52 protein-coding genes (2 of these 52 only partly in view) are annotated in these 56,591 nt (G+C 68.0%); 30 read left to right on the forward strand and 22 right to left on the reverse strand.

Translation table 11 applies throughout. The features are described from left to right. Both ACT54R_RS20965 and ACT54R_RS20970 read left to right on the forward strand, forming a co-directional pair. Window positions 1-726 carry the 3' portion of a ribose-phosphate pyrophosphokinase gene (locus ACT54R_RS20965; RefSeq protein ID WP_168457536.1) on the forward strand. It extends 228 nt beyond the left edge of the window, so the window shows 726 of its 954 coding nt (coding positions 229-954); the start codon falls outside the window, past its left edge; it ends in the stop codon at window positions 724-726. A 97-nt stretch (window positions 727-823) separates the two neighbouring features. Further along, a complete protein-coding gene (locus ACT54R_RS20970) occupies window positions 824-1,039 on the forward strand; it encodes a DUF4287 domain-containing protein (protein WP_476329539.1) in 216 nt (71 codons plus the stop codon). A gap of 54 nt (window positions 1,040-1,093) precedes the next feature. Here the strand turns inward: ACT54R_RS20970 and ACT54R_RS20975 are convergent, their stop codons facing one another. Beyond that, entirely contained in the window at window positions 1,094-1,885 is a 792-nt protein-coding gene (locus tag ACT54R_RS20975) for a phosphatase PAP2 family protein (protein WP_476329542.1), read from the reverse strand. A gap of 108 nt (window positions 1,886-1,993) precedes the next feature. Next, complete coding sequence (locus tag ACT54R_RS20980) at window positions 1,994-2,887, reverse strand: branched-chain amino acid aminotransferase (RefSeq protein ID WP_168457534.1); 894 nt, start codon at window positions 2,885-2,887, stop codon at window positions 1,994-1,996. Between the two features lie 208 nt (window positions 2,888-3,095). On the opposite strand from ACT54R_RS20980, the gene ACT54R_RS20985 reads away from it, so the two are divergent. From ACT54R_RS20985 to ACT54R_RS21000, 4 genes are all read left to right on the forward strand, one after another. Continuing rightward, window positions 3,096-3,656 (forward strand): MarR family transcriptional regulator, encoded by a 561-nt coding sequence (locus ACT54R_RS20985; protein ID WP_168457533.1) that lies wholly within the window; start codon window positions 3,096-3,098, stop codon window positions 3,654-3,656. A 90-nt stretch (window positions 3,657-3,746) separates the two neighbouring features. Then, window positions 3,747-4,460 carry a response regulator gene (locus ACT54R_RS20990; protein ID WP_476329547.1) on the forward strand — a complete coding sequence of 238 codons (714 nt, stop codon included), beginning with the start codon at window positions 3,747-3,749 and terminating at the stop codon, window positions 4,458-4,460. 44 nt (window positions 4,461-4,504) lie between these two features. Beyond that, window positions 4,505-5,851: an ATP-binding protein gene (locus tag ACT54R_RS20995; protein WP_476330113.1), complete on the forward strand. Its 1,347-nt coding sequence runs from the start codon at window positions 4,505-4,507 to the stop codon at window positions 5,849-5,851. Between the two features lie 67 nt (window positions 5,852-5,918). Further along, window positions 5,919-6,785, forward strand: coding sequence for a tRNA nucleotidyltransferase (locus tag ACT54R_RS21000; RefSeq protein ID WP_476329550.1), 867 nt, complete (start codon window positions 5,919-5,921; stop codon window positions 6,783-6,785). 3 nt (window positions 6,786-6,788) lie between these two features. On the opposite strand, the gene ACT54R_RS21005 is transcribed toward ACT54R_RS21000, so the two are convergent. Further along, entirely contained in the window at window positions 6,789-7,148 is a 360-nt protein-coding gene (locus ACT54R_RS21005) for a tRNA-binding protein (protein WP_476329553.1), read from the reverse strand. Window positions 7,149-7,293: 145 nt separating this feature from the next. Here ACT54R_RS21005 and ACT54R_RS21010 point away from each other — a divergent pair, with 145 nt between their 5' ends. Both ACT54R_RS21010 and ACT54R_RS21015 read left to right on the forward strand, forming a co-directional pair. Next, window positions 7,294-8,100, forward strand: a complete 807-nt coding sequence (locus tag ACT54R_RS21010) for a VHL beta domain-containing protein (RefSeq protein WP_476329556.1) — start codon at window positions 7,294-7,296, stop codon at window positions 8,098-8,100. 74 nt (window positions 8,101-8,174) lie between these two features. Further along, window positions 8,175-8,516, forward strand: a complete 342-nt coding sequence (locus tag ACT54R_RS21015) for a VHL beta domain-containing protein (protein WP_476329559.1) — start codon at window positions 8,175-8,177, stop codon at window positions 8,514-8,516. A 60-nt stretch (window positions 8,517-8,576) separates the two neighbouring features. On the opposite strand, the gene ACT54R_RS21020 is transcribed toward ACT54R_RS21015, so the two are convergent. Further along, on the reverse strand, window positions 8,577-9,008 hold the full coding sequence (locus ACT54R_RS21020; RefSeq protein WP_168457527.1) for a DoxX family protein: 432 nt from the start codon (window positions 9,006-9,008) through the stop codon (window positions 8,577-8,579). Between the two features lie 129 nt (window positions 9,009-9,137). Here ACT54R_RS21020 and ACT54R_RS21025 point away from each other — a divergent pair, with 129 nt between their 5' ends. After that, entirely contained in the window at window positions 9,138-10,019 is an 882-nt protein-coding gene (locus ACT54R_RS21025; protein WP_476329562.1) for a LysR family transcriptional regulator, read from the forward strand. A 413-nt stretch (window positions 10,020-10,432) separates the two neighbouring features. Here the strand turns inward: ACT54R_RS21025 and ACT54R_RS21030 are convergent, their stop codons facing one another. The 3 genes from ACT54R_RS21030 to ACT54R_RS21040 all read right to left on the reverse strand — a co-directional run bounded on the left by ACT54R_RS21030 (window position 10,433) and on the right by ACT54R_RS21040 (window position 14,034). Next, window positions 10,433-11,611, reverse strand: a complete 1,179-nt coding sequence (locus ACT54R_RS21030; protein WP_476329565.1) for a hypothetical protein — start codon at window positions 11,609-11,611, stop codon at window positions 10,433-10,435. 112 nt (window positions 11,612-11,723) lie between these two features. Continuing rightward, window positions 11,724-13,022 (reverse strand): ATP-dependent DNA helicase, encoded by a 1,299-nt coding sequence (locus tag ACT54R_RS21035; RefSeq protein ID WP_476329568.1) that lies wholly within the window; start codon window positions 13,020-13,022, stop codon window positions 11,724-11,726. 13 nt (window positions 13,023-13,035) lie between these two features. Then, window positions 13,036-14,034, reverse strand: coding sequence for an adenosine kinase (locus ACT54R_RS21040; RefSeq protein ID WP_476329571.1), 999 nt, complete (start codon window positions 14,032-14,034; stop codon window positions 13,036-13,038). A gap of 348 nt (window positions 14,035-14,382) precedes the next feature. Here ACT54R_RS21040 and glmM point away from each other — a divergent pair, with 348 nt between their 5' ends. Next, window positions 14,383-15,726 (forward strand): phosphoglucosamine mutase, encoded by a 1,344-nt coding sequence (gene glmM / locus ACT54R_RS21045; RefSeq protein WP_168457524.1) that lies wholly within the window; start codon window positions 14,383-14,385, stop codon window positions 15,724-15,726. Between the two features lie 95 nt (window positions 15,727-15,821). On the opposite strand, the gene ACT54R_RS21050 is transcribed toward glmM, so the two are convergent. Next, on the reverse strand, window positions 15,822-16,460 hold the full coding sequence (locus ACT54R_RS21050) for a peroxiredoxin (protein WP_168457523.1): 639 nt from the start codon (window positions 16,458-16,460) through the stop codon (window positions 15,822-15,824). A 217-nt stretch (window positions 16,461-16,677) separates the two neighbouring features. On the opposite strand from ACT54R_RS21050, the gene ACT54R_RS21055 reads away from it, so the two are divergent. Further along, complete coding sequence (locus tag ACT54R_RS21055) at window positions 16,678-17,784, forward strand: choloylglycine hydrolase family protein (RefSeq protein ID WP_476329576.1); 1,107 nt, start codon at window positions 16,678-16,680, stop codon at window positions 17,782-17,784. A 46-nt stretch (window positions 17,785-17,830) separates the two neighbouring features. Here ACT54R_RS21055 and pncB read toward each other — a convergent pair whose 3' ends face one another. Next, on the reverse strand, window positions 17,831-19,123 hold the full coding sequence (gene pncB / locus ACT54R_RS21060; RefSeq protein WP_476329579.1) for a nicotinate phosphoribosyltransferase: 1,293 nt from the start codon (window positions 19,121-19,123) through the stop codon (window positions 17,831-17,833). Window positions 19,124-19,299: 176 nt separating this feature from the next. Beyond that, on the reverse strand, window positions 19,300-19,587 hold the full coding sequence (locus ACT54R_RS21065) for a YARHG domain-containing protein (protein WP_476329582.1): 288 nt from the start codon (window positions 19,585-19,587) through the stop codon (window positions 19,300-19,302). A gap of 215 nt (window positions 19,588-19,802) precedes the next feature. On the opposite strand from ACT54R_RS21065, the gene gcl reads away from it, so the two are divergent. The 5 genes from gcl to ACT54R_RS21090 all read left to right on the forward strand — a co-directional run bounded on the left by gcl (window position 19,803) and on the right by ACT54R_RS21090 (window position 26,035). After that, complete coding sequence (gene gcl / locus ACT54R_RS21070) at window positions 19,803-21,578, forward strand: glyoxylate carboligase (RefSeq protein ID WP_168457518.1); 1,776 nt, start codon at window positions 19,803-19,805, stop codon at window positions 21,576-21,578. A 102-nt stretch (window positions 21,579-21,680) separates the two neighbouring features. Then, entirely contained in the window at window positions 21,681-22,460 is a 780-nt protein-coding gene (hyi, locus tag ACT54R_RS21075; RefSeq protein ID WP_476329586.1) for a hydroxypyruvate isomerase, read from the forward strand. Window positions 22,461-22,621: 161 nt separating this feature from the next. Next, window positions 22,622-23,509: a 2-hydroxy-3-oxopropionate reductase gene (glxR, locus tag ACT54R_RS21080; RefSeq protein WP_476329588.1), complete on the forward strand. Its 888-nt coding sequence runs from the start codon at window positions 22,622-22,624 to the stop codon at window positions 23,507-23,509. A gap of 317 nt (window positions 23,510-23,826) precedes the next feature. Then, on the forward strand, window positions 23,827-25,344 hold the full coding sequence (pyk, locus tag ACT54R_RS21085) for a pyruvate kinase (RefSeq protein ID WP_476329591.1): 1,518 nt from the start codon (window positions 23,827-23,829) through the stop codon (window positions 25,342-25,344). A 226-nt stretch (window positions 25,345-25,570) separates the two neighbouring features. Further along, window positions 25,571-26,035, forward strand: a complete 465-nt coding sequence (locus tag ACT54R_RS21090; RefSeq protein ID WP_476329594.1) for a CYTH domain-containing protein — start codon at window positions 25,571-25,573, stop codon at window positions 26,033-26,035. Between the two features lie 75 nt (window positions 26,036-26,110). Here the strand turns inward: ACT54R_RS21090 and ACT54R_RS21095 are convergent, their stop codons facing one another. The 5 genes from ACT54R_RS21095 to ACT54R_RS21115 form a co-directional block, all read right to left on the reverse strand. Further along, a complete protein-coding gene (locus ACT54R_RS21095; RefSeq protein WP_476329597.1) occupies window positions 26,111-26,542 on the reverse strand; it encodes a CBS domain-containing protein in 432 nt (143 codons plus the stop codon). Window positions 26,543-26,698: 156 nt separating this feature from the next. Further along, window positions 26,699-27,445 (reverse strand): rhomboid family intramembrane serine protease, encoded by a 747-nt coding sequence (locus ACT54R_RS21100; RefSeq protein WP_476329599.1) that lies wholly within the window; start codon window positions 27,443-27,445, stop codon window positions 26,699-26,701. Between the two features lie 413 nt (window positions 27,446-27,858). Further along, on the reverse strand, window positions 27,859-28,563 hold the full coding sequence (locus tag ACT54R_RS21105) for an outer membrane protein (protein WP_476329602.1): 705 nt from the start codon (window positions 28,561-28,563) through the stop codon (window positions 27,859-27,861). Window positions 28,564-28,807: 244 nt separating this feature from the next. Continuing rightward, the gene (locus ACT54R_RS21110) at window positions 28,808-29,707 is read right to left on the reverse strand and encodes a uracil-DNA glycosylase (RefSeq protein WP_476329605.1); all 900 of its coding nucleotides are present in this window, start codon (window positions 29,705-29,707) and stop codon (window positions 28,808-28,810) included. 24 nt (window positions 29,708-29,731) lie between these two features. Next, a complete protein-coding gene (locus tag ACT54R_RS21115; protein WP_476329608.1) occupies window positions 29,732-30,127 on the reverse strand; it encodes an ester cyclase in 396 nt (131 codons plus the stop codon). A gap of 247 nt (window positions 30,128-30,374) precedes the next feature. Between ACT54R_RS21115 and ACT54R_RS21120 the strand changes: the two genes are divergently transcribed. The 4 genes from ACT54R_RS21120 (at window position 30,375) to ACT54R_RS21135 (ending at window position 38,384) form a co-directional block, all read left to right on the forward strand. After that, window positions 30,375-32,048, forward strand: a complete 1,674-nt coding sequence (locus ACT54R_RS21120; RefSeq protein WP_476329611.1) for an electron transfer flavoprotein-ubiquinone oxidoreductase — start codon at window positions 30,375-30,377, stop codon at window positions 32,046-32,048. A gap of 256 nt (window positions 32,049-32,304) precedes the next feature. Further along, on the forward strand, window positions 32,305-35,166 hold the full coding sequence (locus tag ACT54R_RS21125) for a TolB family protein (protein WP_476329614.1): 2,862 nt from the start codon (window positions 32,305-32,307) through the stop codon (window positions 35,164-35,166). A gap of 112 nt (window positions 35,167-35,278) precedes the next feature. Continuing rightward, complete coding sequence (locus ACT54R_RS21130) at window positions 35,279-37,072, forward strand: type I secretion system permease/ATPase (protein ID WP_476329617.1); 1,794 nt, start codon at window positions 35,279-35,281, stop codon at window positions 37,070-37,072. Window positions 37,073-37,076: 4 nt separating this feature from the next. After that, window positions 37,077-38,384 carry an HlyD family type I secretion periplasmic adaptor subunit gene (locus ACT54R_RS21135; RefSeq protein ID WP_476329620.1) on the forward strand — a complete coding sequence of 436 codons (1,308 nt, stop codon included), beginning with the start codon at window positions 37,077-37,079 and terminating at the stop codon, window positions 38,382-38,384. Between the two features lie 18 nt (window positions 38,385-38,402). Here ACT54R_RS21135 and ACT54R_RS21140 read toward each other — a convergent pair whose 3' ends face one another. Then, entirely contained in the window at window positions 38,403-38,822 is a 420-nt protein-coding gene (locus tag ACT54R_RS21140; RefSeq protein WP_476329623.1) for a 4-oxalocrotonate tautomerase, read from the reverse strand. Window positions 38,823-38,949: 127 nt separating this feature from the next. Here ACT54R_RS21140 and ACT54R_RS21145 point away from each other — a divergent pair, with 127 nt between their 5' ends. From ACT54R_RS21145 to ACT54R_RS21180, 8 genes are all read left to right on the forward strand, one after another. Beyond that, window positions 38,950-39,552 (forward strand): TetR/AcrR family transcriptional regulator, encoded by a 603-nt coding sequence (locus tag ACT54R_RS21145; RefSeq protein ID WP_476329626.1) that lies wholly within the window; start codon window positions 38,950-38,952, stop codon window positions 39,550-39,552. 95 nt (window positions 39,553-39,647) lie between these two features. Next, window positions 39,648-40,751, forward strand: a complete 1,104-nt coding sequence (locus ACT54R_RS21150) for a LacI family DNA-binding transcriptional regulator (protein WP_476329630.1) — start codon at window positions 39,648-39,650, stop codon at window positions 40,749-40,751. Between the two features lie 139 nt (window positions 40,752-40,890). Next, on the forward strand, window positions 40,891-41,811 hold the full coding sequence (locus ACT54R_RS21155) for a dioxygenase family protein (protein WP_476330116.1): 921 nt from the start codon (window positions 40,891-40,893) through the stop codon (window positions 41,809-41,811). 47 nt (window positions 41,812-41,858) lie between these two features. Next, on the forward strand, window positions 41,859-42,686 hold the full coding sequence (locus ACT54R_RS21160) for an SDR family NAD(P)-dependent oxidoreductase (protein WP_476329633.1): 828 nt from the start codon (window positions 41,859-41,861) through the stop codon (window positions 42,684-42,686). Window positions 42,687-42,697: 11 nt separating this feature from the next. Next, the gene (locus ACT54R_RS21165) at window positions 42,698-43,618 is read left to right on the forward strand and encodes a beta-keto acid cleavage family enzyme (protein ID WP_476329636.1); all 921 of its coding nucleotides are present in this window, start codon (window positions 42,698-42,700) and stop codon (window positions 43,616-43,618) included. Window positions 43,619-43,629: 11 nt separating this feature from the next. Then, entirely contained in the window at window positions 43,630-44,670 is a 1,041-nt protein-coding gene (locus tag ACT54R_RS21170) for a quinone oxidoreductase family protein (protein WP_476329639.1), read from the forward strand. 3 nt (window positions 44,671-44,673) lie between these two features. Continuing rightward, window positions 44,674-45,045: a cupin domain-containing protein gene (locus ACT54R_RS21175; RefSeq protein ID WP_476329642.1), complete on the forward strand. Its 372-nt coding sequence runs from the start codon at window positions 44,674-44,676 to the stop codon at window positions 45,043-45,045. A 71-nt stretch (window positions 45,046-45,116) separates the two neighbouring features. After that, complete coding sequence (locus tag ACT54R_RS21180) at window positions 45,117-46,472, forward strand: dicarboxylate/amino acid:cation symporter (RefSeq protein WP_476329647.1); 1,356 nt, start codon at window positions 45,117-45,119, stop codon at window positions 46,470-46,472. 69 nt (window positions 46,473-46,541) lie between these two features. Here ACT54R_RS21180 and ACT54R_RS21185 read toward each other — a convergent pair whose 3' ends face one another. Genes ACT54R_RS21185 through ACT54R_RS21195 form a run of 3 tightly spaced genes read right to left on the reverse strand, consistent with a single transcriptional unit; the run spans window position 46,542 to window position 49,259 of the window. Next, the gene (locus ACT54R_RS21185; protein ID WP_476329649.1) at window positions 46,542-47,555 is read right to left on the reverse strand and encodes an ABC transporter substrate-binding protein; all 1,014 of its coding nucleotides are present in this window, start codon (window positions 47,553-47,555) and stop codon (window positions 46,542-46,544) included. Between the two features lie 50 nt (window positions 47,556-47,605). Then, entirely contained in the window at window positions 47,606-48,472 is an 867-nt protein-coding gene (locus ACT54R_RS21190; protein WP_168457497.1) for an ABC transporter permease, read from the reverse strand. A 10-nt stretch (window positions 48,473-48,482) separates the two neighbouring features. Then, the gene (locus tag ACT54R_RS21195) at window positions 48,483-49,259 is read right to left on the reverse strand and encodes an ABC transporter ATP-binding protein (protein ID WP_168457496.1); all 777 of its coding nucleotides are present in this window, start codon (window positions 49,257-49,259) and stop codon (window positions 48,483-48,485) included. A 124-nt stretch (window positions 49,260-49,383) separates the two neighbouring features. On the opposite strand from ACT54R_RS21195, the gene ACT54R_RS21200 reads away from it, so the two are divergent. Together ACT54R_RS21200 and ACT54R_RS21205 are read left to right on the forward strand one after the other, a co-directional pair. Then, complete coding sequence (locus tag ACT54R_RS21200; protein WP_168457495.1) at window positions 49,384-50,049, forward strand: response regulator transcription factor; 666 nt, start codon at window positions 49,384-49,386, stop codon at window positions 50,047-50,049. Window positions 50,050-50,074: 25 nt separating this feature from the next. Next, window positions 50,075-51,391: a sensor histidine kinase gene (locus ACT54R_RS21205; protein WP_476330119.1), complete on the forward strand. Its 1,317-nt coding sequence runs from the start codon at window positions 50,075-50,077 to the stop codon at window positions 51,389-51,391. Window positions 51,392-51,407: 16 nt separating this feature from the next. On the opposite strand, the gene cysG is transcribed toward ACT54R_RS21205, so the two are convergent. The 3 genes from cysG to polA all read right to left on the reverse strand — a co-directional run. Then, window positions 51,408-52,916: a siroheme synthase CysG gene (cysG, locus tag ACT54R_RS21210; RefSeq protein ID WP_476329654.1), complete on the reverse strand. Its 1,509-nt coding sequence runs from the start codon at window positions 52,914-52,916 to the stop codon at window positions 51,408-51,410. Window positions 52,917-53,178: 262 nt separating this feature from the next. Next, the gene (locus ACT54R_RS21215) at window positions 53,179-53,523 is read right to left on the reverse strand and encodes a RidA family protein (RefSeq protein ID WP_237354573.1); all 345 of its coding nucleotides are present in this window, start codon (window positions 53,521-53,523) and stop codon (window positions 53,179-53,181) included. Between the two features lie 212 nt (window positions 53,524-53,735). Next, on the reverse strand, window positions 53,736-56,591 hold the 3' portion of the coding sequence (polA, locus tag ACT54R_RS21220) for a DNA polymerase I (protein WP_476329658.1). The gene runs 141 nt beyond the window's last position; 2,856 of the gene's 2,997 nt are visible here — the last part of the coding sequence; the start codon falls outside the window, past its right edge; it ends in the stop codon at window positions 53,736-53,738.

Consider the following 56,591-nt stretch of genomic DNA (forward strand, 5'->3'; position numbering starts at 1 on the left):
ATCATCGATGCGCTGCGCCGCGCCTCGGCCAAGCGCATCACGGCGGTGCTGCCTTATTTCGGCTACGCCCGCCAGGATCGCAAACCCGGCCCGCGCACGCCCATCTCCGCGAAGCTCGTCGCCAACCTCATCACCCACGCCGGCGCCGACCGCGTGATGACGCTGGATCTCCACGCCGGGCAGATCCAGGGCTTCTTCGACATCCCCACCGACAACCTCTATTCCGCGCCGGTGATGGTGCGTGACATCAAGGAGCGGTTCGACACCTCCAACGTCATGGTGGTCTCGCCGGACGTGGGCGGCGTGGTGCGCGCCCGCGCGCTCGCCAAACGCATCGACGCCCAGCTCGCCATCGTCGACAAGCGCCGCGAGCGGCCGGGCGAGAGCGAGGTGATGAACGTCATCGGCAACGTAGAAGGTCGCTCCTGCATCCTCGTCGACGACATCGTCGATTCGGGCGGCACGCTGGTGAACGCGGCCGATGCGCTCCTTGCCCGCGGCGCCAAGGAAGTCACCGCCTACATCACCCACGGCGTGCTCTCGGGCGGTGCCGTCGCGCGTGTCACCGCCTCCAAGCTCAAGGAACTGGTGATTACCGATTCCATCCTGCCGACCGAGGCGGTGCGGGTGGCACGCAATATCCGCGTCGTCTCCATCGCCACCCTCATCGGCGAGGCCATCGCCCGCACGGCGCACGAGGAATCGGTCTCCAGCCTGTTCGACTGAACGGGCCGCACGGGGCATCCGGCGGGCGAGCCGAACCATTTGCCAGCGACGAGATCCGGGAGCATCAATAGCGCCGTGAGCCTCACGGAGCCCCGCCATGGCTGAGAACAAGGTTCAGGGACCGGCTTCCTACTTCCCCTCCATCGAGAAGAAGTACGGGCGACCGATCTCGGACTGGCAGAAATATGTGCGGGACGCCTACCCCGCGAAGCACATGGACCTGGTGGCGATTCTGAAGAACGATCACGGGCTGGGGCATGGACACGCCAACGCCATCGTCGCCTACACGCTCGCTCAGGATGGCCTGAAATAGGCGACGGACCGCCAGACCGCTGAAGGACCCGCTTCCGATGGGCCTGATCCCGCTCTAGCTGCGCGGTGCGTCACCGCCGCCGTTCGTCTCTCCCTCCACCTCTCCCTTGCGCTGCAACCAGAGCATCGCGAGCCAGCAGGAGGAGGCCCAGGCGGCGCCGAGCGCCCAGCCGCCCACCACGTCGGTCGGCCAGTGGACGCCGAGATAGATGCGGCTGATGCCGACGATGACGGTGATGACCGCCGCCCCGCCCAGCAGGAACAGCTTCACCCGCGTACGCTTCTGGGTGCGGGCGAGCAGGGCCGCGAGGGTCAGGTAGACCACCGCCGCGAGCATGGCGTGGCCTGATGGGAAGCTCTGGGAATAGACCGACATGCCGTGGGGCACGAGGTCCGGCCGCGGCCGGTCGAAACCCCATTTCAGCCCCTGCGACAGGATGGTGCCGCCCGCCACCGACACCGCGACGAGCAGGGCAGCGTGGCGCTTGCGGGTGAGCATGAGGAAGAAGATCACCGCCAGCGTCAGCAGGGTGAGCACGCTGGTGCCGCCCAGCGCGGTGAGGTCGCGCATCATTTCCTCCACCCAGGGCGGGCCGAGGGGATCGGACGGATCGGCGGGATTGCGCAGGGCGAGCAGGATGTCCCGGTCGAGGCTGCCCGGCGCGCCTTCCGTCACCTCGTCGGCCACGACGAGGAAGAGATAGAAGGCGAAGGCAATGAAGCCGAGAACGGCCAGCGTCGCCCGCTCCATGGTGCTCACCGAGGCGAGCAGCGGGCCGACGAGGGGAAGACCTTCGAGACGGTGAAGGCCGCGCTTCAGCAAGGAAAGGGGGGGCTTGTCGCTCACGCGGAGAGGTTTGGCCGGAGTAGGCGCGTGCGTCAACTCCCTAACGGAAAGGGGCGACGCCGGTGTCAGCGCCGCCCCCTCCCGAGATCGAAATTCCCGTCAGGCCGTTCAGGCGGCCTGCTGCTTCGGGCGCACCTCGGCGGAATAGGAGTCCATCAGCTGGTGGGTGATGCCCGAGGGGGCGAAGGTCCAATCCGCGATGGAGCCGACCGGGGTCACTTCCGCGGCGGTGCCGGTGATGAAGCATTCCGAGAAATCGGACAGCTCTTCCGGCTTGATGTGGCGCTCGATCACCTCGATCCCATGGCGGCGGGCGATGTCGATCACCGTGCGGCGCGTGATGCCGTCGAGGAAGCAGTCCGGGGTCGGGGTGTGGATCACACCGTCCTTGACGAAGAACACGTTGGCGCCGGTGCACTCGGCCACGTAGCCACGATAGTCCAGCATCAGCGCGTCGGCGAAGCCGCGGCGCTCGGCCCGGTGCTTGGAGATGGTGCAGATCATGTAGAGGCCGGCGGCCTTCGCCCGGCAGGGGATGGTCGCCGGATCGGGGCGGCGCCACTCGGACAGATCGAGGCGCAGGCCCTTGATGCGCTGCTCGGGATCGAAATAGCTCGGCCATTCCCACACGCCGATGGCGAGGTGGATGGTGTTCTTCTGGGCCGCGACGCCCATCATCTCGCTGCCGCGCCAGGCCACCGGACGGACATAGGCGTCGACAAGGCCGTTCTTCTCGAGCGTCGCCTTCTTGGCGGCGTCGATCTCGCCGATGGTGTAGGGGATGGTGAAGTCGAGCATCTCGCCCGAAAGGCGCAGCCGCTCGGAATGCTCGGAGCTCTTGAAAATCTCGCCGCCGTAGGCGCGCTCGCCCTCGAACACCGTGCTGCCATAGTGAAGGCCATGCGAGAGCACGTGCAGCTTGGCATCGGCCCACGGCACGAAAACGCCGTCGTACCAGATCCAGCCGTCGCGTTGGTCGAAGGGGACACCCTGAGCGCTCATCTTCTCAACTCCTGTTCAGACCGCGTCGTACGCGCGGCTTCCCCCCTACGTCACCGCAGCTTTCCAGCGGTCCCGCATGGGGATATCTTTACGCCTGCTTACCAAGCCGGCAAAGCCGCGAAACGATCGAACCGGCCGGGCGACGCCCGCGACCGATCATTTCGTGGAACGCGCTCTTTGGGTAACGATCAAAACGAAAAAAGTCAACATGACTGACATAAATTCCGCACTCGCCCTCGCCGGCGCACCCAAGACCGCCGCCGACGCCCCCGCTCCGGCCGCGGCCGAAGCTGCACCGCTCGTGGATTTCGTCGAGCTGCTGTTCTTCGCCTATCGTGATTTCGTGGCCGACCCGGACGAGATTCTCGCGCCCATCGGCTTCGGGCGCGCGCACCATCGCGTGGTCCATTTCGTCAACCGGCATCCGGGCATGCGCGTCACGGACCTGCTCGACATCCTGCGCATCACCAAGCAGAGCCTCGGCCGGGTGCTGCGGGAACTGGTGGACGAGGGCTTCGTGGAAAGCCGGGCCGGCGCCTCCGACCGGCGCCAGCGGCTGCTGTTTCCCACCATCAAGGGCGAAGCCCTCGCGCGCCAGTTCGTGGCGCTGCAGAGCCGGCGCATCGAGGCCGCGCTCGCGGCCAGCGGAGCGGAAAGCCAGGACACGGTGCGTCGCTTTCTTCTCGCCATGATCGACCCGGAGGATCGGGTGCCCGTGGAGCGGCTGATCGAGCGGGCGGACCGCGCCGCCCGGGCGCGCCGCGCGTGAGCGCCGACTGCCTCCGATCCCGCCCCGCTGTGCGGCGACCAGAAAACGAGACCCAGATGATCCTTCGCGCTTTTCGGGAGGCCCCCCGCCATGGCTGAGGCCGCGACGTCCTCCGTCGCCCTCGCCGACGATGCCCCCCATCTGCTTGTGGTCGACGACGACAACCGCATCCGCACGCTTCTGTCGCGCTTCCTCACCGAGAACGGCTATCGCGTCAGCACCGCCGCATCCGCCGCCGAGGCGCGGGCGCGGCTGGAGGGCCTTGCCTTCGACCTTCTGGTGCTCGACGTGATGATGCCCGGCGAGAGCGGCCTCGACCTTGCCCGTGACCTCCGGCGCGGTTCGGCGGTGCCCATCCTGATGCTCACCGCCCGCTCGGACACCGCCGACCGCATCACCGGCTTAGAGGCCGGCGTGGACGACTATCTCGCCAAGCCGTTCGAGCCGCGCGAGTTGCTGCTGCGCATCGGCTCCATCCTCAAGCGCGCACTGCCGCCACCGCAGAAGGCCATCGAAAGCGTGCGCTTCGGCGAGTTCGCCTTCCACCTGGAACGGGGCGAACTGACCCGTAACGGCGAGATCGTGCGCATCACCGAGCGCGAACGCGACATGCTGCGGGCGCTTGCCGAGGCCCCTGGAGATACGGTCCCGCGCCTGGCCCTCGCCGGCGGCGGGGCGGCGAGCGAACGGGCCGTGGACGTGCAGGTGAACCGCCTGCGCCGCAAGCTGGAGCGCGATCCCGCCAATCCCGTCTATCTCCAGACCGTGCGCGGCATCGGCTATCGGCTGGTGGTGACGCCTTGAGCGTGGCGGAGAGCCCTTCGGGTGTCCGCCACTGGGCGAGGCTGGTGCTCGTCTGGCTGAGGGACACGACCAACGGCTTCGCCGCCTGGTTCAACCGGGTGACGCCCAAGGGGCTTTATCCCCGTTCGCTGCTCATCATCGTCACGCCGATGGTGATCCTGCAGTCCGTGCTCGCTTTCGTCTTCATGGAGCGCCATTACAACGTGGTGACGCGCCGCCTCTCCGCCGCCGTCAGCCAGGACATCTCGGCCGTCGTCTCGCTCTACGACCTCCTGCCCAAGACCAACGACCACATCGCGCTGCGCACCTTCGCCTCGCGCAACCTCTCGCTCAACGTGGCGGTGCTGCCGCCCACCGACCTGCCGCCGCCCGGGCCGAAGCCCTTCTTCTCGGTGCTCGATGCCGCGCTGTCCCGCGAGATCGGCCTCAGGCTGAAGCAGCCTTTCTGGCTCGACACGGTGGGGCGCTCCATGCTCATCGAGGTCCGGGTGAAGATGGACGACGCGGTGCTGCGCATCTTCGCCCCGCGCAACGCCGCCTACGCCTCCAACTCTCACATCTTCCTCTTGTGGATGGTGGGCACCTCGCTGGTGCTGCTGGCCGTCGCGATCCTGTTCCTGCGCAACCAGATCCGCCCCATCGAGAACCTCGCCGACGCCGCCGAGGCCTTCGGCAAGGGGCGTGACGTGGAGAATTTCCGGCCCCGCGGCGCCCGCGAGGTGCGGCGGGCCGCTGTCGCCTTCCTGGAGATGAAGCGGCGCATCGAGCGGCAGATCGAGCAGCGCACCACCATGCTCGCAGGCGTCTCGCACGACATGCGCACCATCCTCACCCGCTTCAAGCTCGAACTCGCCTTCCTGCCCGAGGGCGAGAGCGAGGCGCTGAAGAAGGATGTGGACGAGCTTCAGGGGATGCTGGAGGCCTACCTCGCCTTCGCCCGCGGCGACCCCGGCGAGCAGGCGGCCCTGACCGACATGGGCGAGCTGATCGAAGATTTGCGGCTCAATGCCGAGCGCGATGGCGCCACCGCCACGGCGAGCTTCATGGGCCCGCCTCTGGTGGAGGTGAAGGCCGACCAGCTCAAGCGCTGCATCGGCAACCTCGTGAACAATGCCGTGCGCCATGCCCGCGCGATCGCCGTCTCCGGCACCCGCGACGCGCGCTACCTGATCGTGACCGTGGACGACGACGGGCCGGGCATCCCCGAGGAGAAGCGCGAGGAGGTGTTCCGCCCCTTCCTGCGCCTCGACGATGCGCGCAACCAAGACGCTGGCGGCTCCGGCCTCGGCCTCTCCATCGCCCGCGATATCGCCCGCGCCCACGGCGGCGACATCCAGCTTTCCGACAGCCCCATGGGCGGTTTGAGGGCCACGGTCCGCATCCCTGTCTAGCCTATTCCTTGGGCATGCCCGAACCTTGGGCTTGCCCCTCTTCGCCGGCTGATGATCCACTGGCGACATGGACAAGCTGCCCCCGCCTCCACCCTTGCAACCCTCGGATTTCGCCCAGACCCATCCGGGCCTCGCTCTGCTACGCCTTGCGGCGCTTCTGGCAGAGGGCAGCGAGGCGGACGAGGAGACGCTCGACATGATGTTTGAGCAGATGGAGGTGGGCGCACTGGACGGCCTCGCACCCGCCGACATCTGGTCGGAAGTCTCCCGGGGGCTGATGGGTGCGCGGCCCGGCGCCATGGTCAAGGCGCTGCGGGAATGCGGGGTGCTGGAAGAGATCCTGCCCGAGGTCTCCGCCGTCTTCGGGGTTCCGCAGATCACCGACACGGCGGACGAGATCGACCTCGGCGTCCTCCTCGTCGCCGCCCTAAACGAGGCCGGCCGGCGGGGCGCGCCGCTGGAGGTGCGTTTCGCGCTGCTGATGATGCACGCCGGCAAGTCGGACTCCCCGCGCGAGCACCTGCCCGTCCACTATCGCCACATGGAACGCGCCGTCCCGCGCATCGCGGCCGCCTGCGACCGGTTTGACGTACCCGAGCGCTGCCGCGACCTGGCGCTCCTGTCCCTCCACGAATGCGAGCGGGTGCAACGCGCCTCGCCGGTCCGCGCCGGACCGCTCGCGGCCATGCTGGAGCGTACCGGCGCCTTCCGCGATCCCGAGTTGTTCGAGGCGCTGCTGCTGGTCGCCACCTGCGACTATTTCGGCCACGGCGACCGCATCGGCGAGACCCACCCCAAGGTGGAGCTGCTGCGCGCCGCCCGCGCCGCCTGCGCGGGGATCGACGACACCGGCCTCGACGCCGACGATATCGCGCTGTCCCGCGCGCAAGCCATTGCCGGAGCGTTCAAATCCGAGCGGTGGGCGAACGCGTGAGGATCAGAACAGGCGGCCGCCGTCCGGCACCTTGAGGCTGGGCGAGATCAGCACCACCGCGCCGTTCTCGTCGGGAAAGCCGAGGGTCAGCACCTGGGACATGAAGGGGCCGATCTGCCGGGGCGGGAAATTCACCACCGCCGCCACCTGCCGCCCCACCAGATCCTCCGGCGTGTAATGCACTGTAATCTGGGCGGAAGACCTCTTCACGCCGACCTCCGGACCGAAATCGATGGTCAGCTTGAAGGCAGGCTTGCGCGCCTGCGGGAAGGGTTCGGCGGCCACGATGGTGCCGACGCGGATATCCACCTTCAGGAAGTCGTCGAAGGTGATGACGGGGGAAGGTGCGCTCTCGTCGGACATGGCGGCCTGCTGCTGCGGAAGGCCTGCTTATAGGCCAACGCTGGCCTTCTCCGCGAGCCCCCAACGGATCGCCGTCAGCTTGACAGTAAAGGGGGCAGAAAATATTAACCCAGCGGTAACCATGCCCGGGCGGGGGAACGGACAAGTGACTTTCAAACCACGGATTTTTGCCGGCTTCCTCGCCCTCTCGGCCCTCGGCGCATCGCTTCCTGCCACGGCGCAGGAGACGACATACGACCGCTCCGGCCGCTGGACCATTACCGCCGTTTTCGACAACAACCAGTTCGGCTATTGCGCCGCCGACACCGACAACGGCCAGGTGCAGCTCCGCATCGGCACGGATGGAAAGTCTTGGCAGATCGGCGTGCCTTACTACGGCAACGTCTCGGGCCCCCTCGACGTCTATTACGGCTTCGGCGGTGCCGCGGAGATGGGCACCTTCCACGCCGAGGGGGACGGCTGGGCCTCCATGATGATCAACAACGACCAGCTTAACGCCTTCAGGACGTTGCCGGAATTCTCCGTGAACCTCGACCGGGGCGAGCAGACCTTCAAGCTCGCCGGTGCCATCCAGGCGCTCGACAAGACCCTGGCGTGCGCGCGCAACCGCGGCCAGAAGCCCTCCCCGCCGCCCCCTCCCCCGCAGCAGAATGTGACCAACGGCAAGAACTGCCCGCCCTTCGGCAGCGTCCGCTCGCAGAACAGCAATGAGGCGGTGAAGGTGATGTTCGTCAATGAAACGGACATCCCCCTCAATATCATGTGGATCGACTTCAACGGCGAGTGGAAGAAGTACCATACACTCAGGCCGCACTCGAATGTGGAGCAGCCGACCTATGGCACGCACCCGTGGATTGCCGTGGATTCCCGCGGCACCTGCCATGGCGGCGTGATGTATGGCAATCCGGCCTCGCGCACCGAGGGCGACAACATGTTCCAGATCTGGGACTGAGACGGCGCGCAGGCCGGCGACAGCTTCGGGGGGCAATGGCAATGTCTTGCAGGGCTTATGTTTTCGGGGCGTTGGTGGCCGCAGCGGCAGTCGCCGCGGCGGTCCCGGCGGCGGCGCAGAGCGCGGGGCGCAATTGTCCGCCCTATGGCAGCGTCCGCTCCATCAACAGCAAGGCGCCGGCGGAGGTTATCTTCCTGAATTTCACGAAGATTCCGCTGACCATCATGTGGATCGACTTCGACGGGCAGTGGCGCAAGTACCACACGCTTGCCCCCAATGCCGCCGCCACCCAGCGCACCTTCGGCACCCACCCCTGGATCGCGGTGGACGACAGGGGCAATTGCCACGGGCGGGTGATGTATCCCAACCCCAATTCGCGCGACGGCGGCGACAACCGGTTCGAGATCTACGACTGATTTTGCTGAACCTACAAAGAGTTGCGCCTCCGGCCGGGCGGCTGACCGGAGGCGCGGTGCTCAGCTCCGGGGTGTGATCGGAGCCTTGCTGGTGCGGCCCCACGCCACGAAAAGTGCGAGGGCGAGCAGGACCAGATTCATCGGCAGCACCTGGGCCTCGCCGCGGGTGACATGGAGCACCATGGCGGCCGCCTGGATGGTGGCGAAGCCCGCTGCGGCGAGCGGCGTCAGGCCCGGCTGGATGCGCGTAAGTGCCGGAAAGATAATGCCAATCGCGCCGGCCAGCTCGGCAAGCCCGACGAAGCGCACGAGCCAGATCGGGGCATCGGCGGCCCAGGTCGCGCCCATCTGGGCGAGGGCCGGCGGCGCCATGAAAGCGTGCATGCCGCCGGCCATGGCGAACATGAGGGCGAGGAGGATCTGGGCGGCCCACAGAGCGAGGGTCCAGCCTCGATTCGGGGCGATGCCGGTGGCGATGTCGGTGGGTGCCATGGGGTGTTTCACCGGGGGTATCGGCGTCGTTCGGAAACGGTTCGCCTGACTGTCAGATGCCTCGACGCTAGCGCTTTCCCATGAGGCAATCATGCCGCCATAATTTGACGCTCGATTTCCTGATAGCGAATGATGATGGACGCGCTCGCCAGCCTCCGCATCTTCGTCGCCGTCGCCGAGCTGAAGAGCTTCGCCGCCGCCGCCGCGCGCCTGCGGCTCTCCCCGGCCATGACCACCAAGCATGTCCAGCATCTGGAGGCGCGGGTGGGGGCGCGGCTGTTCCAGCGCACCAGCCGGAAGGTCAGCCTCACTGAGGCGGGGGCGCTCTATCTCGCCGAGGTGCGCCCCCTGCTGGAGGGGCTGGACGAGGCGGAGGCGCGCATCGGGGCGGCGACGGTGGAGCCTCGGGGCACGCTCCGCATGAGCCTGCCGGTGTGGATGGCGCATCCGCGCTTCGTCCGCCTCTTCGCCGCCTACCGGGCGCGCTACCCGCAGGTGCGGCTCGACCTGCATCTGGACGGGCGGGCGGTGAACCTGGTGGAGGAGGGCTTCGACCTCGCCCTGCGCATCACCCGGACGCTGGACGAGGGTGTGATCGCCCGTGCGCTCGCCCCCATCTCCTTCGTGCTGGTGGCCGCCCCGGCCCTTCTCGCCCGCACCGGACGGCCGGAGCGCCTCGCCGATCTCGACGGCCTGCCCTTCCTCGCCTACGCGCCTTTGATGGCGAGCGGACGCATCGCGCTGCCGGGGACGGGCGAGGAGATCCGCTTCGATCCGGTGGTGCTGAGCGGCAACGAGACTTTGCTGCTGATGGCGGCGCGGGAAGGCATGGGCTTTGCCTTCATGCCCCGCGCCATCGTGGAGGACGACCTCGCCGCCGGCACGCTGGACCACATCCTGCCCGCCGCCCTCACCCCCTCCGTCCCCCTCTACGCCATCTACCCCAACCGCACCCACCTGCCCGCCAAGGTGCGGACGTTCCTGGATTTTCTGGTGGAGGCGGGGTGGTGAGGGGGGAGGGCAACGGCGCCTACCGGGAGGCCTTTCGCCTCTGCCCCTGCCGTCATGCCCGGCCTCGTGCCGGGCATCCACGTCGGGCCGACCGCGCACCTTCTGGAACAGCGTCCCCAGCCGCACCACGTGGATGGCCGGGACAAGCCCGGCCTGCCGCCCGCGTTCATCGTTCTTACAGTGAGCGGCAAGACCTCCCGAAGGTAATGATGCGCATTACCTCGACGGGGCAAGTCACCATCCCGACCGACACGGGTGCGGAAGGAAAGCCGTAGAACATGTCTCGTGCGCCAAATGCGCGGTCTCGACGATGTAGCCCCTTTCACCAACGCCATCATGGCACTGACGCCGAAAAGAGTGATGGGGACGGCCTTAAAAATACGCGTTCGAGCCTATATATAAATAAATGTATTTTATCTATTCCATTTTATCTTTTTAAAATCTTGCACTCGGGCAGTAATCTGATTTTTGCAATGCGGACACATTGTCCTCAAACCACCTGCCCCAGCCAACTCTGTGTCAGGTTTAGAATTTTCAGGAATCTCGCAAAGCGGAATTACCTCTCCGCAGGACTCGCAAGATGAAATGATATAGTACATTCCATTTTTTGGCTGTATTGACGAAACTCTATAAAATTCATCAAATTTCAATTGAATAGCAGGAACCCGACCACATAGATCAGCTATCGCCATTTCTATAGATGCTAGATTTTGCTCCTCCTGACTAACACTGCAGGAATCCGGATCGATACCCCGGGCTATCAGTGCTTTTCTCGCGTGGATTTTTTCAATCCCAATTCCCAGGAATTGCCTCCCAACCGCAAGACCATCAAGAGAACCAGCACGACCTAAATCGAAACCTAATAGCGTCGACCTAACCCGCTCCGAATCACTATCATCAGGAATTAGTGTAGGCTGCAGCTCAACTCCAGCAAGATCACCATAAGCAACCTGCGCGTACCCACCCACATCCGGGACAGAACCACCCTCGATAATCAAATTAAATACATCCATAGGCGTGACCTTGCGGCCACTGCCTATCAATAATCTGCTTAGCTCAATAAAAGCCGAACGACCGCTACCTATTGCAACGGCCGAGCCCATCACAGCATCAAATGAACTGACGTCCATTCTGAAACCTATATCGTCATGAATAGGCTGAATAATATAAATTTGAAATTCATTACTTCTGATGCACCAGCCAAAAATCAGCATATAAACGTAGCTAAAATCGCTATTCAATCTAGAATTTACATCTTTTGTTATATGTTCTGACACTTTTGCATAGTATTTTGCAATTTCTTCTATACATGGCAATCTTGGCTTATCATTTTCTGAATTCAATATCTGCGTACACGTCGATGCGATCAAGTGCGTATTGTTTGCTATCAACGTCGATCCAGCAAATGCACAGCCGACGCTGTGAGTCAGGTGCACTGCATTCCCACTTGGATCTAATCCAGTCACTTTAATGGGGACGATAAATATCTTTGCCCCACTATCCATAATAGTTAGGCCGCCAGGCTGGGATATTCTTGTATCTGCGACGCAGATAATGCGAGAGCTATCTCGCCAACAAACGACCAAAGTCATCCCTTCGCCCCGCGCTCCACCCGCAGCCGAACGTCAGCAGTTCTCGAATTTCCAACCAAGTAGAGCTAAAGCGTCAACAGCTATTTTGAAAAGCCCCCCGCTATGCCCCCCCTCACCCCTCAAACCGCTCCACAAACTCCGCCACCCGTCGATCCACCCGCACATCCCGCCCGGTAATCGCCCGCACCAGCGAGAGCCCCTCCAGCGTCCGCGCGCGGGAGAGCGCCACATAGGCCTGCCCGGGCGCGAAGGCGCCGTCGGCGAAGTCGATGCGGACGTCGGTGAGGGTGAGGCCTTGCGCCTTGTGCATGGTGAGGGCCCAGGCGGGGGCGAGGGGGAGCTGGGTGTAGGTGCCCACCACCTGCGCCTCCAGCCGGCCGCCGGGCTCGTCCCAGCCGTAGCGGATGCGTTCCCAGGTGAAGGCCTCGATCTCCACGCTCGGGCCGGCATCGAGCTTCACCAGCGCCGAATGGGGGCCAAGGCCGGTCACCGTGCCCACCGAGCCGTTGACCCAGCGCCGGGCGGGATCGTTGCGCAGCGCCATCACGCGGGCGCCGCGCTTCAGCACCAGCTTCTCCGCCACCGGCAGGCGGTCGCCCTCCAGCCCGAACTCGCCCTTGAGCAGGCCGGAGAATTCGCGCCCCTCGTCGGAGAGGGAGGCGAGGCCGCGCGCATTGTAGGCATCGGCGCGGGCGTTGGTGGGGGTGAGGAGCACGGGCAGCGCGCCCTCGCGGTGGGGGCGCACGCAGGCCTCGTTCAGCGCCTCCGCCGCCTCGCGGGCGCCCCGGCCCCGGCGCAGGGCGTCGAGCATGGCGATGAAGGCGCGGTCGGTCTGGCGGTGGACGAAGGTGAAGGGCACGCCCGTCACCTCCCGCCCGTCCAGCGCCTTGGCATGGAAGGCGAACGGCCCCTCGTAGCCCATGCGGCCGAGCATCTCCTGCTCGGCATAGGGCACCACGGGGGGAAGCTGGAGGAAATCGCCCACCAGCACCATCTGCACGCCGCCGAAGGGCTCCGAATTGTCGCGGGCGATGCGGAGCGAGATGTCCACCGCGTCGAGCAGGTCCGCCCGCACCATGGAGATCTCGTCGATCACCACCCGGTCGAGCTTCTTGAGCAGGCGCCGCACCTGGGCGCGGGGCTTCACCTCGTCCGGGTTCTGAAGCCGGGGCGGAATGCCGAAGAAGGAATGGATGGTCTGCCCGCCCGCCTGCAGCGCCGCGACGCCGGTGGGCGCGAGCACCACCTGCCGGCCGCGTGGGGCCTTGCGCAGTTCGTGCAGGAAGGTGGTCTTGCCCGTGCCCGCGCCGCCCAGCACCATGATGAGCGGCGCCTTCGCCTCGATGGCGGCGAGCGCCCGCCCGGCGGCATCCGCGCCGGGGGTGTCGGCTGGTACGGGCAGATCGCTCACGAGGTGCGGTCGCTCACGAGATCAGGCCCGCCTCGCGGGCGAGGTCGATGAGGGGGCGCTGGGGCCGCGCGCCCATCTGGCCGATGATCTCCCCCGCCGCCAGCGCGCCGAGGCGCAGCGAGGTGGCCGGGTCGAGGCCGCGGGTATAGCCGGTGAGGAAGCCGGCGGCGAAGAGGTCGCCTGCGCCGGTGGTGTCCAGCACCCGCTCCACCGGATGGGCCGGCACGCTCACCACCGCCTCGCGGGTGACGAAGGAGGCGCCCTTCTCCGAGCGCGTCACCACCGCCTCCTTCGCATCCTTGCGCAGGGCGACGAGGGCGGCGTCGAAATCGGCGGTCTCGTAGAGCGACTTCAGCTCGCCCTCGTTGCAGAACACGAGGTCCACGGTGCCGGAGATGATGAGGGTCTTGAACTCCGCCCGGTAGCGGTCCACGCAGAAGGTATCGGAGAGGGAGAGCGCCACCTTGCGGCCGGCATCATGGGCGATGCGGGCGGCGTGCAGGAAGGCGCCCTTCGCCTCCGGCGGGTCCCACAGATAGCCTTCGAGATAGGTGACGGCCGCGCTCTCCACCATGGCCGGGTCGATGTCGGTGGCCTTAAGGTGCTGCGCGGCGCCGAGATAGGTGTTCATGGTGCGCTCGCCATCCGGCGTCACCAGGATGAGGCAGCGCGCGGTGGCCGGGCCGTCGGCGGCGGCCGGGGTGCCATAGGCGACGCCGGCGGCGCGGATGTCGTGGCCGAACACGGTGCCGAGCCCGTCGTCCCTCACCTTGCCGATGAAGCCGGCCTTGCCGCCCAGCGAGGCGACGCCCGCCGCGGTGTTCGCCGCCGAGCCGCCGGACGCCTCGGTGCCCGGCCCCATGGCGGCGTAGACGGCTTCCGCCCGCGCCTCGTCGATGAGGGCCATGCCGCCCTTGGCCATGCCGTTCTGCGCGAGGAAATCCTCCTCGGCGCGGGAGAGGACATCGACGATGGCGTTGCCGATGGCGAGGACGTCGAGGGGAGCTGTCACGGCAAATTCTCCGACGGGAGGTCTCCGGAAGATTCGGCGAGGGGTAGCACCCGACCCAGTGCGGTGCAATCGCCGCGCCCGGCGCCGTCGCCTACCCCTTAACCTTTTCGCAAGGAATGCCGCCGCCGCCGCCCGGCGCGGCGGCTTCGCACTTGCAACGCGGGCGGCGTTCTGAACAATTCCACCTGTTTGCTCACAGAAGGAGCCTGCCCGCAGCAGGGGCGGGAGCGCACGTTGCGAAGCGTCACGAGACGTGATGCGGCGCGGCGGCGCCCCGGTGCTAAAGGCAGGCTCGACGACGTACCGCTGGGGCACGGTGCGGCGGGATAAACGGCGACGAGAGGGACCATGTCGCGCAGGTATTTCGGAACGGACGGCGTGCGCGGGCGCGCCAATGCCTCGCTCACGGCGGATCTGGCGCTGCGGGTGGGCATGGCGGCGGGGCTGGTGTTCCAGCGCGGCGACTATCGCCACCGGGTGGTCATCGGCAAGGACACGCGGCTGTCCGGCTACATGATCGAGAACGCGCTGGTGGCCGGCTTCACCTCGGTGGGCATGGACGTGCTGCTGCTCGGCCCCATGCCGACGCCGGCGGTGGGCATGCTCACGCGCTCCATGCGCGCCGACCTCGGCGTGATGATCTCCGCCTCGCACAATCCGTTCGACGACAACGGCATCAAGCTATTCGGCCCGGACGGCTTCAAGCTTTCCGACGAGGTGGAGCGCGAGATCGAGGAGCTGATCGACGAGGACCTTGCCAAGCGCCTCGCCAAGCCCGCCGAGATCGGCCGTGCCCGGCGGCTGGAGGGCGTGCACGCCCGCTACATCGAATATGCCAAGCGCACTCTGCCGCGGAACCAGTCGTTCGAGGGCATCCGCGTGGTGGTGGACTGCGCCCACGGCGCCGGCTACCGCGTGGCCCCGGAGGCCCTGTGGGAGCTGGGCGCGGAGGTGATCTCCATCGGCGTCGAGCCGGACGGCATGAACATCAACCGGGACGTGGGCTCCACCTCCCCCGCCGCCCTCGCCGCCAAGGTGCGCGAAGTGCGCGCGGACATCGGCATCGCCCTCGACGGTGACGCCGACCGGGTGATGATCGTGGACGAGAAGGGCCACACGGTGGACGGCGACCAGCTCATGGCCGTGATCGCCGAGAGCTTCAAGGAGGACGGCCGGCTCGCCCGCGACGGGCTGGTGGCCACCGTCATGTCCAACCTCGGGCTGGAGCGGCACCTCGCCGGCGAGGGCATCACCCTGGCCCGCACCGGGGTGGGCGACCGCTACGTGCTGGAGCGCATGCGCGCCGATGGCTACAACGTGGGCGGCGAGCAGTCCGGCCACATCATCCTGTCCGACTATTCCACCACGGGCGACGGCCTCGTCGCGGCGCTGCAGGTGCTGGCGGTGGTGGCGCGGCAGGAGAAGCCCGTCTCCGAGGTCTGCCACCGGTTCGATCCGCTGCCGCAGATCCTCAAGAACGTGCGCTACCGCGACGGTGCGCCGCTCGAAAACGAGAAGGTGAAGGTCGCCATCGCCGATGCCGAGCGCCGCCTCTCCAACCACGGCCGCCTGCTCATCCGCCCCTCGGGCACCGAGCCGGTCATCCGGGTGATGGGCGAGGGCGACGACCGCGACCTGGTGGAGACCGTCGTGGACGAGGTGATCGACGCCCTCCAGCGCGCCGCCGCCTGAACGTTGAAGGGCGCCGCGGCGCCCTTCTCCCTGGCAACCCTTGTCATTTAAGCCCCCCGCCCTCCGGCTTCACCGGAGGGCGAAGGCGGCGCCCCTCAGGCGCCGGGCTGGCGCACCACGCGCAGGTAGGGCTTCACGGTCTTCCAGCCGTCCGGGAACTTCTCCTTGGCGGCGTCGTCCGAGAGCGAGGGGACGATGATGACATCGTCGCCCTGCTTCCAGTCCACCGGGGTGGCCACCGAGTGCTTGGCGGTGAGCTGGAGACTGTCCACCACGCGCAGGATTTCCGCAAAGTTGCGGCCGGTGGAGGCCGGGTAGGTGAGCGACAGCTTCAGCTTCTTGTCCGGGCCGATGATGAACACCGAGCGGACGGTGAGCGTGTCGTTCGCATTGGGGTGGATGAGGTCGTAGAGGTCGGAGACCTTGCGGTCGGAATCCGCGATCAGCGGGAAGTTCAGGGTGGCGCCGGTGGCGTCCTTGATGTCGCCCACCCAGGCCGGATGATTGTCGATGGCATCCACCGACAGGCCGAGCAGCTTGACGCCGCGCTTGTCGAATTCCGGCTTCAGGTGGGACGCCTGGCCCAGCTCCGTGGTGCAGACCGGGGTGAAGTTCTTGGGGTGGGAAAACAGGATGCCCCAGCTGTCGCCGAGCCATTCATGAAACTTGATGGGGCCTTCGGTGGTCACGGCCTCGAAATCCGGAACCACATCGCCCAGTCGCAGCGTCGCCATGGTGATCTCCAATAAACATCGAAAAACTGTATATATTTAGATTATACTACAAGTTCGATGCATTTAAAGCGGATTCACGCCCCGTTCGGGCGGACGGTCCGTATCCGCGTGGACCGCGCCGTTCATCACACGTCAGCCTTTGTATGCTCTCGTCGGAGCTTGGCCGGACGAAGCCGATACGCGCCGCGACCAGCGGTCCAAGACGGAGGAAGCATCCATGAAACGCATCCTGGCGGCGGCCCTCGCAGCCGTCCTTCCCCTCCAGAATGCCGGGCCCGCGATGGCCTGCACGGCAGTGAACGTGGTCGCGGCAGACAAGACCGTGATCGCCGGGCGCACCATGGAATGGGCGTTCGACATGAAGTGGACGCTCAAGAGCATCCCCAAGGGCACCACACTCACCTTGACCGCCCCGGCGGACCTCGGCCTGCCCGAGAAGAAGGTGGCGACGCTCTATTCCGCCGTGGGCATCAGCGCCGAGGTCATTCCCGGCGGCGCCATCATCGAGGGCCAGAACGCGGCCGGCCTCGGCATGAGCGGCAATTTCCTGCCCGGCTTCACCACCTACCAGACGGTGACCAAGGCGGACACGTCCTACGTCTCCATCCTCGGCTTCGGCGCCTGGGCGCTCGGCATGCACGGCACCGTGGCCGAGGTGCGCGCCGCGCTGGAAAAGACCAAGGTCTGGGCCGACGCCTCGCTGCCGAGCGGGCCGACCCCGCCCACCATCCACATGGTCTTCACCGATCGCTCGGGCGCCAGCATCGTCGTGGAATATGTGGGCGGCGAGGTGCAGATCCACGACAATGTGGCGAGCGTGCTCACCAACGCGCCGACCTACGGCTGGCACCTCCTGAACCTGCGCAACTACCTCAATGTGTCCACCATGGGCGTCACCGCGCGCCAGTTCGGCACCGCCAACGTCACGGCCATCGGCCAGGGCGGCGGCGCCACCGGACTGCCGGGCGACTTCACGCCGCCCTCGCGCTTCGTGCGGGCGGCGTTCATGCGCCATTACATGGCCCAGCCGAAGGATGCCGGCGACGCCACCGCCGCCATGGGCCACATCCTCAATACCGTGGACATCCCGCTCGGCGTCGCCCAAAGCAAGGAGGGCGATGCGGTGGTCTCGGACTACACCCAGTGGGTGGCCATCAAGGACCTCACCCACAACAGGCTGATGATCGCCGACTACGCGCACCGGGCGACGTTCCTGACCCTCGATCTCGACGCCATCTTCGCGCAGGACAAGCCCAGCGAGCGGTTGGTCACCGACCTGCCGTTCCCGGCGGCGGTGGACGGGACGGCGGCGCTGAGGAACTGAGACGGCGGGAGGTGCGCGCCCCATCACGGAGGGCGCGCGCCAGCCCTCACACCATGGCGCTGCGCGCCACTTGCTCACCCACCTCGAACACCCGCTTGTAGCGCTCGATTTCGCTGGCGGGGCCCATGGCCTTGGTGGGGTTGTCGGAGAGCTTCACGGCCGGGTGGCCGTTGGCGGCGATCACCTTGCAGACGATGGAGATGGGATCGAGCGCGCCGTGGGGCGCCAGGCCCCGGAAATCGTTGGTGAGCAGCGTGCCCCAGCCGAAACCGAGGCGGATGCGGCCGGTGAAGGTGTGGTGGATGCGCGCCACCTCCTCCGCGTCGAGGGCGTCGGAGAAGATGGCGAGCTTCTCCCGCGGGTCCTGCCCGCGGGACTTCCACCAGGCGATGGCCTCCTCGCCGCCGGCGATGGGGTCCTTGCTGTCGATGCGGATGCCGGTCCAGTGCGTCACCCAGTCCGGCGCGCGTTCCAGAAAGCCGGTGGTGCCGTAGGTGTCCGGCAGGATGACGCGCAAATTGCCGTCATAGTCGTCCTGCCAGTCGGCGAGCACCTGGTAGGGCGCCCAGCGCAGTTCGTCCTCGTTGCGGGCGAGCGCCGCATAGACCATGGGCAGTTCGTGGGCGTTGGTGCCGGTGGCCTCCACCTCGTGGCGCAGGGCGATGAGGCAGTTGGAGGTGCCGAGGAAGCCGTCGCCCAGGCCCTCCATGAGCGCCTGCACGCACCAGTCCTGCCACAGATAGCCGTGGCGGCGGCGGGTGCCGAAATCGGCGATGTTGATGCGGCCGAGGGATTTCAGGAACTGCACCTTCTCCCACACCCGCGCCATGGCCCGGGCATAGAGGATCTGCAGCTCGAACTTGCCCATGCCCTTCAGCACCGCGCGCGAGCGCAGTTCGTTGATGATGGAGAGGGCGGGGATCTCCCACATGGTGGTTTCCACCCACGGTCCCTCGAAGGTCAGCTCATACTGGCCGTCCACCTTCTCCAGATGATAGGCGGGGAAGCGGAAGCCCTCCAGCCAGGCCACATAGTCCGGCGAGAACATCTGACGCTTGCCGTAGAACATGTTGCCGCGCAGCCAGGTGCTCTCGCCGCGGGTGAGCGAGAGCGAGCGCACATGGTCGAGCTGTTCGCGCAGGGCGCCGATGTCGATGATGTCGGCGAGCCGCACCGAGGTGGAGCGGTTGTGGATGCCGAAGGTGACGCGGGTCGCCCGGTGCCGGTTGAAGATCGTCTGCCCCATCAGCAGCTTGTAGAAGTCCGTGTCGAGCACGGACCGCACGATGGGGTCGATCTTCCAGGTGTGGTTGTAGACGCGCGTGGCGATGTCGGTCATGGGCGCCGAGCCAACTCGTTCGGGTGAAAGGCGTTCGGGTTCGGTCGGGCGGAGCAGCGGGCGGACAACCGCACGGGGCCCCGACGGGGCGGGACGGTATCTATAGCACGCCGCGCGCGATCGTCGCGGCCCTCTGCGATCTTCTCGCAACAACCGGCGCCTCAGCCACAGCCCCCTCAGCGGCAGCCCTTTCGGGCTTCCCAGGCCTGCACCTCGTTCACATAGCGCTGCTGGTCCGGCGTCAATTTGCCGAACGGCGCGTAGCAGCGGGCACCGAAGGTGGCGATGGCGTCCTTGGTCTTGAAGCAATAGCCCTGCTCGGCATAGACGGCGTTGCGCTGGTACCACAGCGCCTTGCAGGACAGTTCGCTCAGCGCCTGCGCGCTGGCGCCTGACACGAAAACCGTTGCCGCAACGGCCCCGAGGACCACAGCCGCGAGCCCCCTCCCCTTCCCTTTTGCCATCCCCGCCTCCCCCTTTGCCGCACCCTGTCACCGCCCGAGGCGGCCAGCGGGTGCGCCCCGCAGCATTATTGCTCAGATGGCACGAATGTCATTCCGTTTCTTCCCATAGAAGCGAAAACGGCGCGGGCGTATCCAATACGAAAGTCCAAAGCCGTGACGATCCGACCCGGATCGCGGCCCGCCAGGACGAAGCAACAATACAAGGGAGGACTGCCATGGCCCGCATGCGCGCCGTCGACGCCGCCGTCCGTGTTCTCGAGAAGGAAGGCATCTCCTGCGCCTTCGGTGTTCCGGGCGCGGCCATCAATCCCCTCTATTCCGCCATGAAGGCGCGCGGCTCCATCCGCCACGTGCTGGCGCGCCATGTCGAGGGCGCCTCCCACATGGCCGAGGGCTACACCCGCGCGGTGGCCGGCAATATCGGCGTGTGCATCGGCACCTCCGGCCCCGCCGGCACGGACATGATCACCGGCCTCTACTCGGCCTCGGCGGATTCGATCCCGATCCTGTGCATCACCGGCCAGGCGCCGCGCGCCCGCCTCTACAAGGAAGACTTCCAGGCGGTGGACATCGAATCCATCGCCAAGCCCGTCACCAAGTGGGCGGTGACCGTGCGCGAGCCGGCGCTGGTCCCCATGGTGTTCCAGCAGGCGTTCCACGTCATGCGCTCCGGCCGCCCCGGCCCGGTGCTCATCGACCTGCCCATCGACGTGCAGATGGCGGAGATCGAGTTCGACGAGGAGACCTACGCGCCGCTCCCGGTCTACAAGCCGTCCGCCACCCGGGCGCAGATCGACAAGGCGATGGGGATGATCCTCGACGCCAACAAGCCGCTCATCGTCGCCGGCGGCGGCATCATCAATGCCGATGCCTCCGACCTGCTGGTGGAGTTCGCCGAGCTGACCGGCATCCCGGTCATCCCGACCCTCATGGGCTGGGGCACCATTCCCGACGACCATCCGCTGATGGCCGGCATGTGCGGCCTCCAGACCTCGCACCGCTACGGCAATGCGAACATGCTGGCGTCCGACTTCGTGGTCGGCATCGGCAACCGCTGGGCCAACCGCCACACCGGCTCGGTGGAGGTCTACACCCAGGGCCGCAAGTTCATCCACGTGGACATCGAGCCCACCCAGATCGGCCGCGTGTTCGGCCCCGACTTCGGCATCGTCTCCGACGCGAAGGCGGCGCTGGAGCTGTTCGTGACCGCCGCCAAGGAGCTGAAGGCCGCCGGCAAGCTGCCGGACTGGACCGCCTGGGCCGACGAATGCCTCGGCCGCAAGCAGACCATGCTGCGCAAGAGCCATTTCGACGCCGTGCCGCTGAAGCCCCAGCGGGTCTACGAGGAGATGAACGAGGCGCTGGGCCGCGACGTCACCTACGTCTCCACCATCGGCCTCTCGCAGATCGCCGGCGCGCAGTTCCTGCACGTCTACCATCCGCGCCACTGGATCAATTGCGGCCAGGCCGGCCCCCTCGGCTGGACCCTCCCGGCGGCCCTCGGCGTGCGCGCCGCGCGGCCCGACGCGAAGATCGTCGCGCTCTCGGGCGACTACGACTTCCAGTTCCTCATTGAGGAGCTGGCGGTGGGCGCACAGCACAAGCTGCCCTACCTGCACGTGGTGGTGAACAACTCCTACCTCGGCCTGATCCGTCAGGCGCAGCGCGGCTTCAACATGGACTTCGAGGTCAGCCTCTCCTTCGACAACATCAATTCGGAGGAGATCGGGGCCTACGGCGTGGACCATGTGGCGGTGGCCGAGGGCCTCGGCTGCAAGGCCATCCGCGTGCGCACCCCGAACGAGTTCAAGGATGCCTTCGCCAACGCCCAGAAGCTCATGGACGAGCATCAGGTGCCGGTGGTGCTGGAATTCATCCTGGAGCGCGTGACCAACATCGCCATGGGCGTGGAGATCAACGCGGTGAACGAGTTCGAGGAAGTCCTCGACATCCCGCTCAGCGAGGTGCGTTCCCTGGAGCCGGCCGAGTAAGGCCGGCGCACAAACACTCTTATCGATTTAAAAAAGCCTGGATGCCCCGGCCGCGCCGGGGCATGACAGTGCGCCACAACGGCTCAGCCCGCGGAGAGACGCATGCCCAAGTTCGCCGCCAATCTCACCATGCTGTGGAACGAGATCGATTTCCTCGACCGCTTCGAGAAGGCGGCCAATGCCGGCTTCACGGGCGTCGAATATCTCTTCCCCTACCCCTATGAGAAGGACGCGCTGGCCGAGAAGCTGGCGAAGTACAGCCTCACCCAGGCGCTGCACAATTTGCCGGCCGGCGACTGGGCGGCGGGCGAGCGCGGCATCGCCTGCATCCCCGGCCGCGAGGGCGAGTTCCAGGACAGCGTCGGCAAGGGCATCGAGTATGCGAAGGCCCTGAACACCAAGGCCATCAACTGCCTCGCCGGCCTCACCCCCAAGGACGTGCCGGCGGAGAAGGTCCACGAGACCCTGATCAAGAACCTGAAGTTCGCCGCGGCGGAGCTGAAGAAGGCGGGCATCCCGTTCGTTGTCGAGGCCATCAACACCCGCGACATTCCCGGCTTCCACCTCCACAACACCAAGCAGACGCTGGCGGTACTGGATGAGGTCGGCGCGGACGACATCTTCTTCCAGTACGACATCTACCACATGCAGATCATGGAAGGGGATCTCACCCCCACGATCCGCAACAACATCGCCCGCATCAAGCACATCCAGCTCGCGGACAATCCCGGCCGCGGCGAGCCGGGCACGGGCGAGATCAACTATCCCTTCCTGTTCAAGGCCATCGACGACACCGGCTACGACGGCTGGATCGGCTGCGAATACAAGCCGAAGACCACCACCGACGAAGGCATCGGCTGGTTCGCCCCCTACAAGGGCTGAGCGGTTGTACCCCTCTCCCCTTGCGGGAGAGGGTGGACCGCGGCATCGCCGCGGGACGGGTGAGGGGTCCGGCGCCGCCCCCTCACCCCCAACCCCTCTCCCGCGAGGGGAGAGGGGAGCGGCCCCGCGAGACACAAAAGCACTCTTCAGGAGAAACGCACATGAACGTGGGATTCATCGGCCTCGGCATCATGGGCGGCCCCATGGCCGGCCACCTCATCGACGCCGGGCACACGCTGTTCGTCTATGACGTGGTGAAGGTGCCCGAGGCGCTGACCGCCAAGGGCGCGACCGCCTGCGCCTCCTCCGCCGAGGTGGCGAAGAACGCCGACATCATCATCACCATGGTGCCGGATACCCCGCACGTGGAAGAGGCGCTGTTCGGCAAGGGCGGCGTCGCCGAAGGCCTGTCGGCCGGCAAGACCGTGGTGGACATGAGCTCCATCTCGCCCGTCGCCACCAAGGGCTTCGCCCAGAAGATCAACGCGCTCGGCTGCGACTATCTCGATGCCCCGGTCTCCGGCGGCGAGGTGGGCGCCAAGGCCGCCTCCCTCACCATCATGGTGGGCGGGCCGGACGGCGCGTTCGAGAAGGTGAAGCCGCTGTTCGAGAAGATGGGCAAGAACATCACCCTCGTCGGCGGCAACGGTGACGGCCAGACCACCAAGGTGGCCAACCAGATCATCGTCGCGCTGACCATCGAGGCGGTGGGCGAGGCCCTGCTGTTCGCCTCCAAGGCGGGCGCCAACCCGGCCAAGGTGCGCGAGGCGCTGATGGGCGGCTTCGCGTCGTCCAAGATCCTCGAGATCCACGGCGACCGCATGGTGAAGCGCACCTTCGATCCGGGCTTCCGCATCGAGCTGCACCAGAAGGACCTGAACCTCGCGCTGCAGAGCGCGAAGATGCTGGGCGTGAGCCTGCCCAACACCGCCACCTGCCAGGAGCTGTTCAACGCCTGCGCCGCCCATGGCGGCTCCAAGTGGGACCACTCCGCCATGGTGAAGGCCCTCGAGCTGATGGCCAACCACACCGTGGCCCCGGACGCCTGAGGGCGTCCACAACACACAGAGCCACGACAGCCTTGGCGACGCGCGGCACGTTCCCTGCCCTGCGTCGCCGGCACCCCGGACGGGTCCGCGCGGCCCCTTCGGAAGAGGCGCGCCGACAGCGTTCCCGGCGCGCCTCCGCCACTTCACCTTGCGCCCCCCACCTCCGGCGCCGAACGGGGGGCGACGCGCAGCCAGACCTGCCTGCAACGGTCAGCTTTGCTGCCGTTTATGCGACTTTATGCGTACATCAAAGGCGCGCATGATGCCGCCTAAAACGCATTGAACCGAGCGCGAACGCGCCAGCCGGAGGACGACTCATGCCCAACAAGCGCCACCCCATCCTCAAGCGCCAACGCGCCACCAAGATCGTCGCCACGGTCGGCCCGGCCTCCAACAGCGAGGAGAAGCTGAAGGCGCTGTTCCTCGCCGGCGTGGACGTGTTCCGGCTCAACTTCTCCCACGGCACCCAGGCCGATCACGGCGAGGTGCTGGCCCGCATCCGGCGGCTGGAGAAGGAGATGAACCGGCCCATCGGCGTCATCGCCGACATGCAGGGCCCCAAGCTCCGCATCGGCCGCTTCAAGGACGGCTCCATCGCGCTCAAGGCCGGCGACGTGCTCCACTTCGACGCCGACGTGGACCGCCCCGGCGACGAGACGCGCGTGCCGATTCCCCATCCGGACATCCTCGAAGCCCTCACCGTCGGCTCCACCGTGCTGTGCGACGACGGCAAGGTGCGCCTGAAGGTGGTGAAGAAGGGAGCCGGCTTCCTCGAGGCCCAGGTGGTGGCGGGCACAAAGCTCTCCAACAACAAGGGCTTCAACATCCCGGACGTGGTGCTGCCGCTCTCCCCGCTCACGGAGAAGGATCGCCACGACCTCGAATTCGCCTGCGAGGCGGGGGTCGAGTGGATCGCCCTCTCCTTCGTGCAGCGGCCGGAGGACATCCACGAGGCGCGCGGCCTCATCAAGGACCGCGCCGCCATCATGCTGAAGATGGAGAAGCCCGCCGCGGTGGAGCATCTCACCGAGCTGGTGGAGCTGTCCGACGCCATCATGGTCGCACGCGGCGACCTCGGCGTGGAAATGTCGCTGGCCGAGGTGCCGGCGCTGCAGAAGCGCATGATCGCGGAATCCCGCAAGTACGGCCGCCCGGTGATCGTGGCGACGCAGATGCTGGAATCCATGATCACCGCCCCCGTGCCCACCCGCGCCGAGGTGTCGGACGTGGCCACCGCCGTCTATGAGGGCGCGGACTGCGTGATGCTCTCCGCCGAGACCGCCGCCGGCCAGTTCCCGGTGGAGGCGGTGACCTTCATGGATGACATCATCCGCCATGTGGAGTGCGATCCCGGCTACCGGCAGGTGCTCGACGCCACCCAGTCGGAATGGGGCAAGACCATCGGCGACGCCGTGACCAAGGCCACCTACCAGGCAGCCATGGCGGTGGATGCCTCGGCCTTCGTGGCCTTCACGCTGTCGGGCACCACCGGCCTGCGCGCCGCGCGCGAGCGGCCCGCCATCCCGATCCTCGGCCTCACGCCGAAGGTCGAGACCGCCCGGCGCCTTGCGCTCTCCTACGCCGTGCACGCCGTCCACATGAAGGAGGACATCCACTCCTTCGGCGAGATGGTGGACACCGCCGTGCGCACCGCCGTGGAGCACACCCTTGGCAAGCCGGGCGACCGCCTCGCCATCACCGCCGGCGTGCCGTTCGCCAAGCCCGGCACCACCAACATCATGCGCATCACCACCATCGGTGCCACCAACCCGCCCTCCCGCGACGACCTCGACACCGGGGCGGCGAAAGGGGCCAAGGGCAAGGTACACGCCTGAAACGCGCATGCCTCAAGGGGATGCGCGCCTGACGCGCGCATCCCGCCGCAGCGAAACTTGAGCCTGACCTTAAGCGGCGCACCGTAATGTGCTGCGTGTTGACGCATGCGGCACCATGAAATCGTTTTCGACGATGCCCGAGGGCTTTAGGCGCCGCTTGTGGGCTGGACGAGGGGCGCCCCCTTCGGTCTATGGTGTGGCCATTCACAGCCCAGCCGGCCGCATTATGCCCGTCGAGATCGAGCGCAAGTTCCTCGTGACCTCCAACGCATGGAGAGCGGGCGCGCGCGCCACCCCCATCCGGCAGGGCTACCTGTCGCAGGAGGGCGCGACCGTGCGCATCCGCATCGCCGATGGCGATGCCTTCATCACCGTGAAGGGCAAGACGCAGGGCCTGTCCCGCGCCGAATTCGAATATCCCATCCCCGTCGAGGACGCCCGGGTCATGCTGGAGACGCTCTGCGCCCGGCCGCTGATCGAAAAGACCCGCTATGCCGTGGAGCACGCGGGCCGCCTGTGGACGGTGGATGTGTTCGAGGGCGAGAACGACGGGCTGGTCATGGCCGAGGTGGAGCTCGACGGCATCGACCAGCAGGTCGAGCTGCCGGACTGGGTGGGCGAGGAAGTCACCGCCGATCCCCGCTACCGCAATTCCTCGCTGGTGAACGCCCCGCTCGGCTACGGCAAGTAGGCGGGCGCGGAGTCGCCTCCGCGCCGGACCTCGCGCGCCGGATTTGGCGCGCCTGACGCGCGCCGCACCGGCCCCTCAGGCCGACATGATGTAGTCGCGCAGCTGGGCGCTTTCGCGCTCCATTTCCTCCACGCGATACTTCACCACGTCGCCGATGGAGATGATGCCGACGAGCTTGCCGTTCGACACCACGGGCACGTGGCGGAAGCGGCCGCGGGTCATGCGCTCCATGATCTGGGGCACGGTTTCGTCGGGCGCGCAGGTGACGACGGCCTTGGTCATCAGCCCGGTGATCGGCTCGGCGAGCACGTCCACGCCACGCTCGCCGATGAGGCGCACCACGTCGCGCTCGGAGATGATGCCCTCCACGCCCTGGTCCGCATTGGTGACGACGATGGCGCCGATGCGGTTGCGCGCGAGGCTCGCCACGGCATCGCCGAGGGTGGCGTCGGGGGACAGGGTGACGATGTCGTTGCCCTTGCGGCTCAGGATGACGGTCACGGACATTGGCGCTTTCTCCCTAACTGGTGGCTCCAGGGGCCCGCTCCGCCGACGGGGCCTTCTCTGGAAACGATCCGGACAGGGATGATCCCTCGCATCGCCGTGCGACGCAAGCGCGCAGCGCAGCCTCTCCACCTCGACCTTGGCAGTATGCGGGCCGGCTCAGGCCACGCGCCGGCGGGGCACCGGATCGAACAGCGGGAACAGCAGCAGGCCGGCGACGAAGCCGCCGATATGGGCCTGCCAGGCCACTTCGGCCCCCTCCGTGCCGGGCAGGGAAACGCCCAGCGCGAACAGGAGGTTGAACGCGAACCAGGCGCCGACGAAGATCAGCACCCGCCCGTCGGAGAAATTCTCTTTCAGCGTGCCGGCCGGCTGGTGGTCGGCGAAGATGGAGCGATAGCCCGAGAGCGCGCCGCCCGGCGCGAAGGCGAAGCGCACCGCCGCTGCCATGGTGCCGGAAATGGCCGCCGAGGCGCCGATGAGCGGCGCGATGGCATCGCGATTGGCGAGATAGTGCGCCCCCGCGCCGGCCGCCGCCGTCACCGCGCAGAACAGCCAGAAGCGCGCCGACCCGAACCGCCGCGCCACCGGCGTGCCGAAGGCGAGCAGCCAGACGAGGTTGACGATGAGGTGCATCCAGTTGGCGTGGAGCAGCGCATAGCTCACCGCGGTCCACAGCTTCGGGCCGATGCCGCCCGGCAGATAGAACATGGTGTCCGGCAGCGTGTAGCGCGCCGGGATGAAGGCGAAATAGGTGAGCAGCTCGATGTCCGCGTCCTCGGAGAGGAGGAGCGTGCGGATGGCATGGATCGCCACCAAGCCGAGCGCCATCACCGCCACCGCGCCGGGCACGTTGAAAACGGGTTCCCGATGCGATGTGCCGGGAGTGGTGGGGCGGTCGAGCACGCCCTGCACATAGGTGCCGCCGCCCGGCCCGGCAAGGGAAAAGCGCGGGGGAGCCGAGGGCTTCCCGGATAAGAGACGGCGGTTCCTTGCGCAGCCGTCGCCCTCCGGCCTGACCGGAGGGCCCACCCTGCCGCCAGCACCAGCGTCCGATGACCGGGGCGAATGGCGACATGGGTCCTCCGATCACGTCGGAGGACGACGGCGGTTTGGGGCGGAAAGTCTTGTTCCCCGGACAAGCGACGGCGCAGCCGGAGCGCCGATCCGGGGGACGAGGGCGGCTCCTTGCGCAGCCGTCGCCCTCCGGCCTGACCGGAGGGCCCACCCTACCGCCAGCACCAGCGTCCGATGACCGGAGCGAATGGCGACATGGGTCCTCCGATCACGTCGGAGGACGACGGTGGTTTGGGACGCCCCTACAGCGCGTAGCGCAGGCCGAAGCGCACTTCCTGGGCGGTGGAATTGCCGAGGGACAGGCCGCCGGCATAGGCGGGGCTGCCGAGGTCGAGATAGCGGTAGCCGAGATCGAGGCTGAAGCTGCTGCTCACCGCGAAGGAGACGCCCGCGCCCGCCGACCACGCGAAGTCCCAGCTGTTGCCGGCCGGCTGCAGCGCCGCCGGGGCACTGAGCGAATTGATGGCGAAGCCCACGCCGGCGCTGAGATACGGCGTGAAGCCGGCCAGCGTGATGATGTCCCAATAGACGCTCGCGAGCCCCACCGTGGCGCCGACGCCCAGCCCGAACGGCGAAAGGCTGGCCGAGCCGAGGGAGAGATAGTCGAGGCTCACCTCGCCGCGCAGGAAGGGCAGGAAGCGATAGCCGATGCCGCCGCCCAGCGACCAGCCGGCCCCTGACACATCGAGCCCGGTGGGAAGCCCGAGATAGGACAGGCTGGCGCTGCTGGCGGGGAGATAGCCCACGTCCGCGCGGAAGTACCAGCCGGAGGCGGCATCCTCGCTCACCGTAGGCGCGGCGAGGGAAAAGTCGCCCGGCTTGCCGAGGGCGGCCATCATGGCCTCCATCTCCGCATCCGCCTTGTCGGCCGCGTGCGCCGCGGTCGCCAGCGCCGCCAGCGCGAGAGAGGCCAGAAGAAGACGCCCGGCCCGACCAACCACACCCATCATGACGTCCCGCCCGAGAAAAGCTCTGGAGGGATGTGTGCCACGGGGAGGCTTAAGGCCGGATTAACCCTGATGAAGGGTTAAGCTCCAGACCACGCGCCATTCTGATTGCCTCGCGATCAGAACGGATAACGCGTTCTCTTTCTTGGCGTTAAGGGGGCGATTCACCGATCAGGTTGATTCAACTTCATCGGAGCGCACTCTGATGCGACAAAGGATTTCGCCGCGTCCCGCCGCCATCGGTTCAGGACGCCCCGCGCCCGGCCAGCAGCGCTTCCACCGCCAGCATGTCGCGCCAGGCGAAGCGCTTGCCCAGCGGCGTGCGCAGCAGATAGGCCGGGTGGAAGGTGGCGATGGCGCGGATGGTGCGCGTGCCGGTGTCGTAATCCATGAAGCGGCCGCGCAGCTTGGTGATGCCCTCGGTGGTGCCGAGCAGCGCCTGCGCCGATGGCCCGCCGAGGCAGACGAGGATGTCCGGGTTTGCCAGCTCGATCTGCCGGGCAATGAAGGGCAGGCACACCGCCGTCTCCTGCGGCGTGGGCGTGCGGTTGCCCGGCGGGCGCCAGGGAATGACGTTGGCGATATAGGCGCTGGTGCGGTCGAGGCCGATGGAGGCCAGCATGAGATCCAGCAGCTTGCCGGAGCGGCCGACGAAGGGCAGGCCCTGCTGGTCCTCGTCGCGGCCGGGCGCCTCACCCACGAACATGACCTTGGCGGCCGGATTGCCATCGGCGAACACGAGCCGGCTGGCGGTGCGCTTCAGGGCGCAGCCCTCGAAGCCGTCGAGGATGGCCTTCAGTTCGTCGAGGCTGGCGGCGCCGCGGGCCGCCTCGCGCGCGCCCATCACCGCCTCGTCGGGCGGCTGGGTCACCAGGGCCGGCGTGCCGGTCACCGGGGATGGCGTGGGCCGCGCCGGCTGGTTGCGGGAGGGCGCCGGGCGGTTCGGGGCAAAGCCTGCGGACGGCGCGGATGCGACGGCCTCACGCGCCGGAGCGGCGGGCGGCCGGGGTCGGCTCGCCTCGGCGGCGCTCTCCGCGAAGCGGTCCACCGGCATCTCACCGATGGCCACGTCCACGCCCGCCTCCCAGTGGAAGGCGAGAATGTCGGCCCAGTCGTCGAAGTCCCTGTCGGCGGTCACGTCCATCCGCTCCTTCTAGCAGAGGAACGCTCAGGCGGGGCGCTGCTTGTAGTCGAAATCGATGCCGGACAAGAGCCAGAATTCGGCAATCCGCCCGTCGCGCAGGTGGTAGAAATAGATCACCTCGGTGGCGAACGTCTCCCCCGTCCCGATCATCGTGCAGGAATAAAGGAAGCGGATGGCGAAGCGGTCCGCCTCGGCCACGATGTCGCGGATGTCATAGACCGGGTTGCCGAAATTCTGCACGTCCCACTGCAGCCGGTTGGCGATGTCGGCGAGCGCCAGCGTCCGCGCGCGGTAATGGCCCACCACGTCGGGATGATAGAAGCGCTCCAGCGCCGTGTGGTCGAACGGCCGCCACACCTCGTCCATGAGGCGGTTGGCGAAGGCGCGAACATCTTCGGGGCTCATCTCGGCAATGCTCATGGGCGGCCTCCTTGAGAGGGTGCGGCCCGAACCTAGGCGGGAACGGCGGCGCCGGTAAGGGGTGCAAGAGCCACACCGCGGAAAGCCGCACCTTCTCCCCGGACGGATGGGTTCACCATTTTCAGTCCCGCGGAATTAAATTCCCGCATAGGGAAAGATGTTGCCCTAGACGAGAGTGTGCGGTTGTCTTTGCCGACGTGTCGTGGAAAAAGTCCAATCAACGGGATTGACAGACGGGAGCCGAAGGATGAGCGCGGCGGAACTGCCTGAGCGCGAGGGCATGGATTATGACGTGGTGGTGGTCGGCGCCGGTCCCGCGGGACTTGCCACCGCCATCCGCCTGAAGCAGCAGGCGGCCGAGCGCGGGTCCGACGTGTCCGTCGTGGTGGTGGAGAAGGGCTCCGAGGTCGGCGCCCACATCCTCTCCGGCGCCGTCGTCGATCCGGTGGGCCTCGATGCCCTCATCCCCGGCTGGCGGGAGGAGGCGGATGCGCCCCTCACGGTTCAGGTCACCGACGATCATTTCTACCTGCTCGGCCCGGCCGGCGGCGTGAAGCTGCCCAATTTCGCCATGCCGCCGCTGATGAACAATCACGGCAATTACGTCGGCTCGCTGGGCAATGTCTGCCGCTTCCTCGCCCAGAAGGCCGAGGCGCTGGGCGTGGAAATCTATCCCGGCTTTGCCGCCGACGAGATCCTCTATGACGAGAAGGGCGCGGTCATCGGCATCGCCACCGGCGACATGGGCGTGGACAAGACCGGCGCGCAGAAGGCCGAATTCACCCGCGGCATGGAATTGCGCGGCCGCTACACCGTGTTCGCCGAGGGCGCGCGCGGGCACCTCACCAAGCAGATCATCGCCAAGTACGACCTCGGCGCGGGCCGCGACGTGCCCAAGTTCGGCATCGGCCTGAAGGAACTGTGGAAGGTGAAGCCGGAGAAGCACAAGCCCGGCCTCGTGCAGCACGCCTTCGGCTGGCCGCTCGATTCCAAGACCGGCGGCGGCGCCTTCCTCTATCACATCGACGACGAGCAGGTGGTGGTGGGTTTCGTGGTCCACCTCAACTACCAGAACCCCTGGCTCTCGCCCTTCGATGAGTTCCAGCGCTTCAAGACCCACCCCATGTTCCGCGACACGTTCGAGGGCGCCAAGCGCATCTCCTACGGCGCCCGCGCCATCACCGAGGGCGGGTACCAGAGCGTGCCGAAGCTGTCCTTCCCCGGCGGCGTGCTGGTGGGCTGCGCGGCGGGCTTCGTGAACGTGCCGCGCATCAAGGGCAGCCACAATGCGGTGCTCTCCGGCATGCTGGCCGCCGACCACCTGCTCGACGCCCTTTCCGCCGAACGCAGCCACGACGAGCTTTCCAGCTACGAGGCGACCTGGCGCTCGTCCGCCATCGGCGCGGACCTGAAGAAGGTCCGCAACATGAAGCCGCTGTGGTCCAAGTTCGGCACCTTCCTCGGCATCCCGCTGGGCGCGCTGGACATGTGGACCAACACGTTCGGCTTCTCGCTGTTCGGCACACTGAAGCACGGCAAGACCGACGCGGCGTCCTTGAAGCCAGCGAAGGACTGCAAGAAGATCCAGTATCCCCGCCCGGACGGCGTGCTGACCTTCGACAAGCTCTCCTCGGTGTTCCTCTCGAACACCAACCACGAGGAGAACCAGCAGGTGCATCTGGTGGTGAAGGACATGGCCCTGCAGAAGGCGTCGGAGCACGACGTCTATGCCGGCCCCTCCAACCGCTATTGCCCCGCCGGCGTCTATGAATGGATCGAGGAGGGGGCGGACGCGCCGCGCTTCCAGATCAACGCGCAGAACTGCGTCCACTGCAAGACGTGCGACATCAAGGACCCCAACCAGAACATCACCTGGACGGCGCCGGAAGGCGGCGGCGGGCCCAACTATCCCAACATGTGAGGCGACCGCCCGTTCGCTGGATCATGCCTCGGGGCACGCGCACCGGGCATGACGGCGGACGGCCGCTTCTGCGCCGCAGCAGCCTCGGAAGTCATTCGGGCCGACAACATTCCCTTGCGTCATATTACGCAAGGTCATGCGCAGAACTTTCGGCGGCGCAATACAATAATTGCCCCTGCCGCCTGCGGCGGGAGGTAGACCCCGGCGGCCGCCAAGGCTACTCCTGCTTGTGTGACTGTCAGGGAAGTTGCACAAAATGGCCACGAAGACGAAGGCGCCCGCTTTTGGCGGGCTCGACCGGTCGAAGACGCTTGCGGAAAACACCGTGAACGCCGGCCCGGTGGTGCTGGATTCCAACGTCACCCTCAAGAACCCGGACGGCACCGGCTTCCAGGGCGGCAGCCTCACCGTGAAGCTGGCGAATGCGGGGGTGGACGACCATCTCTCCATCGCCGAGGTGGGCGGCATCACGCTGAAGACGGATGCCGGCACCACCTCCGTCTTCTACAACGGCGTCCGGATCGGCACGGAGACCGTCTCCGGCTCCACCATCACGGTCAGCTTCGACCAGCCGGTGGGCGATGACGCCGCCACGGCCCTCGCCCGCGCCATCGCCTATTCCAACCCCAGCAATACCCCCTCCGCCGCCGCCCACGCGGTGACCTTCACCGCCGTCGACGCCGAGCACAGCTCGATCTCCGCGACCATGCAGCTGAAGGTGAAAGCGGAGAACGATGCGCCGGTGTTCTCCAACCTGGGGCCGGCTTCGTCTCACACGCCGGCCAAGGCCACCGGTGGCGTCGTCATCGACGGCGACGCCCATGTGGCAAACCCTGATGGAACGGGCTTCAAGGGCGGCAAGCTGACCGTCCATATGGACGGCGCGACCGCCACGGACCAGCTCTATCTCGCCAGCGGCCCGTTCACCGTCTCCGGCACCAAGCTGATGCTGGATGGCAAGCAGGTGGGCACCGTTTCCGCCAACGGCGCCTCGGGCCACGATCTCGCGTTCACCTTCAAGTCGAACATTGCCGTTTCCGACGCGCAGATGAGCGCGCTGATGGATCAGGTGTCCTATCGCTCGACGACCAACACTCCGACCGCCTCGTCCCATGACGTGACCTTTACCGTGACCGATGCGGAGAAGAGCGCGGTCAGCGCGCACGTGACACTCGCGTTCGAGAACCAGGCGCCGACGATTGTGGCGTCGAATCTCACCGGAGGCATTGCACTTTTGTCAATCGACGCCGCCGGCGCGCAGATGCATGCTGCCAGCACAAACGCGGCCATTTCCGGCAACGGCACAGAAGTCGTCTTCATTTCCAGACCAGATGCCTTCACTTCTGACATCTATATAAAGGATCTTTCAACCGGAACATTGACGCCCTTCGCCATCAATGGCTCTGGCGCACAAAACTACCAATACAGCTCGAGCAGCATCTCCATTTCGCAAGACGGCCACGAGGTGGCATTCGCCTCCTTCCTACCGAACCTCGTTCCGAATGACACCAATTCGACTGGGGATATTTTTGTCAAGAATGTAGATACTGGAGCGACGGTGCGGGCCTCAACCAGCTCTTTTGGGGCTGAAGCAAACGGCGAAAGCTTTTATACCGCAATATCGCCCGACGGGACCAAAGTTGTATTTTCTTCGACTGCCAATAATCTAGTTGGTGACTACAGTTTTCGCGGCCTTTTTATGAGGGACCTCACCACCGGAGAAACAACCCCAGTACCAATCAGCGCGACCAACCCTACGCCTGGCTACAACCCGGCATTCTCCCCAGATGGCAAGAGCATTGCTTTCGTGGCTATCGGTAGTGCGTCCGGACCCGATGCCGCATTCGCAAGTTTTTGCATTTATACAAAAGACCTGACGACCGGAGCCGTAACCTACGTGTCTGCGGTGGACCAAGTCACGCAGCCCGTCTTCTCGCCGGACGGCACCAAGATTGCATTCGTCTCCAATGAAAACTCCGTCATAAACGGCGGCGAGCCAGTGGGATCACACCTCTTTATAAAGGATCTTCAGACGGGTGAAATCACCTGCGTGAGCTCGCCGGGCGGCATCCTGCCGAGTGACGGAGGCGTAGGCAACGCCTTCTCGTTTTCGGCCGACGGCACCAAGATCGTCTTCTCTTCTTCCGAATCAACGCTACCCGGAAACACCAACGGCCTCTCGAACATCTTCGTGGCCGACCTTCAGACGGGGGCGATCACCCGGATTGCGCCCGAGGCCAATGGCGCCAGTCGCGACCCCGTCTTCACGCCCGATGGCGCGCACGTCATCTTCACCTCCGACGCGACCAATCTCGTCGCCAACGACACGAATGGCGCCTCCGATCTCTTCATGGCGCCGATCCCCACCACGTCCGTCACCAGCGCCATCCTCACCGAGGACGCGGCGCGCAAGACGCTGAATGCGGCCGGCACTTTCTATTTCGCCGATGCGGATGCGAAGGACACCCATGCGGTGAGCGTCGCCGCGCCGGACGGGGCGCTGGGCACGCTGTCCGCCAAGGTGGTGAGCGACATGAACGGCACCGGCGCCGTGGTTTGGTCCTATGTGGTGGACGAGACCAAGGTGGAGCCGCTGGCGGCCGGCGAGACGAAGGTGGAGACCTTCGCCCTGACGCTAGACGACCATCACGGCGGCACCGTCACCCAGAACGTCACCGTCACCCTCACCGGCACGGGCGACGGCGGCGTCGCCCCCATGGTCGCGAGCTTCGCCCTCGCGCCGGACACCGCGTCCGCCCCCACGTCGGGCAGCGATCTGTGGGCCACGGTGGCAGCCAGCCTCTCCGGGGCGGGCGAGGTGCTGCCCGGGCTGTTTGACGGGCTGGAACAGCGCATCGCGGCGCTGGAGGCCGCGCACGGGTCCGCGGGAAGCGCCGGCGGCACGGCTCCCCACGCGGGCGGCGGGGATGCGGCGCTGCTTGCGACCCATCTGGAGCCCGCCGTCGTCGATCTCCTCCACACCCTGTGGAGCGAGGTTTCCAGCCACGCGACCAGCACGGCGGCCGCGCACCCGTTGACGGACGGGGCGCAGGCCATCGCCGCCCATCTGTGGGATGTGCTGCATACCCCGCACGACAGCGGCCATTCCCTCGTCTGAGGGGTGACCGCGCCGGCCGCCCCGGCGGGCGAATAGCCTTCGCCGGGCTTGCGGCCTAAAGGAAGAGGCAGGCTCCGCCCGTCAGGGGGCGGAGCGCGATCAGGGCGCCATCTTGCAACCGACCAGCCCCGCCAGCAGCGCATCCGGCCGGCACAGCACGCGGCCCACGGCCTCCGCCGCCGAGGCGGACCTGCCGTCGCGCGCGCTCGCCTCCTGCCGCAGGGCGTTCCTTGCGGTGGCGCTGTTCTCGGCGGCGGTCAACGTGCTGATGCTCGCCGGCTCCTTCTACATGCTGCAGGTCTACGACCGGGTGCTGCCGTCGCGCAGCATCCCGACGCTGGTGGCGCTGACCCTTGCCGTCGCCATCGTCTATGCGGTGCAGGGGCTGTTCGATGCCCTGCGCCAGCGCATCCTCGGACGCATCGGCGTGGCGCTGGACCAGTCCCTGTCGGGTGAGGTGGCCCGCGTCATCCTGCGCCAGGCCGCGCGGGGCGGCGGCGAGGGCACCATGCGGCTGGCGCGCGACCTCGATGCGGTGCGCACCTTCCTCTCCGGCGTCGGACCCATGGCCCTGTTCGACCTGCCCTGGATCCCGCTTTACGTGGGCGCGTGCTTCCTGCTGCACCCCGTGCTGGGCGTCATCCTCGTGGCCGGCGCCTCGCTGCTGGTGGGCCTCACGCTCCTCACGGAGGCGGGCACGCGGCGCCGGGTGGACGAGGCAGGGCGCGCCGGTGCCGCCCGCGGCGCCTTGCTGGAACAGGCGCGGCGCAACGGCGAGGTGGTGGCCGCCCTCGGCCTGACCAGCCGGCTCATCGCCCGCCTCGACGGGCACGGCGATGCCGCCGTGACCGCCCAGCAGCGGGCGGCGGATGTCTCCGGCGGGCTCGGCGCCATCTCCAAGGTGCTGCGCTTCATGCTCCAGTCCGGGATGCTCGGAGCGGGCGCATGGCTGGTCATCGAGGGGCAGGCCTCCTCCGGCGTCATGATCGCCTCCTCCGTCATCGCCAGCCGGGCGCTCGCGCCGGTGGAGCTGGCCATTTCCTCCTGGCGCCCGTTCCTCGCCGCGCGGCAGGCCTGGCAGCGGCTGCGGGCGGCCCTGGGCACGCCGCACCCGGCCGCGCTCGCCGTCACGCCGGACACCGCGCGCCAGCGCCTGAGGCTGGACCAGATCACGGTGGCCGCGCCCGGCGCGACCACCGCCATCCTGTCCCAGGTGAGCTTTTCCCTGGAGGCCGGGCAGGTGCTCGGCGTGGTGGGGCCGTCCGCCTCCGGCAAGTCGTCGCTGGCGCGGGTGATGGTGGGCGTGTGGCCGGCGGCGCGGGGCGAACTGCGGCTGGACGGCGCCACCCTCGACCAGTGGCCGGAGGAGGCGCGCGGCGCCATGCTCGGCTACCTGCCGCAGGACGTGGAGCTGTTCGACGGCACCGTGGCCGAGACGATCTCCCGCTTCGATCCCGCCGCCACCGAGGAGACGGTACGCGCCGCCGCCCGCGCGGCCGGCGCCTATGACATGATCCTGCGCCTGCCGCAGGGCTTCGCCACCCGCATCGGCGAGAGCGGCAGCATCCTCTCCGGCGGGCAGCGCCAGCGCCTCGCCCTCGCCCGCGCGCTGTACGGCGACCCGTTCCTCGTGGTGCTCGACGAGCCCAATGCCAGTCTGGACACGGAAGGCGAGGCAGCGCTGGCGGAGGCGATCCGCGGGGTGAAGGCGCGCGGCGGCATCTGCGTGGTCATCGCCCACCGGCCCGCGGCGCTCGCCACCGCGGATCTGGTGCTCGTCCTCGCCGAAGGCCGGATGCAGGCGTTCGGCCCCCGCGACGAGGTGCTGAAGAAGGCGCTGGCGGCGCGCGCGCCCGGTGGCGACGACGGCGCGCCCAAGCCGCGCATCGTCGCCGAGCGGGGGTGAGGCCATGACGCGCATCGACCCCCACCGCGATATCAGGAAGGCCGGCCTTGCCGGCCTGTGCACCCTCGGCGTGCTGCTCGGCACGGCCGGCGTCTGGGCCACCACCGTGCCCCTCTCCGGTGCCGTCATCGCGCCCGGACAGGTGGTGGTGGAAAGCAGCGTGCGGCGCGTCCAGCACCCCACCGGCGGCATCGTCGCCGAAATCCGCGTCACGGACGGAGATGCGGTGAAGGCGGGCGACGTCCTGCTGCGGCTGGACGAGACCACCGCCCGCGCCAGCCTCGCCATGGTGGACAACCAGCTCAGCCAGCTGCGCGCCCGCAAGGCGCGGCTCGAAGCCGAGCGCGACGGCCGCGACACGCTCGATCCGCCGGCCGCGCTGGCCCATCCGGACGATCCGGCGGTGGCGGCCGAGATCGCCGCGGACCTCGCCGGCGAGACCGCCCTGTTCCGCTCCCGCCGCGCCGCCATGGAGGGCCAGACCTCCCAGTTGCGCGAGCGCATCGCCCAGACCCGGCAGGAGATCGAAGGCCTCGAGGCGCAGATCGCCTCCAAGCAGGAGCAGAGCCGCATCATCCGGCTGGAGCTGGAAGGCGTCCGCACCCTCTATCAGGCCAATCTCGTCGCCCTCTCGCGCCTGACGGGCCTGGAGCGCGAGGCGGCGCGGCTTTCGGGCGAGGCGGGCCAGTTCACCGCCGAGGTCGCCCGCGCCCGCGGCCGCATCGCTGAGACGGAGCTGCAGATCCTCCAGCTCGGCCAGGACCAGCGGCGCGAGGTGGCGACCGACCTGCGGGACACCGAGGCGAAGATCGCCGATCTCGTGGAGCGGCGCATCGCCGCCCTCGACCAGCTCCAGCGGCTGGACGTGCGCGCCCCCGCGGCCGGCATCGTTCACGAGAGCACGGCGCATACGGTGGGGGGCGTGATCGCCGCCGGCGAGCAGATCATGCTGATCGTGCCGGAGCACGACGCCTTCGTGGTGGAGGCGCGCGTCGAGCCGCAGATGATCGACCGCCTCAAGGCGGGGCAGGACGTGGCCCTGCGCTTCTCCGCCTTCGACAGCGCCACCACCCCGCAGGTGGACGGCGTGGTGGTGCGCGTGTCGCCCGACCTCTCCCACGTGCCCCAGGGCGGCCAGCCGTATTATCTGGTGCGGATCGCCCTCAAGCCGGGCGAGCGGGCGAAGCTCGGCAAGGGTCTGGTGCCGGGCATGCCGGTGGAAGCCTTCATCCGCACCGGCAGCCGCACCGCCCTTGCCTATCTGGTGAAACCGGTGGAAGACCAGCTGATGCGGGCCTTCCGGCACGATTGAACGGGTGCGCCCGGCGCCTCAGCCGGCGCCGGAGAGCGCGGCGCCGATCTCGGCGTTGGTCATCGCCTTGCCGCCCAAGTTCCAGGTGCCATCGACGGCGTGAACGCCGTTGGACCACACCCTCTCCTTCGGCAGCCGGCCGCCGGACAGGTCGTGCAGGATCTGCGTCGCCTCGCCGAAGAAGGCGGCCTGAACGGCGCGGTCCGCCAGCGCGAAGGACGGCGTCTTGGTCTCCACCCAGGCGCCCTCCACTTCCTCGCCCCCGGCGAAGGTCGCGCCCTGGGGCAGGATGTTCACATGGGTTGTGACGTTGGGGGCCATGAGGCCGTGGCCCGAAAGGCCGTGGTGGCGAAGGAAGGACGCGGTGATGAGGGCGACCGCCTCCTTCACCCTGGCCTGCGGCAGGACGCCTTCGGTGAGCGTCAGCGTGATCGGCATGGCTAGCTCCGGGGCGGACAGTCCGCCTCAATCACGACCGTGATATAACGATCGTTATTTGAAACGTACATAACGATCGTTATATCGTCAAGATGACGTATACAGGCGGCGTGCGGGAGGGGATGGGATGGACAGCGCGGACCGCAAGCAGGCAACCCGCCAGCGGATCGTCGAGGCGGCGAGCCGGGGCTTCCGCAGCCGCGGCTTTGCGGGGGTCGGCGTGGATGCCATCGCCAGGGACGCCGGCGTCACGTCGGGCGCCTTCTATGCCCATCTCGGATCGAAGGACCAGGCGTTCGTCATCGCACTGGAGCTGGGCCTCGACGAAGTCATCGCCAATCTCCCCAAATTCCAGGAGGCGCACGGCGCCATCTGGGTCGCGGCCTTCGCCGATTATTATCTCGGCCGTCCCCATCGCGCCGACCTCGCCTGCGGCTGTGCGATGACCACCCTGTCCCCGGAAGTGGTGCGTTTCGGTGCCCCGGTCCACGCGCTGTACGAAAAGAAGATGGCGACCATTGCGGATCGCTTCGCCGACGGCCTCGACGGCGACAGCCTCGACGACCGCCGGTCGCGCGCGTGGGCCGCGCTTTCGCTCCTGATCGGCGCCCTTACCCTCTGCCGTGGCATGAAGAGCCGCGCCGCCGCCGATGCCATCGCGGCGAGTGCCAAGGCGGCGGCCATCGTCGCGGCCGGCCCCTGCCGACGGGCCGCAAGCGCAGACGCGTGATCTTGCCGCGGCGGCGGCGCGCGCCGCGTGCGCGCAGCGGGGAAGCTTGTATCCTGTGAGCCGCCAGAGCGAATCGCCGGATCACGTACCAAGTCATGCCCAGGAAAGACAGCAAGCCACCTGCCGCCGCCCGGGGCGCGACGCTCCAGTCCGTCGCGGACGCCGTGGGCGTGCATCGCTCCACCGTCGCGCGGGCGCTCGATCCGGAACAGAGCCGGCGCATCTCCGCGGATGTGGTGGAGAAGGTGCAGGCGGAGGCGCGGCGGCAGGGCTATCGGCCGGATGCGGTGGCCTCCTCGCTGCGCACCGGCCGCTCCCGCCTCATCGGCGTGGTGGTGCCGGACCTCGCCAATCCCGTCTTCGCGCCCATCCTCGGCGGCATCGGCGCGACGCTGGCCGCGCGCGGCTATTCCATGATGGTCGCCGACAGCGGCGAGGACGAGACCGGGCAGGCGGACATCGTGGAGAAGCTTATCGCCCGGCGGGTGGACGGGCTCGTGCTCGCCACCGCCAAGCGCGATGACGCCACCGTCTCGCTCTGCCTCAAGGCCGGCGTGCCGACCGTGCTCGTCAATCGCGGCGAGGACGGCCTGCGCGCCTCCACGGTGGTCAGCGACGACACCGGCGGCATCGCGGTCGCCGTCGCCCATCTCGCCGGGCTCGGCCATCGCCGCATCGGGCATCTGGCGGGGCCGGAGCGGCTCTCCACCGGCGTGCTGCGCCGGCGCGGTTTCGAGAGCGCCATGGCGGCGGCGGGCCTTCCCGCGGATGCGGTCGCCACCGCCACCGCCTACAATCGCGAGGCGGGGCGCATCGCCGCCGCCGATTTGCTGGACCGCTGGCCGGATATTACGGCGATTGCCGCCAGCAACGACCTCATCGCGCTCGGCGCCTATCAGGAGGCCGGGCGGCGCGGGCTGAGGATTCCCGAAGACCTCTCCATCGTCGGCCACAACGACATGCCGCTGGTGGATATGGTGGCCCCGCCCCTCACCACCGTGCGCATCGGGCACGAGGCCATGGGCGCGCGCGCCGCCGCCATCCTGCTCGACCAGATCGCGCAGCCGGAGACGCCGCCCACCCTCGCCTTGGTGCCCGCCAGCCTCGTCGCCCGCGCCTCCACCGCGGTGCCTCGCGCCGGGGCCGAGGACGCGAAGGCCAAGGCGCCGCGAAAGCCCCGCTCCCCCCGCCCCGCCTGATCCCGATCTAACGACGCGCACCGCCCGCCGCGATTCGCCGCTTGACTTGTGCAATCGTTCGCGCATTATCGTGCAATCGATCGCACAACAAGCGCACGCGACAAAGCGCGGAGGAACGCCAATGGTTGCCGGACTGGACATGCTGGAGGCGCAGCTGAAGCCGCGCTCCCACATCATCGAGGATGCGTCCACGCTCACCGACGTCGTGCTCGACGCCATGTCCAAGGCCCCCGACCTGCGGCTCAGGCAGGTCATGGCTTCCTTCGTGCGCCACATGCACGATTTCGCCCGGGAGGTGCGCCTCACCGAGGCCGAGTTCGAACTCGGCCTCGACTTTCTCAACCGCATCGGACAGGCCACCAACGACTGCCACAACGAGGCGGTGCTGTTCTCCGACATCATCGGCTTCTCGACGCTGGTGTGCCTGCTGAACAACGGCCAGAACGGCGCCACCGAGACCGCCGCCGCCTTGCTCGGCCCGTTCTGGCGGATGCACTCGCCGCAGACGGACAACGGCGGCTCCATCCTGCGCTCGCCGACGCCCGGCCCGGCCCTGTTCGCCCATTGCCGCGTCACCGATCCGGACGGCCGCCCGCTCGCCGGCGTGGAGGTGGACGTGTGGCAGGCCTCCCCCGTGGGCCTCTACGAGAACCAGGACCCCGACCAGGCCGACATGAATTTGCGCGGCAAGTTCCGCACCGATGACGAGGGGCGTTTCTGGTTCCGCTCGGTGAAGCCGGCGGGCTATCCGGTGCCCACCCACGGCCCGTCGGGCGATGTGCTGAGGGCGCAGAAGCGCCACCCGTTCCGCCCGGCGCACCTGCATTTCCTCGCCTACCGGCCGGGCTACAAGACGCTCATCACGCAGGTCTTCGTCGATGACGACGGCCATCTCGACAGCGACGTGGTGTTCGGTGTCACGCGCGCGCTGGTGGGCGACTTCGCCGAAGGCCGCGGCGCGCCCCCCGCCGCCGATGCCGGCGCGCCGTGGTACCGGCTCGACTACGAATTCGTCATGGAGCCGGGCGAAGCCAAGCTGCCGGTCCCGCCGATCCGCTGAGGCGGCGGCCCCTCATCCCCTTTTCGCGAACCTTGAAGGAGACGCCGGTGCGAACCGACGCAGTGTCGCCGCGCGACCATTCCCCCGCTCCCCCCGCCGCCGCTGTCGGCCGGAGCACCTCCTATCCCCGCTCGCTGGAGGGCAAGGTCGCCCTCGTGCTGGGCGGCGTCGGCGCCATCGGTGCCGAGACCAGCCGCATGCTGAAGGCGGCGGGCGCGAAGGTGGTCATCAGCCATCTCGCCGCCGAGAAGGACACGGCCGCTGCCGCCGCCCTCATCGCCGAGCTGGGCGAGGGCCATGCGGCCTTCATCGCCGATGTGGTGGATACCCCCTCCCTCGTCGCCCTGCGGGATGCCATCGCGGCGCGCTATGGCCGGCTCGACATTCTGGTGAATGCCGCCGGCTTCACCAAGCCCGTGCCCCACGCCGATCTCGACGCCCTCACCGACGAGCTGATTGACCGCATGCTTCAAGTGAACTGGCGCGGCCAGTTCGCCACCATCCGCACCTTCGCGCCGCTGCTGAAGGCCTCCGGTGACGGGCTGGTGGTGAACATTTCCTCCATCGCCGCCTTCACTGCCGTGGGCTCCTCCATCGCCTATTGCGCGGCCAAGGCCGGCATCGACGTGATGACCAAGGCCCTCGGCCGGGCGCTGGCGCCGGAGGTGCGGGTGCTCGCCGTCTCGCCCGGCGTGGTGGATACCGAGTTCGTGCCGGGGCGCGGCGCCGACTTCAACGACAAGGTCAGCGCCTCCACCCCGCTCAAGCGCATCGGCAATGCGCAGGACATCGCCGCCGCCATCACCGCCTGCGCCACCATGCTCGGCTTTTCGACCGGACACACCATCCAGGTCGATGGCGGCCGCGCGCTCTAAGGACAGCCATCATGCGCGCGCCCCTGCCCCGGGTGTTCATCACCTGCGCCATCACCGGAAACCTCACGCGGCCGGACCAGACGCCCCATCTGCCGATCACGCCCTTCCAGATCGCCACCTCCGCGCTGGAGGCCGCCGAGGCCGGCGCGGCGGTGGTCCACATCCATGTGCGCGATCCCGCCACCGGCGCGCCCTCCATGGAGCTGGCGCTCTATGAGGAGACCATCCGCCTCATCCGCGCCCAGAATTCCGAGGTGATCCTCAACATCACCACCGGGCCGGGCGGGCGCTTCGTGCCCTCGCAGGACGATCCGAAGATCGCCGCACCGGGCACCACGCTGCTGCCGCCGGAAGAGCGCGTCGCCCACATCGCGGCGCTGAAGCCGGACATCTGCACCCTCGACCTCAACACCATGTATTCGGGCAGCGCGGTGGTCATCAACACGCCGGCCAATGTGCGGCGGATGGCCAAGGTGATCGCCGACGCCGGGGTGAAGCCGGAGATGGAATTGTTCGATTCCGGCGACATCGCCCTGCTGCATGATCTCCTCGCCGACGGCACGCTTTCCGGCCCCGTGCTCGCCTCCTTTGTCATGGGCGTGCGCTACGGCTTCCAGCCCTCGCCGGAAACCGTGCTCTACGCCCGCAACCTCCTGCCGGCGGGCACGGCCTTCACCGCCATCGGCATCGGCCGCGCGGCGTTCCCCATGGTGGCCATGTCCTATCTCTCGGGCGGCCATGTGCGGGTGGGGCTGGAGGACAGCGTCTATCTCGATCGCGGCGTGCTCGCCCCCTCCAATGCCGCGCTGGTCACCAAGGCGCGCGGCATCGTGGAGGCCCTGGGCGGCACCATCGCCACCCCCTCCGAGGCCCGCGCTCTGCTCGGCCTCGCCCCCGCCCGCCCGGAGCGTGCTCCGGCCGCCGCCGAATGACGGATCATCCCATGACCTTGCCTGCCATGACCCTCCTTGCCGAACGTCCGCAGATCGCCCCCATTGTCCGCCGGGGCCTGAGGCTGAATGCGAAGGCCGACAGCTACGCCGCCATCGACCTCGTGCTGGAGGAGGCGCCGCTGCGCGCGCTCCGCCCCGACGAAGTGGTGGTGAAGATCGCCGCCGCCGCGGTGAACCCCTCCGATGCCAAGGCGGCGACCGGGCTCATGCCCTACGCCGTCTTCCCCCGCACCCCCGGCCGTGACTATGCCGGCACGGTGGTGGCCGGCCCCGAGGCGCTGCTGGGACGCAACGTCTTCGGCTCCTCCGGCGACCTCGGCATCCGGCAGGACGGCGCGCAGGCGAGCCACATGATCGTGGAGGCCGACGCCGTGGTGGAGGTGCCGACTGGCGTCTCCCTGCGCGAGGCGGCCGGCATCGGCGTGCCCTTCGTCACCGCCTGGGAGGGCCTGCGCCGCGCCGGCCTGCCGCAGCCTGGCGAGACGGTGCTGGTGCTCGGCCTCAACGGCAAGGTCGGGCAGGCGGTGGCGCAGATCGCCGCCTGGCGCGGCGCCCGCGTGATCGGCGTGGTGCGCCGGGACGAGCCCTTCATCGGCGATACCCTGGTGCCGCCCCTCGTGCTCAACGCCAGCGCCGAGGACGTGCCCGCCCGCGTACGCGCCCTCACCGAGGGCAAGGGCGCCGACATCGTATTCAACACGGTGGGTGACCCCTTCTACGACATCGGCCAGAAGGCGATGGCGGTGGGCGCCCGCGCGGTGTTCATCGCCGCCATCGAACGCTTCGTCACCTTCGACATCCTCGCCTTCTACAAGGGCCGCCACACCTATGTGGGCATCGACACCATCGCGCTGAATTCGGTGGAGACCGGCCGCATCCTCGCGGCGCTGGCGCCGGGCTTTGCGGCAGGCGCGCTCAAGCCTTTCCCCATCCACGACCGCGCGCTCTTCCCCCTCACGGAGGCCCGCGCCGCCTATGCGGCTGTGATGGGCTCCACGCAGGACCGCATCCTGCTGTTGCCGGAGGCCTGACCCATGCACGTCGTGCGCATCGACGCCGCGCCCGCCTATGAGGCCCCCGGCCACCATCTGATGGAGATGCGGCGCCTCCAGGGGCGGGAGGCCGGGCCGGCGGACACCGTGTGGCTCGGTCTCTCCACCCTCGCGCCGGGCGGCGGCACCACCCTCGACGCCTCGAACGTCGAGAAGATCTATCTGGTGCTGGAGGGCGAACTCCTCCTCTCCAACGGGCTGGAGGAGGTGCGGCTCGCCCGCCTCGACTCCTGCCGCATCGCCCCCGGTGAGGGCCGCCAGCTGCGCAACAACGGCACCGCGCCCGCCGTGGTGCTGCTGGTGATGCCGCTCGCCCCCGCGTCTTTGGCCCCGGCCGCCGCCGGAGCGCCCTGAACCCAACCGCCCCAACCCAAGACCAACACGAGGGCGGCGCAGCCCCGCACGCCCCACCGGAGGAAGCCCCCATGGCCCACACAGCCCACGCCGTCCGCCGACGCAAACCCTGGTATCAGGTGCTCTACATCCAGGTGCTCATCGGCATCGCCCTCGCCATCGTCGTCGGCTATCTGTGGCCGGCGGTGGCGGTGGACATGAAGCCGCTCGGCGATGTCTTCATCAAGCTCATCAAGATGATCGTCGCCCTCGTCATCTTCTGCACGGTGGTCACCGGCATCGCCGGCATGAGCGACCTGAAGAAGGTGGGCCGCGTGGGTGGCAAGGCGCTGCTTTACTTCGAGGTGATGTCCACCATCGCCCTCGCCATCGGCGTCATCGTTGCCAACGTGGTGCGCCCCGGCGCCGGCTTCAACGCCAATCCCGCCACCCTCGACAGCGCGGCGGTGAAGGCCTACGCCGGCAAGGCGGCGGACCAGTCCATCTCGGACTTCCTCATCAATATCGTGCCCAACACCGTGGTGGATGCCTTCGCCCGCGGCGACATCCTGCCGGTGGTGCTCATCTCGGTGCTGTTCGGCTACGTGCTCTCGCATCTCGGCGATCGCGGCAAGCCGGTGCGCGACACCATCGAGGCGGGCGCGCACCTGGTGTTCGGGGCGCTGAACGTCATCATGCGCCTCGCCCCCATCGGCGCGTTCGGTGCCATGGCCTTCACCATCGGCAAATATGGCGTCGCCTCGCTCGGGCCGCTGATGATGCTGATCGGCACCTTCTACCTCACCGGCGCCATCTTCGTGGTCGGCGTGCTCGGCGCGGTGTGCTGGTGGGCGGGCTTCAGCGTGCTGAAGTTCCTCGCCTACATCAAGGAGGAGATCCTCATCGTGCTCGGCACCTCCTCCTCGGACTCGGCGCTGCCGAGCCTGATGGAGAAGCTGGAGCGCGCCGGCGTGCCAAAGCCCGTGGTTGGCCTGGTGGTGCCCACCGGCTACGTGTTCAACACGGACGGCACGTCCATCTACATGACCCTTGCCGCCCTGTTCGTGGCGCAGGCCACCAATACGGATCTCTCCTTCACCCAGCAGATGGCCATCTTCGCGGTGGCGATGCTCACCTCCAAGGGCGCATCGGGCGTGACGGGCGCGTCCTTCATCGCCCTCGTGGGCACGCTCTCGGTGGTGCCGACCATCCCGGTGGCGGGCATGGCGCTGATCCTCGGCATCGACCGCTTCATGAGCGAGGCGCGGGCGGTCATCAACATGATCGGCAATGGCGTCGCCGCGGTGGTGGTGGCGCGCTGGGAGGGCGAGCTGGACCACGCCCGCTTCACCGCCGCGTTGGCCGGCGAGCCGAGCCCGCCCGTCGCGATGCCCGAGCCCGCGGAGGCGCTGGCCGTCCCCGTGCTCCGGAACGAGCAGCAGGCCTGAGGAGCTGTCGAAAGAAAACGCCGGCGCTGAGCGATCAGCGCCGGCGTCGGCATTCGGGAGGACGGCGCGTCAGCTGCCGTTGCGGGTGCGCAGCTGCGGCACGAACAGGTCGCCCCAGTTCGCCGGCTTCACCTTGATGGAGCCCGCGAGGTGCATGAAATCTGCGATCTTCATGATGCCCTCGGGCGTGGTGGAGAACCAGGTGTCCTTGTCCTCCAGCATCTCCAGCACCTCCTCCTTGGTGGTCTTCACCTTGGAGGTGCGCACATAGATCTCGGCGGCCGCCGCCTTGTCCTTGGCGATGAAAGCGTCCGCCTCGTCGAGCGCGTCGAGGAAGGCCTGCACCACCTTCGGATTGGCATCGACGAAGCGCTTGGGCGCGAACGTCACGTCCATGGTCAGGCGGCCGAGGATGTCCACCGAGTTCGCCACCCGGCGCACGTTGGGGTTCTTCACCTCCAGATAGGAGAAGGGCGGCGAGGTGAAGTGCGCGGTGATCTCGGTCCGGCCGGCGGTGAGGGCGGCGAGCGCCTCGGGATGGGGCAGGCCCACCGTCATGGGATCGAGCTTGGCGTAATTCTCGCGGCCGAATTCCTGCGCCGCCATCATCTGCAGGATGACGGCCGAAAGGGAGGTCTTGATGCCCGGCAAGGCGATCTTGTCGGAGGACTTGAAGTCCTTCAGCGAATTCACCGCCGGGTTGTTTGTGTTCATCCACAAAGCGGTGGAGGACAGGCCGCTGACGCCCACCACTTCCACGTTCGGGATGCCCTTGGCCTTGGCCCACAAAGTGATGAAGCCGGGCGCGCCGGTGCCGGCGATGTCGAGGGAGCCGGCCATCATGGCATCGTTGATGACGTTGCCGCCGTCCAGCATCAGCCAGTTGACCTTGAGCGGGCCGAGGCCGGCCTTCTCCGCCTGCTTCTCGAGCAGCTTCTGGTCCTCCATCACGATGAGCGGCAGATAGAGGATGCCGTAGCCCTTCGAGATGCGGACCTCTTTCACGTCCGCCCGCGCGGCACCGGCGGCGAGCGTGGCCGCCACGGCGACGGCGGCAATCGCGAGGCTCTTCGTCCAGCCCATGTTTCTCTCCCTTTGTGTTTTCGTTGAATGACGGGTCTGGCGAACCCGGATCAGTGCTGCATGCCCCAGCGATGCACGGTCTTGCGCTCGATGGTGGCGAAGATCAGGTTTTCCACGGCGAGGCCGATGAGAATGACGGTGAACAGGCCGGCGAAGACGTTGGCCGTCTCCAGCTGGTTGCGGTTCTCGAAGATGAACCAGCCGAGGCCGCCGGAACCGGAGGAGACGCCGAACACCAGCTCGGCGGCGATGAGCGTGCGCCAGGCGAAGGCCCAGCCCACCTTGAGGCCGGTGAGGATGGCCGGGAAGGCGGCGGGGATGAGGATGAGCCGCACCAGCTTTAGCCCGCGCAGGCCGTAGTTCATGCCCACCATCCGCAGCGTCTTGGACACCGCGCGGAAGCCCGAATGGGTGTTGAGCGCGATGGCCCACAGCACCGAATGCACCAGCACGAAGATGACGCTGCCCTTGCCCAGCCCGAACCAGATGAGCGCCAGCGGCAAAAGCGCGATGGCCGGCAGCGGATTGAACATGGAGGTCAGCGCCTCCAGAAGGTCCGCCCCGAGCCGCGAGCCGATGGCAATGGTGGTGAGCACGGCGGCGAGCACGATGCCGATGGCATAGCCGATGAGCAGCGTCTCCAGCGAGGACAGGGTGCGCGCCGGGATCACCCCGTTGGCGATGTTCTCGAAGAAGGCCGAGAGCGTGTCGGTGAAGGTGGGGAACAGCAGCGGATTGGCGAGCCACAGGCCATAGGCCTGCCACAGCGCCGCCAGCGCTACGAGGATGACGGCCTTGCGCACCGCGCCGATGCGGTAGATGCGCTCGAAGGGCGAAAGGGTGGCCTCGACGGTGACATTGCCGAGGGGCGTTTCCGGATTGACGATCTCCGGACGCAAAGCGAGGGTCTGGTTCACGGGCGTGTCCTCAGTGTCCGAACAGCATGTCGTTGATGCGGGCTTCCAGCTCGACCTGCGCCGAGGTGCCCATCTGTTCGGCCGGAACGCTGTTCAGCTCCGCCCGCACGCGACCCGGATGGGGCGAGAGCAGCAGGATGCGCGTGCCGATCTTGATCGCCTCCTCGATGGAGTGGGTGACGAACAGGACGGTGAAGCGCGTGTCGTCCCACAATTGCAGCAGTTCGTCCTGCATCTTGCGGCGGGTGAGGGCGTCGAGCGCGGCGAACGGCTCGTCCATCAGGAGCACGTCCGGCTCCATGGCCATGCCGCGAGCGATGGCGACGCGCTGCTTCATGCCGCCGGACAGCATGTGGGGATAGCTGTCGATGAACTTGGTGAGGCCCACCTTGTCGATGTAGGACCGCGCCCGCTCGCGCGCCTCGGCGGCGCCGAGGCGGCCGGAGGAGGTGAGCGCGAAGATCACGTTCTCGCCCACGGTCTTCCACGGCAGGAGCTGGTCGAACTCCTGGAACACCATCATGCGGTCCGGGCCGGGCTCCTTCACCGCGTGGTCCTTGAGGCGGATGGTGCCCTCGGTGGGCGTGATGTATCCGCCGATGGCCTTCAGCAGCGTGGACTTGCCGCAGCCCGAGGGACCGAGAAGAACGAAGCGGTCGGAATCGTAGACCTTGAAGTCCACGCGGTAGGTCGCCGTGACGAGACTGTCCGGCGTCTTGTATTGAAGCGTCACGCCCTCGACGCTGAGCAGCGGCGCGAATCCAGTCTGGTCTGGATGCAAAGTCATCGTCCCTCCCCGCGCCCACGGGCGCAAATTGTTCTTGGCGCACTTTGGCGGCCTTGCTTAGGATCATAGCCGGCGATCCTGACCCGAACCTGACGCGGGGCTGCCATGATCGCGGGAGGATGCGGTGCGCATTCTGCTGGTGGAGGACACGCCGGAAATCGGCCTCGCGGTGCAGAAGCGCTTCGAGCGCATCGGCTATGCCGTGGACTGGGAGACGGACGGGCGCACCGCGAGCGAGCTGATCGAGGTGCAGGCCTACGACCTCGTGGTGCTCGACGTGATGCTCCCCAATATGGACGGCTTCACGGTGCTCAAGCATCTGCGCCGCCGCGGCCTGCGCACGCCCGTGCTGGTGCTCACCGCCCGCTCGGCGGTGGACGACCGCATCAGCGCCCTCGACCTCGGCGCCGACGACTATCTGGTGAAGCCGTTCGACTATCGCGAGCTGGAGGCGCGGGCCCGCGCTTTGCTCCGCCGCGCGGCGGGCATGGCGGACAACACCATCAAGGCCGGCCCGCTGGTGATCGACCGCGCCGGGCGCACGGCCATGATATCAGGCGCGCCCCTCGATCTCACCCGGCGCGAGCTGACCGTGCTGGAAATCCTCGCCTCGCGCCCCGGCGCCTTCGTCGGCAAGGAGGAATTGCTGGAGCAATTGTTCGGCTTCGACCGTGATCCCAGCACCAATGCGGTGGAGCAGTTCATCACCCGGCTGCGCCGCAAGCTCGCCGCCACCTCCGTGGAAATCCGCACCGAGCGCGGCCTGGGCTACCAGCTTGTCGCTTCGTGACCTTAGGGCCTCCCTCCGCGCCCGCATGCTCGCCGCGCTGGCGGCGATCCTGCTGCTCGGCGCCGCCGCGCTGAGCCTCGCCGCCTGGCAATATGCGGCGCTGGCCGCCCGCGATGCCTACGACAAGCTGCTGGTGGGCGGGGCGGTGCAGATCGCCGAGAACATCTATCTCCAGGGCGGCGTGGTGACGCTCGATCCGCCGGTCGCTGCCATCGCCACGCTCTCGGCCTATGACCTCGTGTTCTACAGCGTCACCGACCCGCGCGGCATCGTGGTGGCGGGCTATGGCGACCTCGCCCTCTCGGCCTCGCCGGAGCGTCTCAGGCAGGGCGTCGTGCTGGAGGACGGCCAGTATCAGGGGCAGCCGGTGCGCATCGCCGGCCTCGTCCGCAAGGTGGAGGGCGCGCCCGGCGATGGCTGGACCCGCATCATCGTCGCGCAGACGCTCGGCGCGCGCGCCGCGCTCACGTCCGACCTCGCCTTCAAGGCCCTCGCCATGATCGCGGCCATGAGCCTTCTCGCCCTGGCCACGGCGGCGCTCAGCCTGCGCCTCGTCTTCTCGCCCCTGACCCGCATCGAGCGCGAGATCGCCGGCCGGCAGCCCGACGACCTCAGCCCCATCGCCCTCACCCCGCCGCCCGAGGCGCGGGCGCTGGTGGAGGCCATCGACGGCTTCATGCTGCGCCTGAGGGAGCGCATCGCCCTGATGCAGCGCTTCATCGCCGATGCGGCCCACCAGATCCGCACGCCGCTCGCCGCCATCGATGCGCAGGTGGAACTGCTGGAGACGGACGACCCGGCCCAGGCCACGCAACTGGAGGGGCTCAGGTCGCGCGTCGCCGAACTCGGCCGGCTCACCAGCCAGTTGCTGGACCACGCCATGGTGCTCCACCGCGCCCGGTCGCCGAGCCTTGCGCCCACCGACCTCAACGCGCTGGCGAAGGCTGTGCTGGCGCGCGCCGTGCCGCTCACCCTCGACCGGGAAATCTCCATCAGCTTCATACCGCTGGACGGGGCGCCGCGGCTCGACGTGGACGCCATCAGCGTCGGCGAGGCGCTGGCCAACCTGATCCACAATGGACTGGTGCATGGCGCCCGCAAGCGTCTGTCAGTGTCCGTGGAACGCACGGCCGAAGGCGTGGCGCTGCGGGTGTGGGACGACGGCCCCGGCATCGCCGCGTCGGATCAGGCGCGCGTCGCCCTGCCGTTTCAGAAGGGCACGGCCTCGTCCGGCTCCGGCCTCGGCCTCGCCATCGCCGGGGAAGTCGCCCGCGCCCACGGCGGCGCGCTGCGCTTCGCCGGCGGCGACGGTGATTTCAGCGTGATCCTCGAACTCAGGTGAGACGGCGGACCATGGGTCAGCCGCGCGCCGCCTCGGCCGCCTGCGGCAGGTCCTGCGCGGCGACTTCCGAGAGCGCATGGCCGTAGAGCACGAGGCAGGGGCCGTCCGCCCCCGCATCCACCGCGCGCGTCACCGCCTCCACGAGGCTGGCGACGGTGGCGAGCACCACCTTTTCCTCCGGCCGCGTCACCGAGAAGATGGCGATGGCCGGCGTCGCCGGCTCTATGCCGGCAGTGAGGAGATTCCGCACGAGGTCCGGCAGGGTCCGGCGCGGCATGTAGACGACGGTTGTGGCCGCCTTGTCGGAGAGCGCCTTGAAGTCGAGATCGGCGGGCAGCTTGCCGTCCCGCGCATGGGCGGTGACGAATTGCAGCCGCCGCGCATGGTCGCGATGGGTGAGGGAGGTGACGAGCCGGCTCGCCGCGCCCTGCGGGGAGGAGATGCCCGGCACCACCTCCACCGGCACGCCGGCCGCGCGGCAGTGGGCGATTTCCTCGCCCGCCCGGCCGAAGATCATCGGCTCGCCGCCCTTCAGGCGCACCACACGGCGGCCCTCGCGGGCGAGGTCCACCATCAGCGCGTTGATGTCGTCCTGCTTGCAGGAGGGACCGTAGCCAGTCTTGCCCACCAGCATCTTCTTCGCCTCGCGCCGGGCGAAATCGAGGATCGCCGCGGAGACGAGATCGTCATAGAGCACCACGTCCGCCGATTGCAGCGCGCGCACCGCTTTCAGCGTCAGAAGCTCGGGATCGCCCGGCCCCGCGCCCACCAGCACCACGGAACCACCGTGCGGGGACGCGCCCTGCGTCTCGAGCGCCGCGAACAAGGCGGCGCGGTCGGCTTCTTCCGGCGCGCGATGGGGCTCGGCGAGGGCTTTGGCCGCGAACCGCTCCCAGAAGGCGCGGCGGGCGTGGAAGGAAAGGCCGCGTTCCGTGACGGACGCGCGCCAGGCCTTCGCCGCCTGCGCCCAGGCGCGGAAGCCGGAGGGCAGCAGAGCCTCGATCTTGGCCCGCACCGCCTGTCCGAACACGGGAGCCGCGCCGTCGGTCGAGATGCCCACCACGAGGGGCGAGCGGTTCACGATGGCGCCGAAGGTGAAGTCGCACAAAGCCGGCCGGTCGATGACATTCACCGGCACGCCGGCCGCGCGGGCGGCGGCGGAAAAGCGCTCGGCGGCGTCCGCATCCTCGAAATCGCCGATGGCGAGGGCCGCGCCCGCGATGTCGTCGTCGTGCCAGTCGCGCACATGAACGGCGATGGCGCCCAAGTTATGCGGGCCAAGGGCGGGCGCGCCGGCCAGCCGCCAGATGTCCTCGCAGACGGCGGGGGCAATCACCTCCACCCGCGCCCCGGCGGCGGAGAGAAGCTCCACCTTCCAGGCCGCCGGCTCGCCGCCGCCCGCCACCAGCACGCGCCGGCCTTCCAACCCGAAGAACACCGGCAGGCGGGCAAGCGCCTCCATGCGCGCCTGCCGCGTCTCTCGCGGGGCACGGGGGGCGTTGGGCTCGGCGCCGGGGGCGGCCATGGATGGAACTCCGGAGTATCGTCAGGCGAAGAAAGTAAGCTTCAAGTCCACCGGGCGCCACCCCTCTCCCCTTGCGGGAGAGGGGCCGGGGGTGAGGGGTAAACGCCGCCGGGAATGCGATCGCGGCGCCACCCCCTCACCCGTCTCGCGGCTGCGCCGCGATCCACCCTCTCCCGCCTGAACTCGGCTGATGCCGAGTTCGTTTCGTGAAACAGGAGTCGGCAAAAGCCGACTTCGAGGGGAGAGGGAGATGCCCGGCAGATCAGCCGCGGGCGGCGACGACGATGATCTCGACCAGGAACTGCGGCGCGGCGAGCTTGCCTTCGCTGGTGGCGCGGGCGGGGGGATTGGCCTTGTCCACCCAGCTGTCCCACACGCTGTTCATGGCGGCGAAATTCTTGATGTCCGACAGCCAGATGGTCGCAGTGAGGATGCGCGACTTGTCGGTGCCGGCGCGGGCCAGCAGGCTGTCGATGGAGGCGAGCACGGCCTTGGTCTGGCTCTCCACGTCCGGCCCCTCGGCCACCTGGCCGGCGAGATAGACGGTGTTGCCGTGGATCACCGCCTCGCTCATGCGGGCGCCCTTGTCGAGCCGTTCGATGCTCATGATGTGTCCTCGTGTTGGGGATGGCGGGTGTTTAGCAGCTTCGGGGGCACAGGCGTCAACCACCTCACCGTCGCCCTCCGGCTCGACCGGAGGGCCCATGTCGACATTTGCCCCCGCGGAGGGATGGGTCCTCCGGTCGAGCCGGAGGACGACGGCGAAAGAGGGAAAGACGGCGAAAAGAGCGAACGAAGAGCGTAGAAAGACGCCGCCCCTCAGTGCGCCTCTTCCCAGTTCTTCGCCGCCCGCGCGTCCACCTTCAGCGGCACGGCAAGCTGCACGGCCGGGGCGGCTGCCGTCTCCATGGCGTGGCGCACAACGGGCAGCGTCGCGTCCGCCTCGGCCTCTGGCACCTCGAACACCAGTTCGTCGTGCACCTGCAGCAGCATGCGCGCGGAGAGCCCGGCCTCGGCCAGCGCCGGCTCCATGCGGATCATGGCGCGGCGGATGATGTCGGCGGCGGTGCCCTGGAGGCGGGCGTTGATGGCGGCGCGCTCGTTGAAGGCGCGGATGGAGGGGTTCTTCGCCGCGATGTCGGGATAGTGGCAGCGCCGGCCGAACAGCGTCTCCACGTATCCGTGCTCGCGGCAGAAGGTCTTGGTCTCCTCCATGTAGTCGCGGATGCCGGGGAAGCGCTCGAAATAGCGCTTGATGTACTGCCCCGCCTCCTCGCGCGGGATGGAGAGCTGGTTGGCGAGGCCGAAGGCGGAGATGCCGTAGATGATGCCGAAATTGATGGCCTTCGCCCGCCGCCGGATTTCCCCCGGCATGTCCTTCACCGGCACGCCGAACATCTCGGAGGCCGTCATGGCGTGGATGTCCAGCCCGTCCGTGAAGGCCTGCCGCAGTGCCGGGATCTCGGCGATTTCGGCGAGGAGCCGCAGCTCGATCTGCGAATAGTCGGCCGAGACGAGGAGGTTGCCCTCTTCCGCCACGAAGGCGCGGCGGATGCGTCGGCCTTCCTCGGTGCGCACGGGGATGTTCTGCAGGTTCGGATCGGAGGAGGAGAGCCGCCCGGTGGTGGTGGCGGCCAGCGCATAGGAGGTGTGGACGCGCTTCGTCTGCGGATGCACGAAGTTCGGCAGCGCATCCGTATAGGTGGAGCGGAGCTTGGAGAGCTGGCGCCATTCCAGGATCTTCTGCGGCAGCTTGTGGCCTTGCTCGGCCAGCTCCTCCAGCGCGGTGGCCTTGGTGGACCACATGCCGGTGGCGGTCTTGGTGCCGCCGGGCAAGCCCATGCGGCCGAACAAAATGTCGCCCATCTGCTTCGGCGAGCCCACGTTCAGCCGCTCGCCGGCCAGTTCCGCGATCTCGTCCTCCACCCGCGCGGCGCCCTGCGCGAACTCGGAGGAGAGGCGCGCCAGCATGGCCTTGTCGATGGCGATGCCGCGCGATTCCATGCGCGCCAGCACGGGAATGAGCGGGCGCTCCAGCGTCTCGTAGACGGTGGTGCGGCCCTCGGCGGCGAGGCGGGGTTTCAGCACCTGCCAGAGGCGGAGCGTAACGTCCGCATCCTCGGCGGCGTAGGCCGTGGCGGGCTCCAGCGCCACCTTGTCGAAGGTGATCTGCGCCTTGCCCTTCCCCGTCACCTCCGAATAGGCGATGGGCTGGTGCCCGAGATGGAGGACGGAGAGCTCGTCCATGCCGTGGCCGTTCCGGCCGGCGTCCAGCGCGTAGGACATGCACATGGTGCAGTCGATGGGCGATACCTGGATGCCGTGGCGGGCCAGCACCAGCTCGTCATACTTCACATTGTGCCCGACCTTGAGCGTGCCTTTGTCCTCCAGCACGGGCTTGAGCGCCGCAACCGCATCGGCGAGCGAAATCTGCCCCGGCAGCAGGCCCTCGGAGAACAGGCCGTCCCCCGCGCCCTGATGCAGGAGAGGGATGTAGCAGGCCTCGCTGGGCGAGAGGGCCAGCGAGACGCCCACGAGGTCCGCCTGCATGGGGTCCAGCGAATTGGTCTCGGTGTCGAAGGCGACGACGCCGAGGTCCATGGCCTTCGCGCACCACGCCTTTAGCTCGGCAAGATCGAGGATGGTGCGATAGGCCTTGCGGTCCACCGGCGTCGCCCGCGCGGCCTGCGCGCGCTGGTGGGCGAGATCGGAGGGGGTGGGCGTGCCGGTGGGGGCGGTGGCCGTCGCGGCGGGGGCGGCGCCCGGCGGGGTCGGAGCGGCGCCTTCTGCTCCGGGGGCCGGAGATGTGGGGGCGAAGAGATCGCCGCCGCTCGGCGCCAGCTTCGGGTCCGGCTCCACCTCGCCGGCTTCCACGCCATAGGCCTCGGCCACGCGGCGGGTGATGGTGGTGAATTCCATGGCCTTGAGGAAGGAGATGAGGCGCTTCGCGTCCGGGTCTTCCAGCACCAAATCTTCCAGCGGCACCTCCACCGCCACGTCGCGCACCAGCGTGACAAGCTGCTTGGAGATGCGCGCGGCTTCCTGATTGTTCAGCAGCGACTCGCGGCGCTTGGGCTGCTTGATCTCGCCAGCGCGGGCGAGCAGCGTTTCGAGGTCCCCATATTCGGCGATGAGCTGGGCGGCGGTCTTGATGCCGATGCCGGGCACGCCGGGCACGTTGTCGGTGGAATCACCGGCCAGCGCCTGCACGTCCGTGACCTTCTCCGGCGGCACGCCGAAATACTCGACCACCTCGCCGAGGCCGATGCGCCGCTCCGGGCGCGCTCCGCGCCCGCCGCTCTCGCCCGAGGCGGGGTCATACATGGCGACCTTGGGGCCGATGAGCTGCATCAGGTCCTTGTCGGCGGAGACGATGAGCACGTCCGCCCCGGCCTTCACCGCCTGCTCGGCATAGGTGGCGATGATGTCGTCCGCCTCGTAGCGCGCCTGCTCCACCGGGATGAGGCCGAAGGCGCGCACCGCCTCGCGCATGAGCGGGAACTGGGGAATCAGCTCGTCCGGCGGCTCGGAGCGGTTGGCCTTGTAGTCGGGATAAAGCTCCTTGCGGAACGAATCTTCCGACTTGTCGAAGACGATGGCGAGGTGGGTCGGGCGGATGCCCACGGCCCCGTCGCGCACGAACTGGAACAGCTTGGTGCAGAACAGCCGCACCGC

This window comes from Xanthobacter sp. DMC47 (genome assembly GCF_056313845.1).

Coding starts and splice junctions, on each gene's coding strand:
- ACT54R_RS20970 (WP_476329539.1), top strand. CDS start 824: ATGGCTGAGAACAAGGTTCAGGGACCGGCTTCCTACTTCCCCTCCATC.
- ACT54R_RS20980 (WP_168457534.1), bottom strand. CDS start 2,887: ATGAGCGCTCAGGGTGTCCCCTTCGACCAACGCGACGGCTGGATCTGG.
- ACT54R_RS20985 (WP_168457533.1), top strand. CDS start 3,096: ATGACTGACATAAATTCCGCACTCGCCCTCGCCGGCGCACCCAAGACC.
- ACT54R_RS20990 (WP_476329547.1), top strand. CDS start 3,747: ATGGCTGAGGCCGCGACGTCCTCCGTCGCCCTCGCCGACGATGCCCCC.
- ACT54R_RS21000 (WP_476329550.1), top strand. CDS start 5,919: ATGGACAAGCTGCCCCCGCCTCCACCCTTGCAACCCTCGGATTTCGCC.
- ACT54R_RS21005 (WP_476329553.1), bottom strand. CDS start 7,148: ATGTCCGACGAGAGCGCACCTTCCCCCGTCATCACCTTCGACGACTTC.
- ACT54R_RS21020 (WP_168457527.1), bottom strand. CDS start 9,008: ATGGCACCCACCGACATCGCCACCGGCATCGCCCCGAATCGAGGCTGG.
- ACT54R_RS21025 (WP_476329562.1), top strand. CDS start 9,138: ATGATGATGGACGCGCTCGCCAGCCTCCGCATCTTCGTCGCCGTCGCC.
- ACT54R_RS21030 (WP_476329565.1), bottom strand. CDS start 11,611: ATGACTTTGGTCGTTTGTTGGCGAGATAGCTCTCGCATTATCTGCGTC.
- glmM (WP_168457524.1), top strand. CDS start 14,383: ATGTCGCGCAGGTATTTCGGAACGGACGGCGTGCGCGGGCGCGCCAAT.
- ACT54R_RS21050 (WP_168457523.1), bottom strand. CDS start 16,460: ATGGCGACGCTGCGACTGGGCGATGTGGTTCCGGATTTCGAGGCCGTG.
- ACT54R_RS21055 (WP_476329576.1), top strand. CDS start 16,678: ATGAAACGCATCCTGGCGGCGGCCCTCGCAGCCGTCCTTCCCCTCCAG.
- pncB (WP_476329579.1), bottom strand. CDS start 19,123: ATGACCGACATCGCCACGCGCGTCTACAACCACACCTGGAAGATCGAC.
- ACT54R_RS21065 (WP_476329582.1), bottom strand. CDS start 19,587: ATGGCAAAAGGGAAGGGGAGGGGGCTCGCGGCTGTGGTCCTCGGGGCC.
- gcl (WP_168457518.1), top strand. CDS start 19,803: ATGGCCCGCATGCGCGCCGTCGACGCCGCCGTCCGTGTTCTCGAGAAG.
- hyi (WP_476329586.1), top strand. CDS start 21,681: ATGCCCAAGTTCGCCGCCAATCTCACCATGCTGTGGAACGAGATCGAT.
- glxR (WP_476329588.1), top strand. CDS start 22,622: ATGAACGTGGGATTCATCGGCCTCGGCATCATGGGCGGCCCCATGGCC.
- pyk (WP_476329591.1), top strand. CDS start 23,827: ATGCCCAACAAGCGCCACCCCATCCTCAAGCGCCAACGCGCCACCAAG.
- ACT54R_RS21090 (WP_476329594.1), top strand. CDS start 25,571: ATGCCCGTCGAGATCGAGCGCAAGTTCCTCGTGACCTCCAACGCATGG.
- ACT54R_RS21095 (WP_476329597.1), bottom strand. CDS start 26,542: ATGTCCGTGACCGTCATCCTGAGCCGCAAGGGCAACGACATCGTCACC.
- ACT54R_RS21105 (WP_476329602.1), bottom strand. CDS start 28,563: ATGGGTGTGGTTGGTCGGGCCGGGCGTCTTCTTCTGGCCTCTCTCGCG.
- ACT54R_RS21110 (WP_476329605.1), bottom strand. CDS start 29,707: ATGGACGTGACCGCCGACAGGGACTTCGACGACTGGGCCGACATTCTC.
- ACT54R_RS21115 (WP_476329608.1), bottom strand. CDS start 30,127: ATGAGCATTGCCGAGATGAGCCCCGAAGATGTTCGCGCCTTCGCCAAC.
- ACT54R_RS21120 (WP_476329611.1), top strand. CDS start 30,375: ATGAGCGCGGCGGAACTGCCTGAGCGCGAGGGCATGGATTATGACGTG.
- ACT54R_RS21125 (WP_476329614.1), top strand. CDS start 32,305: ATGGCCACGAAGACGAAGGCGCCCGCTTTTGGCGGGCTCGACCGGTCG.
- ACT54R_RS21135 (WP_476329620.1), top strand. CDS start 37,077: ATGACGCGCATCGACCCCCACCGCGATATCAGGAAGGCCGGCCTTGCC.
- ACT54R_RS21140 (WP_476329623.1), bottom strand. CDS start 38,822: ATGCCGATCACGCTGACGCTCACCGAAGGCGTCCTGCCGCAGGCCAGG.
- ACT54R_RS21145 (WP_476329626.1), top strand. CDS start 38,950: ATGGACAGCGCGGACCGCAAGCAGGCAACCCGCCAGCGGATCGTCGAG.
- ACT54R_RS21150 (WP_476329630.1), top strand. CDS start 39,648: ATGCCCAGGAAAGACAGCAAGCCACCTGCCGCCGCCCGGGGCGCGACG.
- ACT54R_RS21155 (WP_476330116.1), top strand. CDS start 40,891: ATGCTGGAGGCGCAGCTGAAGCCGCGCTCCCACATCATCGAGGATGCG.
- ACT54R_RS21165 (WP_476329636.1), top strand. CDS start 42,698: ATGCGCGCGCCCCTGCCCCGGGTGTTCATCACCTGCGCCATCACCGGA.
- ACT54R_RS21170 (WP_476329639.1), top strand. CDS start 43,630: ATGACCTTGCCTGCCATGACCCTCCTTGCCGAACGTCCGCAGATCGCC.
- ACT54R_RS21175 (WP_476329642.1), top strand. CDS start 44,674: ATGCACGTCGTGCGCATCGACGCCGCGCCCGCCTATGAGGCCCCCGGC.
- ACT54R_RS21180 (WP_476329647.1), top strand. CDS start 45,117: ATGGCCCACACAGCCCACGCCGTCCGCCGACGCAAACCCTGGTATCAG.
- ACT54R_RS21185 (WP_476329649.1), bottom strand. CDS start 47,555: ATGGGCTGGACGAAGAGCCTCGCGATTGCCGCCGTCGCCGTGGCGGCC.
- ACT54R_RS21195 (WP_168457496.1), bottom strand. CDS start 49,259: ATGACTTTGCATCCAGACCAGACTGGATTCGCGCCGCTGCTCAGCGTC.
- ACT54R_RS21205 (WP_476330119.1), top strand. CDS start 50,075: ATGCTCGCCGCGCTGGCGGCGATCCTGCTGCTCGGCGCCGCCGCGCTG.
- cysG (WP_476329654.1), bottom strand. CDS start 52,916: ATGGCCGCCCCCGGCGCCGAGCCCAACGCCCCCCGTGCCCCGCGAGAG.
- ACT54R_RS21215 (WP_237354573.1), bottom strand. CDS start 53,523: ATGAGCATCGAACGGCTCGACAAGGGCGCCCGCATGAGCGAGGCGGTG.